General features: G+C 68.7%; 54 protein-coding genes (1 of these 54 running past the window's edge). 25 read left to right on the forward strand and 29 right to left on the reverse strand.

Annotated features, from left to right (window positions below):
* Positions 1-20 precede the first annotated feature (20 nt).
* Positions 21-701, reverse strand: coding sequence for a response regulator (locus ACFWUU_RS32870; protein WP_380181335.1), 681 nt, complete (start codon positions 699-701; stop codon positions 21-23).
* Positions 694-1,950, reverse strand: a complete 1,257-nt coding sequence (locus ACFWUU_RS32875; RefSeq protein WP_380181337.1) for a sensor histidine kinase — start codon at positions 1,948-1,950, stop codon at positions 694-696. The genes ACFWUU_RS32870 and ACFWUU_RS32875 overlap by 8 nt, the downstream gene beginning before the upstream one ends.
* 130 nt (positions 1,951-2,080) lie before the next feature.
* Between ACFWUU_RS32875 and ACFWUU_RS32880 the strand changes: the two genes are divergently transcribed.
* Positions 2,081-3,448, forward strand: coding sequence for a cation:dicarboxylate symporter family transporter (locus ACFWUU_RS32880; protein WP_380181339.1), 1,368 nt, complete (start codon positions 2,081-2,083; stop codon positions 3,446-3,448).
* Between the two features lie 60 nt (positions 3,449-3,508).
* Here the strand turns inward: ACFWUU_RS32880 and ACFWUU_RS32885 are convergent, their stop codons facing one another.
* Positions 3,509-4,330, reverse strand: coding sequence for an LLM class flavin-dependent oxidoreductase (locus tag ACFWUU_RS32885; protein WP_137252506.1), 822 nt, complete (start codon positions 4,328-4,330; stop codon positions 3,509-3,511).
* A gap of 110 nt (positions 4,331-4,440) precedes the next feature.
* Here ACFWUU_RS32885 and ACFWUU_RS32890 point away from each other — a divergent pair, with 110 nt between their 5' ends.
* Positions 4,441-5,433, forward strand: coding sequence for a YgfZ/GcvT domain-containing protein (locus tag ACFWUU_RS32890; RefSeq protein WP_380181341.1), 993 nt, complete (start codon positions 4,441-4,443; stop codon positions 5,431-5,433).
* A 46-nt stretch (positions 5,434-5,479) separates the two neighbouring features.
* Positions 5,480-6,436: an asparaginase gene (locus ACFWUU_RS32895; protein ID WP_380181343.1), complete on the forward strand. Its 957-nt coding sequence runs from the start codon at positions 5,480-5,482 to the stop codon at positions 6,434-6,436.
* Here the strand turns inward: ACFWUU_RS32895 and ACFWUU_RS32900 are convergent.
* Both ACFWUU_RS32900 and ACFWUU_RS32905 read right to left on the reverse strand, forming a co-directional pair.
* Entirely contained in the window at positions 6,429-7,679 is a 1,251-nt protein-coding gene (locus ACFWUU_RS32900; RefSeq protein ID WP_380181345.1) for an erythromycin esterase family protein, read from the reverse strand. The two genes, ACFWUU_RS32895 and ACFWUU_RS32900, sit on opposite strands and share 8 nt — an antisense overlap.
* Positions 7,680-7,761: 82 nt before the next feature.
* Positions 7,762-8,397, reverse strand: coding sequence for a TetR/AcrR family transcriptional regulator (locus ACFWUU_RS32905; RefSeq protein WP_137252509.1), 636 nt, complete (start codon positions 8,395-8,397; stop codon positions 7,762-7,764).
* Positions 8,398-8,665: 268 nt separating this feature from the next.
* Between ACFWUU_RS32905 and typA the strand changes: the two genes are divergently transcribed.
* The 3 genes from typA (at position 8,666) to ACFWUU_RS32920 (ending at position 12,961) form a co-directional block, all read left to right on the forward strand.
* Complete coding sequence (gene typA / locus ACFWUU_RS32910; RefSeq protein WP_380181347.1) at positions 8,666-10,531, forward strand: translational GTPase TypA; 1,866 nt, start codon at positions 8,666-8,668, stop codon at positions 10,529-10,531.
* A complete protein-coding gene (locus ACFWUU_RS32915) occupies positions 10,531-12,189 on the forward strand; it encodes a glutamate--tRNA ligase (RefSeq protein WP_380181349.1) in 1,659 nt (552 codons plus the stop codon). Before typA ends, ACFWUU_RS32915 begins: the two co-directional genes overlap by 1 nt.
* Positions 12,190-12,382: 193 nt before the next feature.
* Positions 12,383-12,961 carry a L,D-transpeptidase gene (locus ACFWUU_RS32920; protein WP_137252512.1) on the forward strand — a complete coding sequence of 193 codons (579 nt, stop codon included), beginning with the start codon at positions 12,383-12,385 and terminating at the stop codon, positions 12,959-12,961.
* 29 nt (positions 12,962-12,990) lie between these two features.
* Here the strand turns inward: ACFWUU_RS32920 and ACFWUU_RS32925 are convergent, their stop codons facing one another.
* Entirely contained in the window at positions 12,991-13,494 is a 504-nt protein-coding gene (locus tag ACFWUU_RS32925; RefSeq protein ID WP_380181351.1) for a macro domain-containing protein, read from the reverse strand.
* Positions 13,494-14,357, reverse strand: coding sequence for a haloalkane dehalogenase (locus ACFWUU_RS32930; protein WP_380181353.1), 864 nt, complete (start codon positions 14,355-14,357; stop codon positions 13,494-13,496). The genes ACFWUU_RS32925 and ACFWUU_RS32930 overlap by 1 nt, the downstream gene beginning before the upstream one ends.
* Before the next feature lie 90 nt (positions 14,358-14,447).
* Here ACFWUU_RS32930 and ACFWUU_RS32935 point away from each other — a divergent pair, with 90 nt between their 5' ends.
* Positions 14,448-15,239 (forward strand): L,D-transpeptidase family protein, encoded by a 792-nt coding sequence (locus ACFWUU_RS32935; protein ID WP_380181355.1) that lies wholly within the window; start codon positions 14,448-14,450, stop codon positions 15,237-15,239.
* A gap of 5 nt (positions 15,240-15,244) precedes the next feature.
* Here ACFWUU_RS32935 and ACFWUU_RS32940 read toward each other — a convergent pair whose 3' ends face one another.
* From ACFWUU_RS32940 to ACFWUU_RS32960, 5 genes are all read right to left on the reverse strand, one after another.
* Complete coding sequence (locus tag ACFWUU_RS32940) at positions 15,245-15,589, reverse strand: DUF2516 family protein (RefSeq protein WP_137252516.1); 345 nt, start codon at positions 15,587-15,589, stop codon at positions 15,245-15,247.
* Between the two features lie 112 nt (positions 15,590-15,701).
* Entirely contained in the window at positions 15,702-16,223 is a 522-nt protein-coding gene (locus ACFWUU_RS32945) for a hypothetical protein (protein ID WP_380181357.1), read from the reverse strand.
* A 32-nt stretch (positions 16,224-16,255) separates the two neighbouring features.
* On the reverse strand, positions 16,256-16,684 hold the full coding sequence (locus ACFWUU_RS32950) for a helix-turn-helix domain-containing protein (RefSeq protein WP_137252518.1): 429 nt from the start codon (positions 16,682-16,684) through the stop codon (positions 16,256-16,258).
* 81 nt (positions 16,685-16,765) lie between these two features.
* The gene (locus ACFWUU_RS32955; RefSeq protein WP_380181359.1) at positions 16,766-17,512 is read right to left on the reverse strand and encodes an SDR family NAD(P)-dependent oxidoreductase; all 747 of its coding nucleotides are present in this window, start codon (positions 17,510-17,512) and stop codon (positions 16,766-16,768) included.
* Positions 17,513-17,555: 43 nt separating this feature from the next.
* The gene (locus ACFWUU_RS32960) at positions 17,556-18,554 is read right to left on the reverse strand and encodes a hypothetical protein (protein WP_380181361.1); all 999 of its coding nucleotides are present in this window, start codon (positions 18,552-18,554) and stop codon (positions 17,556-17,558) included.
* Between the two features lie 93 nt (positions 18,555-18,647).
* Between ACFWUU_RS32960 and ACFWUU_RS32965 the strand changes: the two genes are divergently transcribed.
* On the forward strand, positions 18,648-19,859 hold the full coding sequence (locus ACFWUU_RS32965) for an amidohydrolase family protein (RefSeq protein WP_380181363.1): 1,212 nt from the start codon (positions 18,648-18,650) through the stop codon (positions 19,857-19,859).
* On the opposite strand, the gene ACFWUU_RS32970 is transcribed toward ACFWUU_RS32965, so the two are convergent.
* Positions 19,831-20,574: an SDR family oxidoreductase gene (locus ACFWUU_RS32970; RefSeq protein ID WP_380181365.1), complete on the reverse strand. Its 744-nt coding sequence runs from the start codon at positions 20,572-20,574 to the stop codon at positions 19,831-19,833. The genes ACFWUU_RS32965 and ACFWUU_RS32970 overlap by 29 nt on opposite strands.
* Before the next feature lie 127 nt (positions 20,575-20,701).
* Between ACFWUU_RS32970 and ACFWUU_RS32975 the strand changes: the two genes are divergently transcribed.
* From ACFWUU_RS32975 to ACFWUU_RS33000, 6 genes are all read left to right on the forward strand, one after another.
* Positions 20,702-21,580: a helix-turn-helix transcriptional regulator gene (locus ACFWUU_RS32975; protein WP_380181367.1), complete on the forward strand. Its 879-nt coding sequence runs from the start codon at positions 20,702-20,704 to the stop codon at positions 21,578-21,580.
* Positions 21,581-21,611: 31 nt separating this feature from the next.
* Entirely contained in the window at positions 21,612-22,862 is a 1,251-nt protein-coding gene (mshA, locus tag ACFWUU_RS32980; protein ID WP_380181801.1) for a D-inositol-3-phosphate glycosyltransferase, read from the forward strand.
* On the forward strand, positions 22,859-23,344 hold the full coding sequence (locus tag ACFWUU_RS32985; RefSeq protein WP_137252523.1) for a YbjN domain-containing protein: 486 nt from the start codon (positions 22,859-22,861) through the stop codon (positions 23,342-23,344). Before mshA ends, ACFWUU_RS32985 begins: the two co-directional genes overlap by 4 nt.
* Positions 23,345-23,354: 10 nt before the next feature.
* On the forward strand, positions 23,355-24,101 hold the full coding sequence (locus ACFWUU_RS32990; RefSeq protein WP_137252524.1) for a phosphoglyceromutase: 747 nt from the start codon (positions 23,355-23,357) through the stop codon (positions 24,099-24,101).
* A gap of 627 nt (positions 24,102-24,728) precedes the next feature.
* On the forward strand, positions 24,729-25,361 hold the full coding sequence (locus tag ACFWUU_RS32995; protein WP_380181369.1) for a nucleotidyltransferase domain-containing protein: 633 nt from the start codon (positions 24,729-24,731) through the stop codon (positions 25,359-25,361).
* Positions 25,358-25,780, forward strand: a complete 423-nt coding sequence (locus tag ACFWUU_RS33000; RefSeq protein WP_380181371.1) for a hypothetical protein — start codon at positions 25,358-25,360, stop codon at positions 25,778-25,780. The genes ACFWUU_RS32995 and ACFWUU_RS33000 overlap by 4 nt, the downstream gene beginning before the upstream one ends.
* Before the next feature lie 35 nt (positions 25,781-25,815).
* Here the strand turns inward: ACFWUU_RS33000 and ACFWUU_RS33005 are convergent, their stop codons facing one another.
* The 3 genes from ACFWUU_RS33005 to phoU form a co-directional block, all read right to left on the reverse strand.
* The gene (locus ACFWUU_RS33005; protein ID WP_380181373.1) at positions 25,816-26,043 is read right to left on the reverse strand and encodes a hypothetical protein; all 228 of its coding nucleotides are present in this window, start codon (positions 26,041-26,043) and stop codon (positions 25,816-25,818) included.
* Between the two features lie 482 nt (positions 26,044-26,525).
* Complete coding sequence (locus ACFWUU_RS33010; protein ID WP_137252527.1) at positions 26,526-27,470, reverse strand: hypothetical protein; 945 nt, start codon at positions 27,468-27,470, stop codon at positions 26,526-26,528.
* Positions 27,471-27,636: 166 nt separating this feature from the next.
* Positions 27,637-28,344 (reverse strand): phosphate signaling complex protein PhoU, encoded by a 708-nt coding sequence (phoU, locus tag ACFWUU_RS33015; protein WP_137252528.1) that lies wholly within the window; start codon positions 28,342-28,344, stop codon positions 27,637-27,639.
* A gap of 207 nt (positions 28,345-28,551) precedes the next feature.
* On the opposite strand from phoU, the gene ACFWUU_RS33020 reads away from it, so the two are divergent.
* The 3 genes from ACFWUU_RS33020 (at position 28,552) to ACFWUU_RS33030 (ending at position 31,547) form a co-directional block, all read left to right on the forward strand.
* On the forward strand, positions 28,552-29,769 hold the full coding sequence (locus tag ACFWUU_RS33020; RefSeq protein WP_137252529.1) for a cell wall metabolism sensor histidine kinase WalK: 1,218 nt from the start codon (positions 28,552-28,554) through the stop codon (positions 29,767-29,769).
* A complete protein-coding gene (locus ACFWUU_RS33025; RefSeq protein ID WP_130383318.1) occupies positions 29,766-30,443 on the forward strand; it encodes a response regulator transcription factor in 678 nt (225 codons plus the stop codon). The genes ACFWUU_RS33020 and ACFWUU_RS33025 overlap by 4 nt, the downstream gene beginning before the upstream one ends.
* Positions 30,444-30,527: 84 nt before the next feature.
* A complete protein-coding gene (locus ACFWUU_RS33030) occupies positions 30,528-31,547 on the forward strand; it encodes an iron-siderophore ABC transporter substrate-binding protein (RefSeq protein ID WP_380181375.1) in 1,020 nt (339 codons plus the stop codon).
* A 90-nt stretch (positions 31,548-31,637) separates the two neighbouring features.
* Here the strand turns inward: ACFWUU_RS33030 and ACFWUU_RS33035 are convergent, their stop codons facing one another.
* On the reverse strand, positions 31,638-32,285 hold the full coding sequence (locus ACFWUU_RS33035; RefSeq protein ID WP_380181378.1) for a hypothetical protein: 648 nt from the start codon (positions 32,283-32,285) through the stop codon (positions 31,638-31,640).
* Between the two features lie 275 nt (positions 32,286-32,560).
* Here ACFWUU_RS33035 and ACFWUU_RS33040 point away from each other — a divergent pair, with 275 nt between their 5' ends.
* From ACFWUU_RS33040 to ACFWUU_RS33050, 3 genes are read left to right on the forward strand one after another with little or no spacing between them, the layout of a single operon-like run.
* Positions 32,561-33,046, forward strand: a complete 486-nt coding sequence (locus ACFWUU_RS33040) for a CarD family transcriptional regulator (protein WP_130446326.1) — start codon at positions 32,561-32,563, stop codon at positions 33,044-33,046.
* Between the two features lie 14 nt (positions 33,047-33,060).
* Positions 33,061-33,759, forward strand: a complete 699-nt coding sequence (gene ispD, locus ACFWUU_RS33045) for a 2-C-methyl-D-erythritol 4-phosphate cytidylyltransferase (RefSeq protein WP_380181381.1) — start codon at positions 33,061-33,063, stop codon at positions 33,757-33,759.
* 56 nt (positions 33,760-33,815) lie between these two features.
* Positions 33,816-34,226, forward strand: a complete 411-nt coding sequence (locus ACFWUU_RS33050) for a 2-C-methyl-D-erythritol 2,4-cyclodiphosphate synthase (protein WP_380181803.1) — start codon at positions 33,816-33,818, stop codon at positions 34,224-34,226.
* On the opposite strand, the gene ACFWUU_RS33055 is transcribed toward ACFWUU_RS33050, so the two are convergent.
* Entirely contained in the window at positions 34,216-35,175 is a 960-nt protein-coding gene (locus tag ACFWUU_RS33055; protein WP_380181383.1) for a nitrilase family protein, read from the reverse strand. The genes ACFWUU_RS33050 and ACFWUU_RS33055 overlap by 11 nt on opposite strands.
* Positions 35,176-35,245: 70 nt before the next feature.
* Here ACFWUU_RS33055 and ACFWUU_RS33060 point away from each other — a divergent pair, with 70 nt between their 5' ends.
* Positions 35,246-36,124 (forward strand): LysR family transcriptional regulator, encoded by an 879-nt coding sequence (locus ACFWUU_RS33060; protein WP_380181385.1) that lies wholly within the window; start codon positions 35,246-35,248, stop codon positions 36,122-36,124.
* On the opposite strand, the gene ACFWUU_RS33065 is transcribed toward ACFWUU_RS33060, so the two are convergent.
* The 4 genes from ACFWUU_RS33065 to ACFWUU_RS33080 are packed head-to-tail and all read right to left on the reverse strand — an operon-like array spanning position 36,108 to position 42,774.
* Positions 36,108-36,677: a hypothetical protein gene (locus ACFWUU_RS33065; protein WP_380181387.1), complete on the reverse strand. Its 570-nt coding sequence runs from the start codon at positions 36,675-36,677 to the stop codon at positions 36,108-36,110. The two genes, ACFWUU_RS33060 and ACFWUU_RS33065, sit on opposite strands and share 17 nt — an antisense overlap.
* 4 nt (positions 36,678-36,681) lie before the next feature.
* Positions 36,682-37,965, reverse strand: a complete 1,284-nt coding sequence (locus tag ACFWUU_RS33070; protein WP_380181389.1) for a M1 family metallopeptidase — start codon at positions 37,963-37,965, stop codon at positions 36,682-36,684.
* 14 nt (positions 37,966-37,979) lie between these two features.
* Positions 37,980-41,912 (reverse strand): Pls/PosA family non-ribosomal peptide synthetase, encoded by a 3,933-nt coding sequence (locus ACFWUU_RS33075; RefSeq protein WP_380181391.1) that lies wholly within the window; start codon positions 41,910-41,912, stop codon positions 37,980-37,982.
* 52 nt (positions 41,913-41,964) lie between these two features.
* Positions 41,965-42,774 (reverse strand): NAD(P)H-binding protein, encoded by an 810-nt coding sequence (locus ACFWUU_RS33080; protein WP_380181393.1) that lies wholly within the window; start codon positions 42,772-42,774, stop codon positions 41,965-41,967.
* Positions 42,775-42,855: 81 nt separating this feature from the next.
* Here ACFWUU_RS33080 and ACFWUU_RS33085 point away from each other — a divergent pair, with 81 nt between their 5' ends.
* On the forward strand, positions 42,856-43,785 hold the full coding sequence (locus tag ACFWUU_RS33085; RefSeq protein ID WP_380181396.1) for an AraC family transcriptional regulator: 930 nt from the start codon (positions 42,856-42,858) through the stop codon (positions 43,783-43,785).
* 63 nt (positions 43,786-43,848) lie between these two features.
* On the opposite strand, the gene ACFWUU_RS33090 is transcribed toward ACFWUU_RS33085, so the two are convergent.
* Genes ACFWUU_RS33090 through ACFWUU_RS33100 form a run of 3 tightly spaced genes read right to left on the reverse strand, consistent with a single transcriptional unit; the run spans position 43,849 to position 47,556 of the window.
* Positions 43,849-44,622 carry an FHA domain-containing protein gene (locus tag ACFWUU_RS33090; protein WP_380181398.1) on the reverse strand — a complete coding sequence of 258 codons (774 nt, stop codon included), beginning with the start codon at positions 44,620-44,622 and terminating at the stop codon, positions 43,849-43,851.
* A gap of 1 nt (position 44,623) precedes the next feature.
* Positions 44,624-46,498: a protein kinase gene (locus tag ACFWUU_RS33095; RefSeq protein WP_380181400.1), complete on the reverse strand. Its 1,875-nt coding sequence runs from the start codon at positions 46,496-46,498 to the stop codon at positions 44,624-44,626.
* Complete coding sequence (locus tag ACFWUU_RS33100) at positions 46,459-47,556, reverse strand: neutral zinc metallopeptidase (RefSeq protein WP_380181402.1); 1,098 nt, start codon at positions 47,554-47,556, stop codon at positions 46,459-46,461. The genes ACFWUU_RS33095 and ACFWUU_RS33100 overlap by 40 nt, the downstream gene beginning before the upstream one ends.
* Before the next feature lie 66 nt (positions 47,557-47,622).
* On the opposite strand from ACFWUU_RS33100, the gene ACFWUU_RS33105 reads away from it, so the two are divergent.
* A complete protein-coding gene (locus ACFWUU_RS33105) occupies positions 47,623-49,332 on the forward strand; it encodes a DUF2207 domain-containing protein (protein ID WP_380181404.1) in 1,710 nt (569 codons plus the stop codon).
* 34 nt (positions 49,333-49,366) lie between these two features.
* On the opposite strand, the gene ACFWUU_RS33110 is transcribed toward ACFWUU_RS33105, so the two are convergent.
* Positions 49,367-50,374, reverse strand: a complete 1,008-nt coding sequence (locus ACFWUU_RS33110; protein WP_380181406.1) for a neutral zinc metallopeptidase — start codon at positions 50,372-50,374, stop codon at positions 49,367-49,369.
* A 570-nt stretch (positions 50,375-50,944) separates the two neighbouring features.
* Between ACFWUU_RS33110 and ACFWUU_RS33115 the strand changes: the two genes are divergently transcribed.
* Entirely contained in the window at positions 50,945-51,382 is a 438-nt protein-coding gene (locus tag ACFWUU_RS33115; protein ID WP_380181408.1) for a hypothetical protein, read from the forward strand.
* A 497-nt stretch (positions 51,383-51,879) separates the two neighbouring features.
* Here the strand turns inward: ACFWUU_RS33115 and ACFWUU_RS33120 are convergent, their stop codons facing one another.
* Complete coding sequence (locus ACFWUU_RS33120; RefSeq protein WP_380181410.1) at positions 51,880-53,202, reverse strand: neutral zinc metallopeptidase; 1,323 nt, start codon at positions 53,200-53,202, stop codon at positions 51,880-51,882.
* Between the two features lie 26 nt (positions 53,203-53,228).
* A complete protein-coding gene (locus ACFWUU_RS33125; RefSeq protein ID WP_380181412.1) occupies positions 53,229-54,134 on the reverse strand; it encodes a neutral zinc metallopeptidase in 906 nt (301 codons plus the stop codon).
* A 234-nt stretch (positions 54,135-54,368) separates the two neighbouring features.
* Between ACFWUU_RS33125 and ACFWUU_RS33130 the strand changes: the two genes are divergently transcribed.
* Positions 54,369-56,063 (forward strand): DUF2207 domain-containing protein, encoded by a 1,695-nt coding sequence (locus ACFWUU_RS33130; protein WP_380181414.1) that lies wholly within the window; start codon positions 54,369-54,371, stop codon positions 56,061-56,063.
* Positions 56,064-56,117: 54 nt separating this feature from the next.
* Here ACFWUU_RS33130 and ACFWUU_RS33135 read toward each other — a convergent pair whose 3' ends face one another.
* Positions 56,118-56,154, reverse strand: partial view of a peptidase C39 family protein gene (locus tag ACFWUU_RS33135; protein ID WP_380181416.1) — the final stretch only. 1,256 nt of this gene lie beyond the right edge of the window; 37 of the gene's 1,293 nt are visible here — the last part of the coding sequence; its start codon lies beyond the right edge, outside the window; its stop codon occupies positions 56,118-56,120.

Consider the following 56,154-nt stretch of genomic DNA (forward strand, 5'->3'; position numbering starts at 1 on the left):
ACGAGCCGTACAGGCCGCGGTTAGCTTTCGGAGACCCAGGAGTATTCGACTTTGGGGCGGCCGCTGCGGCCGTCGTAGCGTTGGGTTCGGAGGGCTTGGCCTTGGTCGGCCAGGTGTTCCAGGTAGCGGCGGGCGGTTATGCGGGAGGTGCCCAGGGAGGTGGCGATCTCCTCGGCGGTCCAGCCTTCGCGGTTGCCGAGGAGTTGGACTACTCGGTCCAGGACGGAGCCGGCCAGGCCTTTGGGGACCGAGGAGACTGTTGCTGGGTGCAACAGGCGGTCGACCTCGTCCTGGTCGGCGACGACCTGGCCGGATTCGGCGGCTCGGCGGCGGCGGGCGTACGCCGACAGTCGGTCCCGGAGCGTCTCGAAGGCGAAGGGTTTCAGGACGTATTGGACGACGCCGATCCGTGCCGCGGCCTCGACGGCGGCTACCTCGCGGGCGGACGTGACCGCGACGACATCAGTTTGGTTGCCAAGGGCCCGCATTCGTCGTACGACGTCGAGCCCGTGACCGTCGGGCAGATGCATGTCGAGCAGTACGACGTCCACGCCGCCGCGCGCGAGCAGCTGCAGCGCGCGCCCCGCAGTACCGGCAATCCCCACACACGCGAAGCCGGGCAGGCGATCGACGTACGTGCGATGGGCCTCCGCAGCCACCGGATCGTCCTCGACGACGAGGACGCGTAACGGATCAGGCACTCGCGCCCACCGCCCGCGGCAGCCGTACTCGCACGGTCAGCGCCGGTACTTCATCCAGCTCGGAATCCGGATCAACCATCAGCGAACCCTGCCACCGCTCGACCGTGCTCCGCACCAGCACAAGCCCCAGCCCGTGTCCCGGCTCGGCCTTCGTCGTCCACCCGCGCTCGAACATGTGCGCCAACTCCACCGACCCCAGCTCAGCACCCGTATTCGTCACGATCAGATCGATCGCATCCGCCAACGCGACCGCCCGGAACTCCACCTTCCGCGGCGCCGGCCCGCCCCGCGCAGCCTCGATCGCGTTGTCCAGCAGGTTTCCGACGACCGTCACCACGTCCTGCGCCGGCAACCGCGTGTTCAGCGCCTCCTGCCCGAGGTCGAGCGAAAGCACCACCCCGCGCTCCTGCGCCTGCGCCAACTTCGCCAACAGCAACGATGCAAGCACCGGATCCCCGACCGTACCGACGACCCGATCCGTCATCGCCTGCGCGAACTGCAGCTCCGACACCGCGAATTCCCGCGCCCGCTCCGGCCGACCGATCTCGATCAGGCTGACCACCGTGTGCAGCCGGTTCGACGCCTCATGATTCTGCGCCTGCAGCGATTCCGCCAGACTCCGTACGGCGTCAAGCTCGCCGAGCAACCGCTGCAACTCGGTGTGATCCCGCAGTGTGACGATCCGCCCGCGGCCCGACGGCTGCTGGTTGACGACGACCACGCCCTGCGCGCCGAGGTGCAGTTCGTCGTACGCCGTCCGCCCGGTCGCGAGCAGCTCGGCCAGCGGGGCGCCCAGATGCAGCTCCTCCAACGGCGTACCTGGCGTCACGGAGTGCAACCCGAGCAGCTGCAGCGCCTCGTCGTTCGCGAGCTGGACCCGGCCGTCGAGGTCCAGCAGGATCAACCCCTCACGCGCCGCGTGCAGGACGCCCTCGTAGAAGTCGAGCATCCGTGCCAGCGACTGCGTGCCCATGCCGCGCGTCGCGCGACGTACCCGCCAGGTGACGAGCGCGTTCCCGGCGATCGCAACCCCGAGCATCAGGCTGGCGATCCCGAGCATCGAGCGCAGGTCGAGCCTGGCCAGCTCCCACCAGCCCGGCGCGGGCAGGCCGGTGGCCGCCGCGTCCCGCAGGGCCTGCGCCCGGGACCGGCTGACCATCACGATCCAGACCATGGCGATCAGGACGGTGACCGTGACGGTCTGCAGCCAGAGCACCTGGCGACGCAGCTCCCACGCACGGTGTTTCATGCCGAACAGTTTGCACGGCGAACGATATGAACGAAATGCGCACTTCTCCTGTGCGTCACGTCACAGTTACTCACCAAGTCCCCAACCGCCCCAACCACCCCTCCGCCAGGCCGATACAGGGAGTCCCACCATGTCGAGCCCGACCGAACCCCGCCCGACTCCGGTCCGCAACGACCGGACCCATTTCCTCTACATCGCCGTCATCGTCGCCGTCCTGCTCGGTATCGGTGTCGGCTTCCTGTTCCCGGACTTCGCGGTCGAGCTGAAACCACTCGGCACCGGATTCGTGAACCTGATCAAGATGCTGATCAGCCCGATCATCTTCTGCACGCTGGTCCTCGGCATCGGCTCGGTCCGGCAGGCCGCCAGCGTCGGCAAGGTCGGCGGTCTCGCGCTCGCCTACTTCCTGGTGATGTCGACGGTCGCGCTCGCCATCGGCCTCGTGGTCGGCAACATCGTGCAGCCGGGCGCCGGGCTCGACCTGACCGACAAGCTGCGCAAGACCGGCCAGGCACAGGCCGCCGGCGCCCATGAGAGTACGACGGACTTCATCCTCGGCATCATCCCGAAGACACTGCTGTCCTCGCTGACCGAGGGCGAGGTGCTGCAGACCGTCCTGGTCGCGCTGCTCGTCGGGTTCGCACTGCAGGCGATGGGCGCGAAGGGTCAGCCGATCCTGACCGGTATCGGTCACATCCAGCGGCTGGTCTTCAAGATCCTGTCGATGATCATGTGGACGGCGCCGATCGGCGCGTTCGGCGCGATCGCGGCGGTCGTCGGTGCGACCGGCTGGGACGCGCTGGTCAGCCTAGGCAAGATCATGCTGGCCTTCTACATCACCTGCCTGCTGTTCGTGATCGTTGTCCTAGGCACCATTTTGCGCCTCGTCACCGGACTGTCGATCTTCCAGTTGTTGCGGTACCTCGGTCGTGAGTTCCTGCTGATCGTGTCCAGTTCGTCGTCGGAGACCGCCCTGCCCCGACTGATCGGAAAGATGGAACACCTCGGCGTGGACAAGTCGGTGGTCGGGATCACCGTCCCGACCGGGTACTCCTTCAATCTGGACGGTACGGCGATCTACCTGACGATGGCGTCGTTGTTCATCGCGGAGGCGATGGACCAGCCGTTCTCCATCGGTCAGCAGATCTCGCTGCTGCTGTTCATGATCGTCGCCTCGAAGGGCGCCGCCGGCGTCACCGGTGCCGGCCTCGCCACGCTCGCGGGCGGTCTGCAGTCGCACCGGCCGGAGCTGGTCGACGGCGTCGGTCTGATCGTCGGCATCGACCGGTTCATGTCCGAGGCCCGTGCGCTGACGAACTTCGCCGGCAACGCGGTCGCGACGGTCCTGGTCGGCCACTGGGTCGGCGAGTTCGACAAGGACCAGGCGCGTCAGGTGTTCGCGGGCGAGGACCCGTTCGACGAGGTCGCCTTCGCGGCCGGCGACACGCATGCGGGCGACGTACCGGAGGCCGTCGAGGCGCGTCAGTCCGGCCACTAGTCCACTTCCCACCCCTCCACGCGCTGCCCGCCGAGCCACAGATCGGCGGGCAGCGCGCTGTTACTTCCCGTCCAGCAACTCGATGACGGGAGCGAAGTCCTCGAGGTAGCCCGAGTTCACGCTGATGTAGCTCGCGCCGATCTCTTCGCGGCGGCGCAGTAGCTCGTCCGCCATCTGCTGCGGAGTACCGCGGAGCAGCATCAGCGAGTCCATCGCCTCGAGCTCGTCGGGGTCGACGCCGGAGGCACGCTTCGTCCACGGCGGCAGCGGACGGGTACCGGCCGCGAGCAGGTTCATCGCGAGTTCGATGTCGTCGGCGCGGTCGCCGGCCAGCTCACGCAACTCGCGCGCGACGGCCGCGACCTCCGAGCGAGGCGTGGTCGCGTCCTTGGCGAGCGAGACGATGTCCGCCCGCTCGGCCGCCAGCGCGAGCGCCTTCGGCCCGCCGGCGGCCAGCATGATCGGCGTACGGCGTTCGCCGTCGAGCTCACGCAGCAGGTCGAGGGTCGCGATGACCTGCTCCCGCCGCTCCCGGGCTGTTCCCCACGGCAGACCGATCTCGGCCGTCTGCTGCTCCGCGACCGGCCGGCCGGTCCCGATACCGAACTCGAAACGGCCGTCGGTCAGCGTCGTCAGCGTGTGCGCCTCCCAAGCAGCCTGCCGCGGCGTCCGCAGCGGCGCCGCCGCGACGAACGTACCGACGCGGATATCGGCAACAGCGGCCGCCATCGCCAGCGACGCGAACGGCGCGGGGAGCTGCAGGCCGTCCGGCATCAGCACGGTCGCGTACCCGAGGTCCGCCGCCTGCCGAACCGTCTTCACCCACTCCGCACCGGTGGTCGGACTGCCCGCCACACCGAACCGGAATCGCCTGTCGCTCATCGCCCTGCTCCCTCCGTCGTTTGATGGCTCCAGCCTCGCCGCACCAGGGGTCTGTCCACATCCCACGACGGGAGGCGTTCGCCGTACGCCGCGCGACGTACTCTGGTGACATGTCACGCAAGCGCAGCCCCCTGCTGGACCGGCCCGGCGCGGTCGAGGCCGACGGACTCGACGCCGGTGTCGCCGCGCACTACGGCTCGGATCTTCGCGAACAGCGGGCCCTGATCGCCGGTGAGGCGTTCGTCGACCTCTCGCACCGCGACGTGGTCACGATCACCGGCCCGGACCGACTGACCTGGCTGCACGCTCTGACTACCCAGTACTTCGAAGGGCTCAAGCCCGGTACGTCGACCACCGCGCTGCTGCTCTCGCCGACCGGTCACGTGGAGCACGTGATGTACGGCGTGGACGACGGCGAGACGTTCTGGCTGCACACCGAGCCCGGTGCGGCCGAGGCGCTCGTCGACTGGCTGCAGAAGATGGTGTTCATGTCTCGCGTCGAGATTGCGGACGTGAGCGACGACTACGCGATCATCTGGCGGCCAGGTACTGCGGAAGGCGAGCACCTGACCCGCAGCGGCGAGGACTCGTTCGGCGGGCATGAGGTGTTTCTGCCTCGCGCCGAGCTGGGCAGCCTGGAGGGCCAGGCCGCGGGCGTGTGGGCGTACGAGGCGCTGCGGATCGAGGCGGGGGCGCCGCGGTTCGGGCTGGACACCGACGAGCGGGCGATCCCGAACGAGCTCGGCTGGCTCGGCGTCGGCGTACATCTGGACAAGGGCTGCTACCGCGGGCAGGAGACGGTCGCGCGGGTGCACAACCTCGGTCGGCCGCCGCGGCGGCTGGTGCGGTTGCACCTGGATGGTTCGGTGGACCGCCTGCCGCAGCACGGGGATGCCGTCATGGCGGGGGAGAAGCAGGTCGGCCTGATCGGCTCAGCGGCGCGGCACCACGAGCTGGGGCCGATTGCACTGGCTGTCGTGAAACGCAACGTGGACCCCGAGGCTGTGCTGGACGTGGTGGCGGAGGACCAGCCGACGGTGAAGGCGAGCCAGGAGGTCCTGGTCGACCCCGAGGCCGGGCTGCATGTCCGCGCCCGGTTGTGAGCGGAATCATTCGCAACACGGCATTTTGCACCTGTACAGTTCAGCCGTGACCGAACCTGTGATCCTGGCCGACGTCGTCCGTAGCGACTTCGTCGAAGGCCACCACCGCGGCTCCGTCGTGGTGACGCGTCCCGACGGCAGCGTGGACTGGGCCGTCGGCATCGTGGACGAGCCGATGTTCCCGCGCTCGTCCAACAAGCCCATGCAGGCCCTCGGCATGCTCCGCAACGGGCTGCCGCTCACCGACGAGCTCCTCGCCCTCGCGGGCGCGTCGCACTCCGGCGAGCAGTTCCACTTGGACGGCGTACGGAAGATCCTCGCGACGGCCGGTCTCGACGAGTCGGATCTGCTGACGCCGGTCGCGTACCCGCTCGACGACGAGGCCCGGGACGCGTGGGTCAGGGCGGGTCACGGCAAGGAGCGGGTCGTGATGAACTGCTCCGGCAAGCACGCCGCGATGCTGCTGACCAGCAAGCTCAACGACTGGGACCTGAAGACGTACCGGTCGCCGGATCACCCGCTGCAGAAGGAGATCCGGACCGCGATCGAGGACACCGCCGGCGAGAAGGCGTCGTACGTCGCGGTCGACGGCTGCGGCGCACCGATCTTCGCGCTGACGCTCTCCGGCCTGGCCCGCTCGTTCGGCCTGTTCGCCGCAGCGGCCCCGGAGACCGACGAGGGCCGGATCGCCGATGCGTTCCGCGCGCACCCGGAGTACGCCAGCGGGAGTACGCGCGACGAGGCCGAGCTGATGCGAGCCACCAAGGGCCTGTTCTGCAAGGCGGGCGCCGAGGGGGTGTACGCCGTCGGCCTCGCGGACGGCACCGGGATCGCGCTGAAGCTCGAGGACGGTACGCCGCGCCCCCGCAAGGTCGTGATGGCAGCAACCCTCCAGCGCCTCGGCATCACCAACGAGACCATCGAGACCCACCTCCACTTCGACCTCACCGGCGGCGACAACATCGTCGGCGCAGTCCGCCCCCACGCACAGACCTTCAGCTGATCAGGTGGGTCGGGGTTACTCCGCGGGTGTGGACTACGACGTCGAACCAGTCGGCGAGCGTGTCGCCGGTTAGATAGGACGTCGGGCCGGCGTCGGGGAAGCCGCGGGTCCTCGCGGTGCGCCGTAGCCAGGCGCGAACCGGTGCCGGCTGCGGTTGGGTGTGTAGGTCGAGGATGAAGTTGTCCAGGCCGGTCGCCGTCAACTGGTGCTCGAACCAATCGGCCGGCGCGGGCGGCATCGTGAGTGGGCCGAGGGAAGTGCCGTGGTCGAAGGTGCAGCCGATCGAGCGGTAGCGGTCGCCGTACCAGGTGCGGAGGTACGAGCCGGCGCTGCGGAAGCTGACCGGCGGTTCGTTGACGGTTAGGTGCGGAGCGTTGGCGGTGTGGGCGCTGGCGGCCCAGTAGATGACCTTGTTGCGGGTGAAGCCGTGCCACCAGCGGACGTTCTCGGCGGCGCGGGCATCGCGGTACACCCAGTTCTGGTCCTCCGGCAGGCTGAATGCCGTGTAGAACGAGCGGATCTGGCGCGCGTGGTGCTCGGTGAGCGCGTAGTCGCGGTCGTTCGACCGGTGCGGTAGATCGCGGACGAGCGAGTAGACCGCACGGGCCTTGGCGACGTACGGCGCCTTGTCCTTGACCTCCTGCCAGTACCACTGGACGTACGCGCCCATGTCGTCGGTGTTCGGGCGGATCGGGTCCAGACTGCGGTGCAGCTCCGCCAGCCGATGCGGTGCCCGACGACCGACGTACTCCGCGATCGCGTCGTACGAGAGCCGCCGCGTCGAGAAGTACTCCGAACCGGCGAACCGGACCTTGTCGCGATGCGTGGCGTTGTAGGCGCGGAGGTACTCGAAGAGCTCCGCATTCTCGTGTGTACGAGCCTCCGTGCTCAGCTGGCCCATCAGCGCGTGCAGATCGCCGCGGCCGGTGAGGACGTAGTCGTTCAGCTGAGTGCCGAGCGACCAGTCGTCCTCGAACGCGATCGCGCGGAAGCCGTGATGCTCGACCAGGTCGCGGATGATGCGGAGCTTGAGGTGAGTGATTTCGGCGGTCGCATGGACGGCCTCACCGAGGCCGACGATCTGCGCGTTGCCGACGTTCAGTTCGTTGACGGGCTTGGCGTTCGCGGTGATCCACCGGGTGACCTTGTCGTCGGTTGCATAACCGGCTGAAGGAAGAAGGCCGGCAGCGGCGACACCGAGTGCCGAGCCGCCCAGCAACGTTCTGCGAGAGATGGTTTCCATGCCATCCCACCCTGACGTTCAGGATCCGCCGGAGCATCCTCCACCGGAGGGCTTCGGACCTACGCCCGCTGTCGTACGCCGATCACTTGGCGCGCAGCCGGTCGACCGCCGGCGACACGATCGGGAGCGACGCGACCGGGGCGGGCAGGTCGTACCCGGCGTACAGGCGGCGGCGGATCGCCTCCAGCGGGAAGGTCTCGTGGTAGATCGCGAGCTTGACCGTCACGCCCTCTAACGTTGCCCTCAGCAACATCTCTTCGACGGCCGGGTCGGTGGCGCCGCGGGCCGCGAAGACGTCGCGGATCGCGTCCTCGACCAGCGACAGCCGGTCGGACTTGGCCTGCTCGACGCGGGCGAACACGTCGTGCGTGGTCGGCAGCATCATCAGGCTGATCGCGAGCCGCTGGATGTGCAGCGTGGTCGCGGCCGCCATCAGGGCGCCGTCGATGATGCCGGCCAAACGTTCATCCGGAGTTCCCTGGATGGTCAGGATGCCGGCGATGCCGTCCAGCCAGCGGTCCAGGAGCTCCGCGGCGAGCTGTTCCTTGGTGGCGAAGTAGTACGAGACCAGGCCGCGGGAGACACCCGCAGCAGTGGTGATGTCGGAGATCGAGGCGGCCTCGTAGCCGTTGGCAGCGAAGACCTCCAGAGCCGCCGCCAGGATGCGTTCGCGGGACCGTTCGCGCATCTCCTGGTTGACGGTGGCCGATCGCGGCACGGATTCCTCTCCTGGTCGAAGCCCTGAAGCGCCGGGCAACCCCCCATCCTCGTGCCCGGCGCCTCGGGGCTGACCCCCCGTGGTTACGGCCCCTCCCCAGGCGCCGTTTATAGACTGGACGTCCAGTCAACAAATGTCAAAGGGATGCCCGGTTCGTGGGACACGCGCAGTAACCGGTAAGATGAAAGGGCTGCGCCCTGTGTCGAGTGGCACGTGTACCAGCCGTAGCCACCGCCTGAACCCATCTGACTGCTTGGAGCGCTTCCTCATGCCTGTCCGTAACGACCTGCGCAACGTCGCGATCGTGGCCCACGTCGACCACGGGAAGACGACCCTCGTGGACGCGATGCTGTGGCAGTCCGGCGCGTTCGGTGCCCACCAGCACGTCGACGAGCGGGCGATGGACTCCGGCGACCTGGAACGTGAGAAGGGCATCACGATCCTCGCCAAGAACACCGCCGTCCGGCACAAGATGGCCAACGGCGAGCAGATGACGATCAACATCATCGACACCCCCGGCCACGCCGACTTCGGCGGCGAGGTCGAGCGCGGCCTGTCGATGGTCGACGCGATCGTGCTGCTGGTGGACGCCTCCGAGGGTCCGCTGCCGCAGACCCGGTTCGTGCTGCGCAAGGCGCTGGCGCGGAAGATGCCGGTGATCCTGGTGGTGAACAAGGTCGACCGTCCCGACGCCCGGATCGCCGAGGTCGTCGACGAGACGTACGAGCTGTTCCTCGACCTGCTCGACCACGACGCCGACCAGAGCGCGCTGGACTTCCCGGTCGTCTACGCGTCCGCGCGGGCCGGCCGTGCGTCGCTGACCCAGCCGGCCGACGGCGGGATGCCGGACTCGGAGGACCTCGAGCCGCTGTTCGAGACGATCCTGAACAACGTGCCGGCCCCGGAGTACACCGAGGACGCGCCGCTGCAGGCCCACGTCACCAACCTGGACGCCTCGCCGTTCCTCGGCCGGCTCGCGCTGGTCCGGGTGCACGAGGGCACGCTGAGGAAGGGCGCGCAGGTCGCCTGGTGCAAGCACGACGGGTCGATCGAGCGTGTCAAGATCACCGAACTGCTGGTCACCGAGGCGCTCGAGCGGGTGCCCGGCGACTCGGCCGGTCCGGGCGACATCGTCGCGATCGCGGGTATCCCGGAGATCATGATCGGCGACACCCTCGCCGACGCGGAGAACCCGAAGCCGCTGCCGCTGATCACCGTGGACGAGCCGGCCATCTCGATGACGATCGGCACCAACACGTCGCCGCTGGCAGGCCGCGGCAAGGGCACCAAGGTGACCGCCCGCCTGGTCAAGGACCGGCTCGACAAGGAGCTCGTCGGCAACGTGTCGATCAAGGTGCTCCCGACCGAGCGTCCGGACGCGTGGGAGGTGCAGGGCCGTGGTGAGCTGGCGCTGGCCATCCTGGTCGAGCAGATGCGCCGCGAGGGCTACGAGCTGACCGTCGGCAAGCCGCAGGTGGTGACCCGCGAGATCGACGGCAAGCGGCACGAGCCGGTCGAGCGGCTGACGATCGACTGCCCGGAGGAGTACCTCGGCACGGTCACCCAGCTGCTCGCGGTCCGTAAGGGCCGGATGGAGCAGATGACCAACCACGGCACCGGCTGGGTCCGGATGGAGTTCCTGGTGCCGGCGCGTGGGCTGATCGGCTTCCGCACCGAGTTCCTCACCGACACCCGCGGTACGGGGATCGCACACCACGTGTTCGAGGGGTACGAGCCGTGGTTCGGTGAGCTGCGTACGCGCCCGAGTGGTTCGCTGGTCGCGGACCGGTCCGGCGCGGCGACGTCGTACGCGATGATCAACCTGCAGGAGCGCGGCACGATGTTCGTCGAGCCGACGACCGAGGTGTACGAGGGGATGATCGTCGGCGAGAACTCGCGCTCCGACGACATGGACGTGAACATCACCAAGGAAAAGAAGATGACCAACGTCCGGTCCTCCACCGCCGACGAGTTCGAGAAGCTCGTCCCCGCCCGCAAGCTGTCCCTTGAGCAGTCGCTGGAGTTCTGCCGCGAGGACGAGTGCGTCGAGGTGACCCCGGACGCGGTCCGCATGCGCAAGGTGGCACTCACCCAGATCGAGCGCTCGAAGCTCGGCCGCAAGAACAAGAACTGATGCTGGATCGCGCGGTGGTAGACGGTCTGTTCCCGGCGGAGCTTCCGGAGCCGGCGTACTGGGAAGAGCAGTATCCGGCGCGTGAGTTGCCGGACGGGGCGAAGGTCACGCGGTTCGGGCCTTCGCCGACCGGGTTCGTGCACATCGGCGGGATCTACACGGCGATGATCGATCGGGACGTCGCGACGGACTCCCAGGGTGTCTACCTGGTCCGCGTCGAGGACACCGATCAGGCGCGTGAGGTCGAAGGGGCGCTCGAGCAGTTCGACCGCGCCTTCGCCTACTTCCGGATCAGCTCCGACGAGGACCGGCGCCAGGGTTCGTACGGGCCGTACATGCAGTCGCAGCGTGAGCAGATCTACCTGAGCTACGTGCGGCACCTGCTCCGGCAGGGCAAGGCGTACCTGTGCTTCGCGACCAAGGACGAGCTCGCCGAGATCACCGCGCGTCAGCAGGCCGCCAAGGTCCCGACGGGGTACTACGGGAAGTACGCGCTGTGGCGCAACGCCGACCCGGCCGACGTCCAGGCGAAGCTGGCCGAAGGTACGCCGTACGTCGTGCGCTTCCGGGCTCCGGATGACGCTGACGGCCAGCGGACCAGCTTCGTCGACGCGATCCGTGGACGGCTCGAGCACGAGGCGAATCGCAACGACGCCGTGATCCTGAAGTCGTCGGACCAGTCGCCGCGGCTTCCGACGTACCACTTCGCGCACGCGGTCGACGACCACCTGATGCGGGTGAACCTGGTGATCCGGGGCGACGAGTGGATCTCGTCGGTTCCGCTGCACCAGCAGCTGTTCGCGGCGCTCGAGTTCGAGCCGATCACGTACGCGCACGTCGCGCCGCTGATGAAGCAGATCCCGGGCGGCAAGCGGAAGCTCTCGAAGCGGAAGGACCCCGAAGCGGGCGTCGACTTCTACATCGGCGCCGGGTACCCCGCGGACGCGGTCCTGTATTACCTGCGCGGCCTGGCCAACGGCCGGCTCGCGGAGATGCCGCTGGCGGAAGCGCTGACCACGCCGATCGACCTGTCCCAGTGCGGTGTCGCCGGTCCGCTGGTCGACCTCGTGAAGCTGGAGGACATCAGCGCCGACTACATCGCGACCCTGAGCGGCCAGCAGATCCTCGACGCGGCGCGGGTCTGGGCGACGGAGTACGACGCTGAGCTCGTTCCCGTGCTCGACAACGAGAAGGAGCTCGCGCTGCGGGCCCTCGCGGTCGAGCGCGACGGCGTCGAGAACCCGCGCAAGGACCTGCGCAAGTGGTCGGACTTCCGGTCGGCGTACGGCTTCTTCTTCCCCGAGCTCTTCGCCCCGGTCGACGGTCCGACCGACGAACGGCTGGTACCGCTCGGCGTCGCGCCTGAGGTCACCACGGCGTTCGCGCAGGATCTGGTCGCCGGGTACGAGCACCTGGACGACCCGCAGGAGTGGTTCGACCAGATCCGTTCGCTCGCCGGCAAGCACGGGTTCGCGCCGAACGCCAAGGAGTACAAGAAGGATCCGGACGCGTACGCCGGTTCGATCCGCGAGGCCTCGCAGCTCGTGCGGGTCGCGATCACCGGTGCGACGCGTAGTCCCGACCTGCACGCGACCGCGCAGGCTCTCGGGGCGCCCGAAGTACTGCGCCGGCTCAGAGCGCTGACTTCTGTGGCGTAAGTGGCTGCTGGGAAACGCGTAGGGCACGAAGTGGACACGGTGGCTCACAGTGCGCGACCGCGACTACATCGGTGTGATACATAATTTCTCGGTCGCCGGTGGGGGAAAGAAGTTCTGATTCGTTACCAACCAGACGCCATGCGGCGACGTCTGTCTTGTTGAAGCACTCTTTTGGGGGAAGGACAAGGGAAACATGGGCATTCTGCGTAAGGTCTGCGCAACTCTGACGGCTGTCGCGTTCGTGGGCGTCGGCGCACTGTCGGCGACCACTTCGGCTGAGGCCGCACCCCAGGTTGCGGGGTCGGCGCAGACGGCGCCGAAGCCGGCGGGTCTGCCGCCGAAGGCGGTGACGAAGGCTCCCGCCTCGTCCACCAGCAAGCTCATCGCCAAGTACAAGATCGACCGGCGGTGCGTGACCAAGGGCCGGGTCCTCTGCATCAACAAGAAGACCCGCAAGCTGGTGTACATGGTGAACGGCAAGCCGATCCAGGTCATGGACGTCCGGTTCGGTGCGATGAAGACGCCGACCCGCAACGGCGTCTTCAAGGTCTACCGCAAGTCGAAGAACCACGTCTCTTCGCTGTACCACTCGAAGATGCCGTACGCGATGTTCTTCAGCGGCGGCCAGGCCGTGCACTACTCGTCGGACTTCAAGGCGCGCGGCTACAACGGCGCCTCGCACGGCTGCGTGAACGTCCGCGACAAGAACAAGATCGCCTGGGTGTTCGCCCGGGTGCACGTCGGCGACAAGGTTGTCGTCTACAGCAAGTGAGCTGAGCGTTCAGGACAGCGGCCGGGGAGCTACTCCCCGGCCGCTGTCGCGTTCCGGAACGCCGTGAACAGCCGCGGCTCCACCAGGCAGAAGGTGCCTTGGGCAACGTTCGTCGGTGTACTGCGCAACGTCGCAACCGCGATGTCCGCCGCGGACTGCGCCGGCCACCCGTAGATCCCGGCCGACACCGCCGGCAGCGTCATCGTCTTCACACCGAGCTCGTCCGCGATCCGCAACGCGTTGCGGTAACAGGACTCGAGCAGCGCCGGATCCCGTTGCCCGGCGAGGTAGTTCGGCCCGACCACATGGATCACGTACGACGCGGGCAGCGCGCCGGCCGTCGTCCACACCGCCGTACCGGTCGGTGTGCCGTCCGGGTACCGCTCGATCAGCTCCGCGAGGATCTCGCGCCCACCGGCCCGATGGATCGCGCCGTCAACGCCACCACCGCCGCGCAACGCGTGATGAGCGGCGTTCACGATCGCATCCGCGGGCACCGTGGTGATGTCCGCGGTACTCAGAACGACCTCCATCACGAGCTCCTTCCACAGAGCGGGATCCAGTCGAGCAACGCGGCGCTGATCGCCGCCGCCGAGTCCTCGGGCAGGAAGTGCAGCCCGGCGACCGTGACCTCCCGCTGGCTCGGCCAGCGCCGGCACTGTTCGCGGAGCGGCCCGGTGAGCAGTGCGCCGGGGTCTCCGTTGATGAAGAGTTTCGGCACCCGTGTCTCGGCCATCCAGGCGGCGTTGGCGGCGACGATCTCGTGGACGTCGGCCGGGCTGCCGTCGATGGGGATCTCGCGGGCCCACGTCAGCGTCGGGCGTCTGCTCTCACCTGGTTCGGCGAACGGGGCGCGGTAGGCCGCGAGTTCCTCGGCGGCGAGGTCACGCAGTACGCCGCTCGGGAGGACTGTCTCCACGAAGACGTTCTGCTGCAGCACGAGCTCTTCGCCCTCAGGGCTGCGAAGGCGCCGGAACAGCTCGGGCGCCGGGGCGTTCGGGCTGTCCCAGGTGACGGGGGCGACCAGCGTCTCGAGGTACGCGATCCCGCGGACGGCGTCGGGGTGCCGCCGGGCCCAGTCGGTCGCGAGCACGCCGCCCCAGTCGTGGCCGACTAGGATCACGTCGCTGGTCAGGCTGAGCGCCTCGAGGAAGCGCTCGACGTACCGCTGATGGTCGAGGAAGCGGTACTGGCCGGACGGCGACGGCCCCGAGCTACCCATCCCGGCAAGGTCCGGCGCGATACAGCGGGCGACGGCCGACACCGGTCCCAGGACGTCGCGCCACAGGTACGACGAGGTGGGATTTCCGTGCAGGAAAACGACCGTTGGCCCGCTGCCGCACTCGCGGTAGGCGATCCGGGCGCCGGCGTCCACGGAGCTGAACACGGTCTCCATGAGTGCTTCCTCCGGTACGCTAGGCCAACCAAATGACCGGTGAGGACGTCCTAGCAGTGTAGGGATGCGGTCGATTCAGAGGGGTGTCCGATGCGTGGGCTGATCATTCGCAAGGCGCTGGGCGGGCTGGTCGTGGGCGGCGTGATTGCGACACTCCTGAGTTCCGGAACGACCGCGACGGCGACCAGCGTCGACCTGAAGACCGTGCCGTTCGAGGTCAGCGGCGAGCTGCCGATCTACCCGAAGGCGCTGTGGAAGAACGGCTCCAGCGGGACGAACGTCCGCAAGGTCGAGGCGCGGCTGGTGCAGCTGAAGCTGCTCGAGAAGAAGTACCTGGACAACGACTTCGGCACGATGACCCGCGCCGCGGTGAAGAAGTTCCAGAAGTCCAAGGGCATCCCCGAGCTCGGGTACGTCGACCAGAACACGCTCGACCAGCTGGCCAAGGTCACGCACGTCCCGACCCAGACCGAGCTGTATCCGCCGGCGCCGGTGGTGAACGGCAAGAAGCTCGACGCGCGGTGCGCAACCGGTGTGGCGCTGTGTATCGACAAGAGCACCCGCAAGCTGCGGTACGTCGTCGACGGCGTGGTGAAGATGCAGATGGACGTCCGGTTCGGCGCGGTGAAGACCGCGACCCGCGAGGGCAGCTTCACCGTCGGCTGGAAGAGCCGGAACCACGTCTCGAAGCTGTACGACTCGAAGATGCCGTTCGCGATGTTCTTCAGCGGCGGCCAGGCGGTGCACTACTCGTCGGACTTCGCGGCGCGTGGTTACAACGGCGCGTCCCACGGCTGCGTGAACGTCCGCGACCTCGCCAAGATCAAGGTCCTCTTCGACGAGGTCCACGTCGGCGACAAGGTCATCGTCTACCGCTCGTAGGGGGTTTACAGCGGGCGGGGTCCCCGGCGGCGACGCAGGGCGCCCCAACCGCCTCGGCCGCGGCCGGTGGCGGCGCGTAGTGCGGGGCGGGCGTCGACCAGGTAGACGGCGGACGCGACGATGCCGATCAGGCCGAAGAAGCTCAGCCAGCCCTGGAAGAACTGACTCAGCGTGAACACGACCAGGATCAGCACCCAGCCTGGTTTGGTCAGCTTGTCCGCGGCGATGAACACTGCGCGCGGCCGGAACGCCGCGTCGAGCAGCGCGACCAGCTTGAGGACAAGCAGCACCCACCAGATGACCGACAGTGGATCGCCGAACCCGGGGACCAGGTTCTGGAAGGTGATCATGCTACGAGCCTAACTGACAGACCGGGCGGTCCACCTCTGCTGAGTCGCAGCTGTGGACCGCCCGGGCGAGGATTCACGCAAAGATCGGTGAATTGTCACCGTCAGTGGTGGTTCAGTCGCCGATCTTGTCGGCGGCGGACCCGGCAGCCTTACCGGCCGCCTTCGCGGTCTTGCGGGCGCTGGTCGCGGTCGCCTTCACGGTGCGGGTCGCGGTGTCGGCGGTCTTCTTCACCGTCGTCCGGGTCGCCTTGACCTTGCTGACCGTGGACTTGGCCTGGGCCTCGAAGTCCTCGGTGGCCTGCTGGTGGCGGATCCGCTCGACCAGGTCCTTGCCGCGGCCGGCCAGGTCCTCGTAGGTCTCCTCGGCCTGGCCGAGGACGGTGGTGAAGCCGGCCTGGGCGGTCTTCGGCAGCTCGCGCAGCTTGGCCGGAGCGGTCCTCGCGTCGGCGACGATCGCCTCGAAGCGCTTGTTCAGCTCGGACTGGGCCCTGGTGAGCTCGGTCTGCAGGGTCTTCTGGTCCAGCTTGGCGAACCGGGCGGTGACGTCCTCGCTGATCGCGCGGAACTTCTCGACCGCGAGGTCGCCGGCTCCGGCGATCGCGTAGAACGGGGTAACAGGCGTACGGGTAGCCATCAGGCTTCTCCTCGGGATGTCGTCAGCAGGTTTCAGTTGGTGGTGCGCTTGCGGGCGGAGGTCTTCTTCGCCGGAGTCTCTTCCGGTACGGCGTTCTCCCGGACGAACGACATGTAGACGTCCAGCAGGACGCGCTTCTGCCGCTCGTTCAGGGCGGGGTCGAGCAGGACGGCGTCGACCACGCCGGCGGCCTGTCGGCCGTCCGAGTCGTCATCCGGATCGAGGATGCCGGCCCGTACGTACAAGGTCTCCGCGGAGATCCGCAACGCCTTCGCGAGCTGCTGCAGCACCTCGGCCGACGGTTTACGCAGACCGCGCTCGATCTGGCTCAGGTACGGGTTCGACACACCGGCCAGGTCCGACAACTGCCGCAACGACAACTGCGCTTGCCGCCGCTGCTCGGCGAGGTACTCCCCAACGGAGCCCACCGCCCCAGCCGCCCGATCGCTCAACCTGGCCATATCCCCAGTGTGCTAGCAAGGTGCTTGCAATTGCAAGCAGCCCGGCCGTGAGGCGGCTCACGTGAGGGATTTACGCGGGACCTACTGCTCGCGGAAGACCTTGTGCTGGGCGGCCTGGGCGCGGGGGCGGACGGTGATGCGGTCGAGGTTCACGTGGGCCGGGCGGGTGGCGACGTACGTGACGATGTCGGCGATGTCGTCGGCGGTGAGGGGTTCGCGGACGCCGGCGTACACGGCGTCGGCCTTGGCCTGGTCGCCATCGAAGCGGGTCAGTGCGAAGCCTTCGCTCTGCACCATGCCGGGGGCGATCTCGGTGACGCGCACCGGCTGGTCCCAGAGCTCGAGGCGCAGCGTGTCGACCACGGCCTTGGCGCCGTGCTTGGCGGCGACGTACCCACCGCCGCCCTCGTACGCGACCTGGCCGGCCGTCGAGCCCATCACAATGATCGTGCCACGACCGGCGATAAGGGCCGGGAGCAACGACTTGGTGACGGCAGCGACCGCGATCACGTTCACCTCGAACATCCGCCGCCACGCGTCCAGATCGGCCTCGGCGACGGGCTCGAACCCGAACGCACCGCCGGCGTTGTTCACCAGTACCTGCAACTGGTCGCCGACGGCCGCCGCCAGCGCGGCGACGTCTTCGGCCGACGTGACGTCGCACTGCACGGCGCGGCCGTCGATCTCCTTGGCCAGCGCCTCGATCCGGTCGAGCCGCCGCGCGGCGCAGATGACCTCGAACCCGGCTCGGGCGAGGTACCGCGCCGACGCGGCTCCGATCCCACTGCTAGCTCCGGTCACCACGGCAAGAGGACGCTCGGAAGTCATAGCCCGAGTCTCTCAAACCCGGCCGTCGAGCAAGCCAGGTGTCTCAGGACCGGCCGGCTCCGACGGGCTGCCGCGGTGCCGCTTCCACTGGTACGGCGGTGCGCCGGGCGGACGCGACGACCGCTGCGAGCGCCACGAAGCTGATCGCCAGGAACCCACCGAGCATGCCCAGCGTCTTTCCGTCCGGGTGGATCAGCGCCTGACCACGGAACGCCTGGACCGTCACGGTCGCCATCACACCGGCGTACGCGAAGGCAGCGACGCCGATCAGGCGGGCGCGGACGCGCTCCGGGCGAAGCCAGGTGATACGACCGGCGAGGAGGTGCAGGACGAGCAGGGTGATCAGCAGGAAGTGGATCGCGTGCAGACCGACGAAATGCGGGATGCGCAGGTCGCCGCCGACCGTGCTCCAGTGCGTGAGCGGCATCCCGGGACCGCCGGGCTCGACGCCGATGCCGTGGCTGCCGGCGAGCGTGACCGGATGGCCGTAGGCGTCGGTGACCTGCTCGCGGTCGGTGTTCGCGCCGACGAGGTAGAACGCGATGCCCATCCCCGCGACCGCGAGGCCGAGGCCGACCCGGATCGCCCGGTTCATCGGGGCGTCGCCTACGCGCTGGAACAGCAGCATGATCGCGACCACCAGGCTCGCGCCGAACAGCCCGAGTACGCCGGACATGAAGACCTTCTGCCCGACCTGGTTGAACGTGTCGGTGTTGTCGTTGAAGTGGCTGAACGTCCCGCGGGCCGCCTGTACGGCGATGAACCCGACGTCGACGATCCCGGTGATCGCGAACACCGTGCCGGTCCACCAGCCGAGGCGCTTCGCCTTCCGCAGGTTCGACAGCAGCCAGGCCAGCGTCGCGCCGTACAGGACGAACGCGATGCCGAACTTGAACGGCTTGAGCCACACGGACTCGTTGAGGATCTCCCGGTTGTCGACCGCGAGGCCGATCCCCGACGCGACGACGAGACCCAGCATGGCGAGCACCATCAGCATCAGAGGACGGTGCCAGGACTTGGCTTGCTCGAGGACTGTACGCATGTGATCCATGCTTTCGGCGCGGAGACCGCAGCACAGTGGGGCGAATCCGCCAACTCAGGTAGGGATAAACCCACCCTGAGAGACACTCCGGGTATGACCAGGGTTGCGTTGCAGGCGGCACGGATCTTCGACGGCGAACGGGTCCTCGACGAGAACGTCGTGCTGGTGGACGACGGCAAGATCGTCGGTCTGGCTCGCGAGGTGCCGGCGGACTGGCAGGTTCGCTCATTGCCCGGCGCGACGATCCTGCCGGGGCTGATCGACGCCCACGTCCACCTCACCGCCGACGCCGGTGTCGGCGCACTGGACCGCTTCGCCACCACACCCGCCGAGGCCGCGACGCCGACGTACGCCGCCGCCATCGCGACCACGATCGAGCAGTCGCTCCGCATCCACCTGGCCGCCGGCGTCACCACCGTCCGCGACCTCGGCGACCCCCGCGATGCCGTCCTCCGCTGGCGCAGATCCGCAGCTCCCGGCCTGCCTACGGTGGTTGCTTCGGGCGCGCCGCTCACCAGCGTCGGCGGACATTGCTGGGCGCTTGGTGGCGAGGTCTCCGGTGTCGCGGAGATGCGTACTGCGGTGCAGGCGCGGGCCGCAAACGGCGCCGACGTCATCAAGATCATGGCCAGCGGTGGGGTACTGACGCCGGGCTCGGACACGATGAGCGCGCAGTTCACGCTCGAGGAGCTCAAGGCCGCCACCGACGAGGCGCACGAGCAGGGCCTGCCCATCACCGCCCATGCCCACGCACTCGCCGCGGTCCGACAGGCCCTCGCGGCCGGTGTGGACGGGATCGAGCACTGCACCTGTCTCACGCCGCAGGGCGCCAGTGTCGACGACGAACTCGGTAGGGCGATCGCCGCGGCCGGGATCGCGGTCTGCAGCACCCTCGGCTCGGACCGCTCGATCGTCCTACCGCCGGCTGTCCTCGAGATGGTCGCCAAGGCGGGCATCGGGGAGGCCATCCTGCAGGAGGCCGTTCGCCGGCTGTACGACGCAGGGGTGAGGCTGGTGGCCGGCTCCGACGGCGGGATCGGCCCCGCGAAACCTCACGGCCTCCTCCCCGCCACGCTCGCGGAGTACGTCGAGGCGGGGATCCCGCCCATCGCAGCCCTGACAGCCGGTACGTCGGCCGCCGCCGACGCGCTCCGCGTTGCGAAAGGTCGCATCCGCGCGGGTGCAGACGCCGATCTCCTCGTTGTCGCAGGCGATCCGACCGTGGACATCACAACGTTGGCCGCCCCAACGGCTGTCTACCTCGGCGGAGCGGACATCACGCCTGACGCGTCGGCAGGGCGATGATCTGACGCAGGTTGACCTCGCGCCGCCGGCTCACCGCGAACGTCACCACGTCCGCGATGTCGTTCGCGGCCAGCGGGCCGATCTGCTCGTTCATCGAGGCGATCAGGTCCTGTCCGGAGCTGTCCAGGTGCGTCGCGAGTTCGGTGTCGGTCAGACCCGGCTCGACGTTCGTCACGCGGACGTCGTACGGCGCGAGGTCGGCTCGCAGCGCGGCGGACAACTGGGTGAGAGCGGCCTTCGTGGCCCCGTAGACGGCGTACCCGGGGAAGATCGCGTGTGCGCCGATCGACGAGATGTTGACGAGGTCGGCGGTCAGCCCTTCACCGGCAGCCGCGATCAGGTCCGGGGTGAAGGCCTGGATCAGCCGGAGTACGCCGGTCACGTTGGTGTCGATCATCCGGGTCCAGTCGTCGAGCCGGCCGTCCTCGATCGGGGCGGCCAGCATCACACCGGCCGCGTTCACGACGAGGTCCGGCCGGCCCAGCCGCTTGTGGATCTGCTGGACCCCGGCGTCGACCGAGGCCTGTGACGTGACGTCGAGGCTGACGCCGATGGCTCGCGGGCCGAGCTTGCCGGCCAGGTCGTCGAGCCGGTCCTGCCGCCGCGCTACCAGCGCGACCGATGCGCCCGCATCGGCCAACTGGGTGGCGATCGCAGCTCCGATGCCGCTTGCGGCGCCGGTGACGACTGCGGTGCGGCCGGTGAGGTCAGTCATGGTGTTCCTCCAGGTTGCGGTTGATGTCACCGATCCTGGAGCGGTCGCCGAGGCTTACCCAGGTGTCTGTTGAGCCTGGTTCTGGCAGGACCAGGTTGCGTTCCGGGCCGCCCTGGATACTGGAGGCATGGATCGTCGAGCGGAGCTGACCGAGTTCCTCAAGTCGCGCAGGGCCCGGGTGCAGCCCGAGGACCTCGGACTGAAGGTGTTCAACGGCCGGCGCCGCGTCCCCGGACTGCGCCGCGAGGAGCTCGCTCAGGCGGCCGGGGTGAGCGCGGACTACTACGTCCGGTTCGAGCAGGGCCGGGCCGAGAACGTCTCGCAGGAGATCCTGGACGCGGTTGCCGACGTACTGAGTCTGACCGACGACGAGCGCAAACACCTTGCCCTGTTGGCGAAACCGGCCCGGCGGCGTACGCGTCGCCGTACGGCGGAACGCATGCGGCCAGGCCTACAACGGCTGCTGGACTCGATGACCGACGTACCGGCGTTCGTCCTCGGCCGCCGGATGGACGTCATCGGGTGGAACCGGCTGGCCGCGGCCCTGATCGCCGACTTCGGCAGCCTGGAGCCCAAGGACTGCAACATCCCGCGGATGGTGTTCCTCGACCCGGCGTCGCGGGACTTCTACCCGCAGTGGGAGGCGGTCGCGGACGAGACCGTCGGGTACCTGCGGATGTACGCCGGCCGGTACCCGGACGACCCGGAGCTTGCCGAGCTGGTCGGCGAGCTGTCGATCCGCAGCCCGGAGTTCCGCGAGCACTGGGCTCGGCACGACGTGAAGGACAAGACCTTCGGGACCAAGACGCAGCACCACTCGCTGGTCGGCAACATCACCGTGCAGTACGAGACCCTGCAGCCGCCGGGCGAACCGGACCAGCTGCTCGTCACGTACACCGTCGAGCCGGGATCGCCGTCCGAGCAGAACCTCCGCCTGCTGGCCAGCTGGACGGCCGCCGATAGGGAGAACTCCCGATTCCCGGCTGAGGCACCGGAGTTACCCTGACGTCGTGAACAAACCCCTCCGGCGGGTCGCGATGATCAGCCTGCATACGTCGCCACTCGACCAGCCGGGGACCGGGGACGCCGGCGGGATGAACGTCTACGTGGTCGAGCTGTCCAAGCAGCTGGCCGGCCTGGGGATCGAGGTCGACGTGTTCACCCGCGCGACCGCGTCGGTGCTCCCGGCCCGCGTCGAGCTGATGCCGGGCGTGGTGGTCCGCAATGTCGCCGCGGGGCCGTACGAAGGCCTCACGAAGAACGAGCTCCCCTCCCAGCTGTGCACGTTCGCCCGAGCGGTACTGCGCGCCGAAGCGATCCACGAGCCCGGCTGGTACGACGTGATCCACTCGCACTACTGGCTCTCCGGCCAGGTCGGCCTGCTCGCCCGCGACCGGTGGGCGGTGCCGCTGGTGCACACCATGCACACGATGGCCAAGGTCAAGAACGCCAGCCTGGCCGAGGACGACGTACCGGAGCCTGCGGCGCGTCTGCTCGGCGAGGAGCAGGTGGTTGAGTCGGCGGATCGGTTGCTGGCCAACACTTCAGATGAAGCGCGTGAGCTGATCGAGCTGTACGGCGCTCAGCCCGCGAAGGTCGGCGTGGTCAACCCTGGCGTGGATCTGGAGCTGTTCAGCCCGGGTTCGCTGGCCGAGGCCCGGCAGGAGGTCGGTCTGCCGGCGGATGCCGTCGTACTGGCGTTCGTCGGGCGGATCCAGCCGTTGAAGGCGCCTGACCTGCTGATTCGGGCGGCGGCGCGGATGATCGAGCGGGATCCTTCGCTGCGTTCGAGGCTGGTGGTCGCGATCATCGGCGGGCCGTCGGGCAACGGGATGGAGCATCCCGAGTCGCACGCCGAGTTGGCGCGGGCGCTCGGGATCGACGATGTGACCCGGTTCGTGAAGCCGATGGAGCGGGCGCGGCTGGCCTCGTGGTACCGCGCCGCGTCTGTCGTGTGCGTTCCGTCGTACTCGGAGTCCTTCGGGCTGGTTGCGCTGGAGGCTCAGGCGTGCGGTACGCCGGTCGTCGCGGCGGCCGTGGGTGGTCTGAGTACGGCGGTGGTGGACGGGCGGACCGGGTACCTCGTGCGCGGGCACCGGGTGGACGACTTCGCCGACGCGCTGGCCCGGATCGCGACGGATCCGGCCACTCGCGAGAGCATGAGCACCGCGGCGGTCAAGCACGCGCAGGGATTCGGCTGGGAGGTGACCGCCCGCAAGACGCTGGCGGCGTACCGGACCGCGGCGGACACGATGGCGGCGGAGATCGCCGCGGAGGTGGCCGGGTGAGAGTTGCAGCGGCGGACGTGATCCGCCAGGTGCTGACCGAGAACGAGATCGAGTTCACCGAGAAGGACAGCGTCTTCACGGCAGACCTGCCGGGGGAGCGGAAGCTGAAGACGACCGTGACGCTGACGGTCGGGCCGCAGGCGGTCCAGGTGCACGCGTTCGTGGCCCGGCACCCGGACGAGAACCACGAAGCCGTGTACCGCTGGCTGCTGGAGCGGAACCTGAAGATGTACGGGGTCGCGTTCGCGGTCGATCATCTCGGCGACATCCACCTGGACGGGCGGGTGCCGCTGCACGCGATCACGCCGGTCGAGGTGGATCGGCTGCTCGGCGCCGTACTGGAGTATGCCGACACGTCGTTCAACACGATCCTCGAGCTGGGGTTCGCGTCGTCGATCCGGCGGGAGTACGACTGGCGCGTCTCACGGGGTGAATCGACCCGAAACCTGGACGCGTTCAAGGGCTGGCTGGAGCCTCGATAGACTCCGAGGCATGACCTATCGCCTGATCCTGCTCCGCCACGGCCACAGCGACTGGAACGCCAAGAACCTCTTCACCGGCTGGGTCGACGTCGACCTGAACGCCCAGGGCGTCGAGGAGGCCCAGCGCGGCGGCGAGCTGCTCCGCGACCGCGATCTGCTCCCCGACGTACTGCACACCTCGGTGCTGACCCGGGCGATCCGGACCGCGAACATCGCGCTCGAGGTCGCCGATCGCCAGTGGATCGACGTACGGCGCTCCTGGCGGCTGAACGAGCGGCACTACGGCGGCCTGCAGGGCAAGGACAAGAAGCAGACCCTGGAGGAGCTCGGCGAGGAGCAGTTCATGCTGTTCCGCCGCTCGTACGACACCCCGCCGCCGGCGATCGAGCGCGGCTCGGAGTACGACCAGGCCGGCGACCCGCGGTACGCCGGGCTCCCGTCCGAACTGCTGCCCGCGACCGAGTGCCTGAAGGACGTCGTCGAGCGGATGCTCCCGTACTGGTATGACGCCATCGTGCCGGACCTGCGCGCCGGCAAGACCGTCCTGGTAGCCGCCCACGGCAACAGCCTCCGCGCGCTGGTCAAGCACCTCGACAACCTCGACGAGCAGACGGTCGTCGGCCTCAACATCCCGACCGGCATCCCGCTGTACTACGAGCTGGACGACGACTTCAACCCACTCACCCCCGGCGGCGAATACCTGGACCCCGAAGCTGCCAAAGCCTCGATCGAAGCCGTCAAAAACCAGGGCCGCTAAAGGACGCGCCTCCGGCGCGACAGTTCTATTACCGGCTCCGCCGGGGCGCGGCCCACACCCGCCCCGGCCCAGCCAACAGCACCTCCCGCGCAAAGGACGCGCCTTCGGCGCGACTGACTTGTTGCCGGCTTCGCCGGGGGCGAACCAGTCCGGCGAGCACACGCTCCGACGCAGGCAACTGCCGTCTGCGCACAAAGGACACGCCTTCGGCGCGGCTGTTCTTCTGCCCGGCTTCGCCGGGGAGCGAATCGTGTCGGCGAGCACGTGCCCCGACGCTGGCAACTGCAACTCGCGCGCGAAAGGACACGCCTCCGGCGCGACTGACTTGTTGCCGGCTTCGCCGGGGGCGAACCAGTCCGGCGAGCGCGTGCGCCGACGCAGGCAACTGCCGTCCGCGTACAAAGGACGCGCCTTCGGCGCGGCTGCGTGTTGCTGGTTTCGACTGGGTGCGTATGGGCCGCCGGAGAGACCCGCCGCGGGGTGCTCAGCCCGCAACACGGGCCTGAGGTAGAAGGCTGTCCGCTTCAGCGGTGCCTGCCGGCGTCGCACTATAGTACGGATATCCCGACTATAGTGGGGATATCCGTACTATAGTGGGGATGCTTCAAACGTTTGCAGGGAGCTGACATGGATCTGGCGCGGCCGATCACCACAGTGGTGCCGACGCTGGATGGTGCTGTGCTGACGGTGCTCGCTCGTACGACGCAACCGCTCACCGGGCGCCGGGTTCATCAGCTTGCGGAGGCCGGTAGCGAGTCCGGTGTGCGCAAGGTGCTGAACAGGCTCGCAGATACCGGCCTGGTGACGACCACAATCGCCGGACAGAGCATGCTGTACGCGCTCAATCGCAAGCATCTGGCCGCCGATGCTGTCCTCGACCTCGTCTCGTTGCGCGGCAAGCTGATCCGCAGCCTCGCCGAGGTTGTCGAGCAGTGGGAAGAATTGCCTGTTCACGCCAGCCTCTTCGGTTCCGTGGCCCGAGGCGAAGCCGATCTCAACAGCGACATCGACCTTCTCGTGGTGCATGCCGAGGGTGAGTCGTCGACCATGGCGGATCAGATCGCCTTGTTGGGCGAGCAGGTTCACGAATGGACGGGTAATTTCCTGCAGACCTACGCGATCAGTACCGGCGAGCTGGCCAACCATCTCCGAGCCGGTGAGCCAATGGTGAACGAATGGCTCCGCGACTGCATCACGGTTTACGGCCCCGACTTCCGCAGCATCCACACCGAGATCGTGAAGGACGTGCTGGGTCGATGAGGGTGGCCAAGGGACGAACCGAAGACTGCAATCGAGCTCAGGCCCACGTTCGACTGAACCAGGCGCGGGCGTTCCTCGACGTCGCTGAGTTGGTCGAGAGCGAGGAGAACGACCTCTCCACCGAACAAGTTTCCGCGGCCCTGGCTGTTCTCGCCGGAATCGCCGCAGCGGATGCTGCATGCTGCGCGGCGCTCGGGAGCCGGTCGCGCGGCCAAGATCATCGCCAAGCGCTGGTCCTGGTCGCTCAGGCCGGTTCCGACGGCAAAGCGATGTCGCGAGCGCTGAGCCAGCTACTCGACCTCAAGGACAACGCGCACTACGGAATGGTGTTCGTCAGTCCGGGGCAGGTCAAGAAGGCTGTACGACAGGCCAGGATCCTCGTAGCCGGTGCCTCGAAGCTCTTGACCGACCAAAGCTGACGTGACGGTCAGGGCCTGTCCGCCGGATTAGATGCTCAAGAACTCGGGTCGTCGAGTGGTCTGGTTCGGAGATCGGTGAGGCGGGCTTGGAGGGTCGGGTCGTCGGCCAGGGCCTCTGCGTTGGCCTCTAGGAGATCGCGTTCGGTGCGGAGGAGATCTTTCATCCGCTGTTCGACCTCCGCCAGGTGGGCCTTCAGTTCGGTGGGGGTCAGAGCGGAGATGTCCGTGTTGACCAGGCGGTCGGTCTCGGAGGCGTCTGTCATGCGGTGACGATATCCGGCACCGCAGGGACCCAGCCCTGCAACCTGGCTTGACGTCGAAAGCTCTCCGCCTCGCGGCGAAGCCGGCAAACGACAGCCGTGGTGTCGGCGTCTCCTCCGCGCCAGATGTGGTTGCTGCGCCGGAGTGTCCTTCGGTAACGCGATCCGCGGCCCCGGCGGAGCGGCGACGAGCTGTTGCGCGGGAGGCGTGGCGTTTGTGGGGGCGGAGCCAGTTGTTGCGCTGGAACCTGAGCCCGGCTGCCGCACATGCTCCCCCGGCGGAGCCGGCAATAGAACAGCCGCGCCGGAGGCGTGTCCAGTCGTTGCGGTGGAATCTCAGCCCGGCTGCCGGACATGCTCTCCGGCGAAGCCGGCAAAGATCAGCCGCGCCGAAGGCGTGTCCTTTCCAGTGCCGGAGGCGTGTCCTTTGGAAAGGAAGCAGCCCTCGGCAACGAGATGGTTGCCGAGGGCTGCTTGGTTGGGGGTTACTCGCCGACGAGTTGGTCGTAGTACGAGGCCTCGCGGACGGTGTCGACGCCGTTGAAGACGACGTCGTGGATCGGGCCGTAGCCGGTCAGGGCGGTGGCGGCGCCGTTGGCCTTGCTCATGGCGTAGAGGGTGCCGGTCTGGGTGTTGTTGTCGACGCCCACGATCAGCAGACCGCCGCGGTTGCCGCAGTTCTCGACGACCAGGGACTCGAAGTTCTGCCAGCCACCGGTGCGGATCCGCTTGAGGATCGGCTTGGTCGAGGCGGCGGTCGGGATCCGGACGGTCCACAGCGCGCCGGCCGTGGTCGTCATCAGCAAGGTGTCGTACGCCGCGTTCTCGCTGATCACGGTCATCGCCTTGAAGCCCTTGAAGCCCGGGAACGAGCCGTACGACTTGATGCCGGCGCCGACGATCGAGTAGCGGTACAGGCTGCCGTTGCTGTTCAGGCCGTACAGGAACTGGTGGCGGGCGTTGTAGGTGTTGAGGTTCGACGTGGCGATCGTCTTGAAGGTCGTCCAGCCGCCACCGACCTTCTTGAAGGTGGCAAGCGGGGCGCGGTCGTCCTCGTAGATGTACGTCGTCTGCCGGTAGAGGTTCCCGCCCTGCAGCAGCAGGCCGTAGTAGTAGAACTGGGTGAGCGCGGCGTTCGCCGCCAGGTACCACGTTGCGTTGGCGCGGGTCCCGACGAACTTGAACGCGTCGTACTGCACCCCCTGCGCCGGCCGTCCGGCGAGCACGTCGGCCTCCGACACGGTGCCCGCCGCGCCCGGGAAGGCGGTCGAGACCAGGCAGGCCGTGCCCGCTTTGGTCGTGTTCGTCTGCTTGGTCCGGTCGGACCAGGGCTTCGAGTCGGTCGTGGCGGCGGTGGCCGGCGCGGACACGACGGACGCAGCGAGCAGGCCCATCCCTGCCATCGCGAGGGCGAGTCGTTGCAGTCTCATGGACGGTTCCTCTTTCAGAAGAAGTCTTTCAGGTCACTCCTCGTCCCATCGCGCCGCGAACACCCAGCGTTACATCGAGAACCGGACGTGACCAGATCGAGACATCCCTTGAAAGAAACAGCCCCCGGCAACCAATGGTTGCCGGGGGCTACAGAAATTCGGAGCGTCAGTTGCCGTTCGGGTTCGGAGCGGAGGCGCCCGCGCCGGAGCCGGCCGCGGTGCCGCCGATGGCGACCGGGAGCTCGCCGGTTACCAGGTAGACGACGCGGCGGGCCATGGCGACCGCGTGGTCGGAGATGCGTTCGTAGTAACGGCTGAGGAGGGCCATGTCGACGGCAACCTCGACGCCGTGCGGCCACGCGTCGTCCATCATCAGGCGGAACTGGTTGGAGCGGAGCTTGTCCATCTCGTCGTCGCTGGCCTCGAGCTTGCCGGCGGCCTCGACGTCGCGGGACGCGATCACGTCACCGGCCGCGTCGACCATCTTGCCGGCGACCGAGCCCATCGACTCGATCACGTCGTGCAGCTCGGCCGGGATCGCGGGAGCCGGGTAGCGCATCCGGGCGATCTTCGAGACGTGTGCGGCCAGGTCGCCCATCCGCTCGAGGTCGGCGACCATGCGCAGCGCGGCGACCAGCATCCGCAGCTCGTTGGCGACCGGCGACTGCCGGGCCATCAGCTCGAAGACCTTCTCCTCCACGCCTTCGCCGGCGGCATCGAGCTGGATGTCGGCCGCGATGACCTCTTCCGCCCGGCGGATGTCGGCCTCCAGCAGCGCCGAGGTCGACCGGCGTACGGCGGTGGACACCGTCCGCGTCATCCGTTCCAGTTCGGCGAGGATGTCGTCGAGCTGCTCGTGGTAGGTGTCGCGCATTGTGTTCGAATCCGATCTGTGGTGTCCGATACCGCCGTGGACGAGGCCGAAAGCACAGGTCAGGTACCCGCCCACAGGTGACCGTATGCCGTCGAGGTTGCCGGACGGCGACGAGTGGTGAACGACCGATGAACAGTTAGGTCGTGTCCCGGTCATCCCGTGATCATTCGGTCTTTCCCTGCTGGTTGCCCGCGTAGCATCGTTGCCGTGGACCCCACGCTGGCTGCGGTGCTGGGCGGCGTCATCGGCGCGGCCCTGGCCCTGCTTTCGCTCGGTGCGATGATGCTTTCCGAGCGGGCCCAGCGCAAGATCCCGGAGTCCCCGGACCCGATCGTCCCGAACGGCGTCGCCACGGTCCTTTCGGTACTGCGTTCGTCCGCGGTCGTGATGGGCCCCGAGGACCAGGTCCTGCAGGCCAGCGCCCCGGCGCACGTGCTCGGCATCGTCCGAGGTGAGCGGCTGGTGGTCGAGGACATCCTGACCATGGTCCGCCAGGTCCGGCGGGACGGCGAGATCCGCCAGCAGGACCTCGAGATCGTCCGGGGCCGGCTCGGCGCCACGCAGTACGTCAGTGCCCGGGTCGCGCCGCTGGGCAGCCAGCTGGTGCTGGTGCTGGTCGAGGACCGGACCCGGGAGCGCCGCCTGGAAGCGATCCGGCGGGACTTCACCGTCAACGTCAGCCACGAGCTGAAGACCCCGGTCGGCGCGCTGATCCTGCTCGCGGACGCGGTCTCGGAGGCCTCCGACGACCCGGAGGCGGTGCAGCGGTTCTCGGACCGGATGCGGATCGAGGCCTCGCGGCTCAGCCGGCTGGTCAAGGAGATCATCGAGCTGTCCCGGTTGCAGGGCGACGACCCGCTGGAGAACCCCGGCCCGGTCGACGTCAACGCGATCATCGAGACCGCGGTGGACCGGTGCCGGATCGACGCCGACGACCGCGACATCAAGATCGTGGTGAAGACCGAGCCCGACCTCGAGGTGATGGGCAGCGAGGACCAGCTCGCGATGGCGATCGGCAACCTGGTCGAGAACGCCATCAACTACAGCCCGGACGGCACCCGGGTCGCGGTCGCCGCGCACCCGATCGGTGACCTGGTCGAGCTGACCGTGTCCGACCAGGGCGTCGGCATCCCGAGCAGTGACCTGGAGCGGGTCTTCGAGCGGTTCTACCGGGTCGACCGGGCCCGCAGCCGCGAGACCGGCGGGACCGGGCTCGGCCTGTCGATCGTCAAACACATCGCCTCCATCCACGGCGGCGACGTCCGGGTGTGGAGCGTCGAGGGCCAGGGCTCCACCTTCACCGTGAGACTCCCGCTGCGGCTCGAACCCGCGCCGGGTCAGACCGACTCCTCCAGCCAGGAAGAGGCGGCCGTTCCCCTGACGCCTACCCCGTCAGGTCAGATCGCAAAGGAGACAGCTTCGTGACCCGAGTGCTGGTCGTCGAAGACGAAGAGAGCTACAGCGACGCGCTGTCGTACGTGCTGCGCAAGGAAGGGTTCGAGGTCGCCGTCGCGGAGACCGGCCCGGATGCGCTGGACGAGTACGACCGCGCCGGTGCGGACATCGTCCTGCTCGACCTGATGCTGCCGGGTCTGTCCGGCACGGAGGTCTGCCGGGCACTGCGCAGCCGGGGCAACGTCCCGGTGATCATCGTGAGCGCCAAGGACACCGAGGTCGACAAGGTCGTCGGGCTCGAGCTGGGCGCGGACGACTACGTGACCAAGCCCTACAGTCCGCGCGAGCTGCTGGCCCGGGTGCGCGCCGTACTGCGTCGTGGGCAGGACGTCGAGCTGCTGCCGGACACGCTCGAGGCCGGACCGGTCCGGATGGACGTCGAGCGGCACGTGGTGACGGTGTCCGGGACCGAGATCCGGCTGCCGCTGAAGGAGTTCGAGCTGCTCGAGATGCTGCTGCGGAACACCGGCCGGGTGCTTACCCGCGGTCAGCTGATCGACCGGATCTGGGGCGCCGACTACGTGGGCGACACCAAGACCCTGGACGTGCACGTGAAGCGGCTGCGTTCCAAGCTCGAGAAGGACCCGTCGAACCCGGCCCATCTGGTCACGGTGCGCGGTCTCGGCTACAAGTTCGAGTCCTGAGTCACACCCCCGCAGGTCGCGACGGCCTGTGGGGTTAGCTTAGGCTCTCCTTAGTTGAGGCACTTGGTCTAAGGAGAGTTCACCATGTCCTGGTCCCGTACGCGGGTCGTCAGTGCGGTCACCACCGTGCTGCTCGCCACGACCACGCTGGCCGCTTGCGGCAGCGACGGCGACAAGCAGGCCGACACATCGGCCGGTACGGCGTCGTCGGGGTTCCCGGTCACGCTGAAGAACACGTTCGGTGATACGACCATCACCAAGAAGCCGGAGCGGATCGTGACGCTCGGCTGGAACGCCCAGGACGTCGTCTACGCGCTGGGTGAGACCCCGGTCGGGATGCCGAAGGTCACCTACGGGCCGACCGCCGACGGCGTCACCGCGTGGGACGCGGACAAGTTCGACAAGTCAAAGACGACGTTGCTCGACACCGGGGACAAGTACCCGTTCGAGCAGATCGCGGCGCTCAAGCCCGACGTCATCCTGGCCCCGTACGAGGGGTTCGACGAGGCGACGTACAAGACCCTGAGCGGGATCGCGCCGACCGTCGCGTACCCGGGGGCGCCCTGGCAGACCACCTGGCAGGACCAGACGCTGCTGGTCGGTGAGGCGCTCGGCAAGAAGGCCGACGCGGAGAAACTGATCACCGGTATCGAGGACAAGATCAAGCAGGTCGCGACCGAGCACCCGGAGTTCAAGGACAAGACGATCACGGTCGGCTCGTTCGGCGCCGACAACTACGTATACATGCCGGGCGACCCGCGGGTGCAGATCCTGAACGAGATGGGCTTCAAGAACGCGCCGGGCGTGGAGGCGCTGGAGAAGACCAACACCAAGAAGGAGTTCTCGCTCGCGATCAGCAAGGAGAAGGTCGCGGACGTCGACGCGGACGTGCTGATCGCGTACGTCGACGGGATCGGGACGCAGAAGTTCCTGTCCGACCCGGTCTACTCGTCGCTGGGGGCGGTCAAGAGCGGCGGGGCGTACGCGCTACAGGACCAGCAGGTGATCTCCGGGATGAGCGCGGTCAGCGTGCTCAGCGTCCCGTGGGTCCTGGACAAAATGATCCCGGGCCTGTCGAAGGCAGCGTCAGCCGGCAAGAACTGAGGCTTGTACGGCGGGCCTCGGCCACCGGCGCGCCGTACGAAGAAGAACGGGCCGTCCCGCGCCGGGGCGGCCCGTTCCGCGTGCTGTGAGCTACTCGGCCGAGTTCGGCGACGGGGAGTAGTGGTCGTCGGTGAGGACCGGGACGTACGCCGAGACCGGCGCCGCGTTGCCGAACGTGACCGTCACGTTGACCATCTGGCCCGGCTTCGCGCCGGTGACGATGATCGCCGGACCGGCGTCCTCGGCACCCGGGGTCGGGGCCGACGGGGTGTCGGTCGGAGTCGCGCTCGGGGTCTCCGACGGCGTCGCGCTCGGCGTGGCGCCGGCCTCGGCGATCGGCGGGGTGTCGGCACCCGGCAGGCGGAGCGCGGCGTGCGGCGCCAGCTCGACCGGCTGGGTCAGGCCCTCGAACTTGACGTCGGTCGGCTGGTCGGCGCCCGCCTGGCCGTCCTGCGTCCCGGCCGGCGCCTGCGCGATGCTGACCAGCGTGTCCGCCTCGTCACCGTTGTTGACGATCACGCTGTGCAGTTCGCCCTTGCCCTCGGCATCGGCCAGCACCAGCATGTTGCGGATCTTGAGCTGGCCGGACTCGAAGTTCGAGCCCTCGGCGGCCTGGTACGGCTGCAGGGTCGGCGCATCGAAGCTCGCGCTGCACGCCGCCAGCGCGATACTGAGAGTGGCGGCGGCGCTCGCCAGCGCAGTACGCCGGACGAACCGCGAGGACAACGTGATCGGCACTGGAATCCCTCTCGTGCAAGCTGTTTCGACACTGTCTAGGACAGTTCGTGACGCCGTCAGGCGGCCGCCTCCGGCGCCCCAAAGCGTAGCCCTCGGGCTCCGCGACCCCGACGGCGGGATGCCCGCGACCGGGGCGGCAGGCAACGGCTCGCGCGCGTACGAGGCACGCGAGACAGCGTTTGTCAAGGCGAGAAGTGGGCCCTGACCAGCGCAAACGCCAGAACCGGACCACCGACCGCGTGGTAGGATAGGTCTTGGAAAGGGGCACTTCACACATGACTTTCACAGTCGGCGAGACGGTTGTTTACCCCAATCACGGAGCGGCCGTCATCGAGGACATCGAGACCCGTCAGATCAAAGGTGAGGACAAGACCTATCTGGTCTTGAGGATCGTCGCTCAGAACGACCTGGTCGTCCGGGTCCCCGCGTGCAACCTCGATCTTGTCGGCGTGCGTGACGTCGTCGATCAGGCTGGCCTGGAGCGCGTCTTCGACGTGCTGCGCGCACCGCACACGGAGGAGCCGACCAACTGGTCGCGTCGTTACAAGGCGAACCTGGAGAAGCTGCACTCCGGTGACGTGCTGAAGGTGGCAGAGGTCGTCCGCGACCTGTGGCGCCGTGAGCGTGACCGCGGTCTGTCCGCCGGTGAGAAGCGGATGCTGGCGAAGGCTCGCCAGATCCTGGTCTCCGAGCTGGCCCTGGCCGAGCACACCAACGAGGACAAGGCCGAGGCCATCCTCGACGAGGTCCTCGCTTCCTGAGGTCGCAGTTCTGAATGACTAGCGCGGTCGTGATTCCCGCGGCCGGGTTAGGGCTGCGGCTCGGTGGTGAGACACCGAAGGCATTTCGAGAGGTCGGTGGCGATTCGCTGCTGGTCCACGCGGTGCGTGGACTGAAGGCAGCGACCGCCGCCGACCTCAGCTGTTTCGTGGTCGCCGTACCGCCGGGCGCCGAGGAGACGGTCTCCAAGGAGCTCGAGCCGTACGTCGGGGACGCGACGCTGCTCGTCGTCGCCGGCGGCGCCGAGCGACCCGATTCGGTCCGGGCTGCCCTCGAGGTGGTCCCGGTCGACGGGATCGACTGCATCCTGGTGCACGACGCGGCGCGGGCGTTCGTTCCGGCCGACGCGATCGAACGGGTGGTCGCGGCGGTGCGAGCTGGCGCGCAGGCCGTCGTACCGGTGGTGCCGGTGACGGACACGATCAAGCGGGTCGGGCCGAGTGGCGAGGTCGTCGACACGCCTGATCGTTCGACGCTGGTTGCCGTGCAGACGCCGCAAGGGTTCGCTCCTGAGGTGCTGCGTCGCGCGCACGCCGCAGGCGCTGATGCGGGCGTGACGGATGACGCGATGATGTGTGAGCGGCTCGGGGTGACCGTGCAGACGGTCGAGGGATCGCCCGATGCGTTCAAGGTGACCCGCCCGCAGGACCTGCTGCTGGCCGAGGCGTTGTTGGCGGAGAGGCGGCTCGGGTGAAGATCCCGCGAGTCGGCAACGGTATCGACGTACACCCGTTGGAGGACGGCCGCCCGATGTGGCTGGCCGGACTGCACTGGCCGGACGAGCCTGCTGGGCTGTCAGGCCATTCGGACGGCGACGCGGCCGCGCATGCCATCTGTACGGCGTTGCTCACGGCGGCGAAGCTTGGTGACCTGGGTTCGAACTTCGGCACCGCCGAGCCCGAGTGGGCCGGTGCGGCCGGGGTCGCGCTGGTGGCGGAGGCTGCTCGCCGGGTGCGAGCCGCTGGGTTCGAGATCGGGAACGTCACGGTGCAGATCGTCTGCAACCGTCCTCGCATCGGCGCCCGGCGCGAAGAAGCGGAGAAGGTGTTGTCGGCTGCCTGCGACGCTGAGGTCTCGGTGAGCGCGGCAACAACCGACGGTCTGGGCTTTAGCGGCCGGGGTGAAGGCATCGTCGCCCTCGCCACCGCCCTTATCTATTAACCGGATCCGTCGAGAATCTCGCGGCACGCGGGTCGAGTTCGTTGCCTTGGCGTTCGGTGAGTAGGCCGTAGAGCTCGGGCCGCCGGCCGCGCAGCCAGCGCCTGCCAGTTGCCAGGGGCACCAAATCCAGGTCGAGGTCGGCAACGACCACGGCCTCCGCGGGAACGGGCGTCTCGGCGACGATCCGGCCGTACGGGTCGAGGATCATCGCGTTCCCGGTCCGGAGTTCGTCGTCGTCGCGGCCGACACCGTTGCTGAACAGCACGAACATCCCGTTGTCGTGTGCCCGCGCCGGCAGCCACCGCATCAGCCAGCCCCGCCCGCTCGGCCCGTTGAACGCCTCCGCGATCGCTGCCTGGTCGCCGCTCTCCCAGACCTCGAGCGGGATCGGCCTCATCCCGTGCGGGCTGCGCGAGTTCGTCCCGCCGGTCTGGTGTGGCGCGATCAGGACCGTTGCATCGAGCAACGCCGTGATCCGGACGTTCTCGACCAGGTTGTTGTCCCAGCAGATCAGCACGCCGGCCCGGAATCCCCAGGGCGTGTCGAACACCGTGTACGACGATCCGCTCGCGATCTGCTCATGCTCGAACGCGTGCAGCTTCCGGTGCACGTGGACGGTCCCGTCCGGCAGGCAGACGGCGTACGCGTTGAAGAGCGTGCCATCGGCGTCTTCGAGGAAGCCGACGCCGAGGCCGGCGTCCAGTTCCTTGGCCAGGGCAAGTACCCGAGTGACCAGCGGTCCGTCGGCGGGCTCGGCCAACTCGTGCAGCCGCTCGGGCGTGTGGCGGCGGAGATGCCAGTAGCCGAGCAGGCACAGCTCCGGGAACACGACCAGGCGGGCGCCGTCGGCAACCGCCGTACGGGCGAGTCGTTCGACCGTGGCGAGGTTGGTCGACGGCTGGTCGGGGGTCGGCTCGAACTGGACGACGGCGGCGCGGAAGGACGTCATACGACCATCGAAACGCCGAGGCGTCTATGACGTCCAATAGACGTTTGAGACAATTCCATATCCTGGGGTTATGGATCTCCGTCTGCTCCGGGCGTTCGTCACGGTGGCCAGGCTGCGGAACTTCGGTGCCGCGGCCGAGGAGTTGTCGACCAGTCAGCCGGCGCTGACCAAGCAGATCCAGGTACTGGAGCGTCGGGTCGGTTCGGTGCTGTTCAGTCGCGGCCGTCATGGTGCCCGGCTGACGCCGGCCGGGGAGCTGCTCCTTCCTGACGCTCTGGAGTTGCTGGACCGGTCGGAGGCGTTCGAACGACGGGCCGTGCAGGTCGCGTCCGGGGCCGAGGGGTCGCTGGCGATCGGCTTCGGATTGTCCGGGATCGAGCTTGCCCCGAAGGCGGTTGCGCTGTTCCGGAGTCGGTGGCCGGGAGTGACGATCTCGCTCGAGGACATGCCATCGTCAGTGCAGTGTGAGCGGTTGCTGGCCGGGAGTCTGCAGATCGGGTTCGTCCGGCTGCCGGTCCCGGCCGGCCTCGAACACCTTCGGTTACGGCGGGATCGGCTCACCCTCGCGGTGCCGGCCGGGCAGGACCTTCCACGTGACCTGATCAGCTGGATCGACGCCCGCCCGCTGATCCGGCTCACACCGTCGCGGGGGCCGGGGCTGACGGCCCAGATCAACAGCCTGTACGCCGAGCTTGGTTGCCATCCGCAAATAATTCAGGAAGCCGGCGATCTCCAGACCGTACTCGCCCTGACCGCGGCCGGCGCCGGGCCCGCCGTCGTACCGCAGTCCGCCGAGCGAATCGCACCGCCCGAGGTCCGCCTGGTGCCACTACCGGGCCGCGCCGCAACCTGGTGGACCGGCACCGCCTGGGCCACCAGAACCCCACTCACCGAACGCTTCGTAAAAGCCGCCGCCGAAGTAGCCCGCCAGGTCAGGGACCGGAGCTGAACCCTGGGTTGACGACCTGGCGGACGTTGCCGTGCAGGCGGCGGTTGTGGACGGCGGCGGCCGCGATGATGCCGGCGGCAACGAGTAGGCAGAGGATGCCGCCGACGAGGTCAGCGGTCACGTTCTCCTCGCCGGCGAACTCGGGCTGCAGTACGCCGTGCTGGTCGAGGATGACCGGGACCTTGCCGCCGGGGAAGTCGTGCGAGCCGTGTTTGGTGAAGTCGTAGCTGTGGCCGTTCGGGCAGTCCGCGGTGAACTCGTACACCGGGTCGCCGTCGTATCCGCGGACGTGGCAGGTGATCGTCGTACCGACCTGGGAGAGCGCGACCGGCGTCGGCGTCATCACGAACGGTACGGCGGCCAGCCCGCCGGCCAGCGCACCGAAGTACCCGAAGTTGCCGCCGCCCAGGGTCGCGATCCCCATCACCAGGAACCCGGCGCCGAGGATCAGCACGAGCACCGACAGCACGATGTCGTGCGGCGGGAACGTGTACAGCGCACCTGCCGCGACCAGCAGCACCCAACCCAGCACGATGTGATGCCAGCTCCGCACCGGTTTATCGCCTCCGGGGCAGGGGCGGTAGCTCGTAGGAGTCGAGCCAGGCGGCGAAGAGGTGGCGGAGGGTTTCTTCGTCGGGGCTGAAGGTGGTGGCCAGGGCTATGAACTCGGTGGTGGTGACGGAGCCGTGCCGGTGGACCTTCGTCCAGGTGTGTAGGAGTTCGAAGAATGCCTCGTCGCCCAGGTGCTTCCGCAGTACGTGCAGGGTGATCGCGCCGCGCTTGTAGAGGCGGTCGTCGAACATCAGTTCCGGGCCGGGGTCCGACAGCATCAGGTCCTGCGGCAGGCCCTTCAACCGCGAGTGGGCCTTCGAGACCTGCTGGTCCGCGGTCAGGCCGCGTGACTCCTCGGACCACAACCACTCGGCGTAGCAGGCGAAGCCTTCGTTCAGCCAGATGTGTTGCCAGCTCGCGGGCGTCAGGCTGTTGCCGAACCACTGGTGCGCCAGCTCGTGCGCGACCAGCCGCTCCGATCCGCGCCGCCCGTCGACATGGTTGCTGCCGAACACCGAGATGCCCTGTGCCTCGAGCGGGATCTCCAGCGGGTCGTCGGTCACCACGACCGCGTACGCGCCGAACGGGTACGGCCCGAACTGCCGGCTGAACAGCTTCATCATGTCCTGCTGCCGCCCGAAGTCGTGCCGGAACTCACGGATCAACCGACCCGGCAGCACGCCCCGCATCGTCACCGGCGACGACGCCAGGTCCACCTCGTCGTACGACCCGATCTGCACGGTCGCGAGGTACGTCGCCATCGGCGCCGCCTGGTCGAACACCCACGTCGTACGGCTCGCCTTCACCCGGCGCGACACCAGCCGCCCGTTCGCGACGACGCGGTACGGCGAATCCGTGGTGATCGAGATCCGGTAGTGGGCCTTGTCGCCGGGGTGGTCGTTGCACGGGAACCACGTCGCCGCGCCGCTCGGCTGGCTCGCGACGATCACGCCCTCGGTGAGTTCCTCCCAGCCGAGCTCGCCCCACGGGCTGTCCTCGGGCTTCGGGTTCCCGCCGTACTGGATGTCGACGGTGAACTCGGCGCCGTCGGGCAGGTTCGCGGTGATGTAGAGCTTGCCCGCCCGCTGCGTGAAGCGCTGCGGGCGGCGGCCGTTGACCAGCACCTTCGACGCGCGCAGACCGGAGAGGTCGAAGCTGAACCGGGACAGCGGCTGGGTGGCGAAGGCCGTGATCGTCGCCTTGCCGTTCAGGCGGTTGCTGTTGACCCGATAGTCGAGCTCCAGGTCGTACGACTCGACCTTGTAGCCGGCGTTTCCATGAGTGGGCACATAAGGGTCAACCATCAGCCCTGCCAAGGAGCGATCGGGTTCCCAGCCCAGCGCGTACCCGCCGGCACCCCTTCACCACGCATCACGAGAGACACCGGCCCGATGGTAGCTCCTGCTCCTACGCTCGCGGCCGGGAGGACGATGCCGTGCGGTCCGAGGGTTGCCCCGGGCCCGAAAGTGACTGTGCTCATGGAGAGAACTCGATCATGAAAAAGGTGCGTCTGCAGCACGCAGCCGCGATTCACCGTGGCACCGTCGCCCAGGGTGACCAGATCTGCCTCCGGCAACCAATACGTCTCGCACCAGACGCCCTTGCCGATCTTGGCTCCGAGTGACCTGAGCCACAGGTTGAGAACCGGCGTACCGGCGGCGGCGTTCGCGAACCACGGCGCCGCGACCAGCTCGACGAAGCTGTCGACCACCTCGTTGCGCCAGACGAACGAACTCCACAGCGGATACTCGACCGCGCGCGTCCGCCCGACGATCAGCCACTTGGCGACCGTCGCCATCCCGCCCGCGACCGCGCCGGCAGTCAGGATCACCGCGCCGGACAGCAGCAGTGCCGCCAACGGGCCGAGCCAGATGTCGAGCGCCTGCAGCGCGAACAGCACGCCGATCCCGATCAGGACCGTGCACATCATCGGGACGAAGCGGCACAGCTCGACCAGCGCCCGCGCGACCTTCAGCTTGTACGGCGGGTTGAACGTCCGGCTCTGATCGCCCGCAACGGCCTGCCGACGCAGCTTCACCGGCGGCGAGCCGAGCCACGACGTACCGGCCTTGGACTTCTTCGGGGCCGCCGACAGTACGGCGACCAGGCCGTTCTTCGGGACGCTCCGGCCCGGTGCCGTCATACCGGAGTTGCCGAGGAATGCGCGCTTGCCGACCTTCGCGCCGGCGACGTGCAGCCAGCCGCCGCCGAGTTCGTACGACGCGATCATCGTGTCGTCGGCGAGGAACGCGCCTTCGCCGACCGTCGTCATCTTCGGGAGCAGCAGTACGGTCGAGGCCTCGACGTCGCGGCCGATCTTCGCGCCGAGCGCCCGCAGCCACCACGGCGTCAACAGGCTCGCGTACAGCGGGAAGAGGAACGTCCGGGCCGAGTCGAGCAGCCGCTCGGTCGCCCAGACCTGCCACCCGATCCGGCTGCGGACCGGGTAGTGGCCGGGCTTGATCCCGATCCCGAGCAGCCGTACGCCGATCAGCGTGAGGATCGCCATCGTCGCGAACCCGACGACCGTCATCAGCGGGATCGCGGCCAGCCCCTTGAGCGCCGCGTCTCCCAGGGTCTGCGTGCCCTTCACATACTGTCCGAGTACGACGAACGCCGCCGCCGCGGCCGCCACCGGGATCAAGGACATGATCGCGGACTGGGCGCCGTACGCCGCGACCCACCACGGCGCGCGGGCGGGCCGATGATCCGGCCACGGGTGCCGGGCGCGACCGATCCGGGTCGCGGGCGAGCCGGACCAGCGCTCGTTCGGCGGCACCTTGCCGGAGACGGCGGAGCCGGCCATGATCTCGGCGTTCCGGCCGATCTCCGAGCCGGGAAGGAGCGTGCTGCGGGAGCCGACCACTGCCTCGGCGCCGACGGTCACCGGGCCGACGTGCAGCCGGTCGCCGTCGATCCAGTAGCCGGCCAGGTCGACCTCGGGCTCGACGGAGGCGCCGCGACCCATCGTGAGCATGCCGGTCACCGGCGGCAGCGTGTGCAGGTCGACGCCGCGGCCGACCTTGGCTCCGAGGGCGCGGGCGTAGTACGCGATCCAGGGTGCGCCGGCGAGGTTGGCCGCGCCGGCGGCATCGGCGAGGTTCTCCGCGGCCCAGAGGCGGACATGGACGTTGCCGCCGCGTGGGTACGTCCCGGGCTTCAAGCCACGCAGCAGGATCCGGGCGCCGAGCACCGCGATGCCCATCCGGCCGGCCGGGCTGATCAGGATCAGCCAACCGGCGAGGATCCACCACCACGACACGGTCCGCGCCCAGGGCAGCGGCTCGATCAGCTCGGCAAGCAGGTTGTTCAGAGTGAAGACGTACACCAGCCAGCGGACGCCGACGACGGTCTGGAGGATCAGGGTCAACGCGGTCTGCAGGACCTGGGTGCCCTTCGGCGTCGGCCGGATGTCGCGCAGCTCGACCGGCTCCAGTGCAGCGGGCTGGAACTCGTCGAGCCGTTCGGCGAGCGCGCCGAGCCGCGGGTACTCGTAGATGTCGCCGACGGTGACGTCGGGGAACTTCTCCCGGAGCGCCGAGACCAGTTGGGCCGCGGCGAGGCTGCCGCCGCCGTGCAGGAAGAAGTCGTTGTCCTCGCCGGTGACCTTGGCGCCGAGAACCTTGGTCCAGCGTTCGGCCAGCCAGCCTGCGGTACCGGTCAGCTCGGCGGGCGGGCCGTCGCTGTCCATACCGGGCAGCGGCCAGGGGAGTGCGTTGCGGTCGACCTTGCCCGACGTCCTGGTCGGCAGCGTGTCGACGACAGCGAGCAACGGCACCAGCGCCGCGGGCAGTGCTTCACGCAGCCGCTCCGTCGCCTTGGCATTGTCGAAGGACGCGGGGTCCTCCGGTACGACGTACCCGACGAGCAGCTGATTGCCGGCCGCGCTGTTGCGTACGGCGGCCGCGGCGCCCGTGATCCCGGGGAGCGCCTGCAGGGCGGCGTCGACCTCGCCGAGCTCGATCCGGCGGCCGCCGAGCTTGACCTGCTCGTCGGCACGGCCCTGGAACAGCAGCCCCAACGGATCGGACTTGACCAGGTCGCCGCTGCGGTACGCGCGCTCCCAGCCGAGGGTCGGCATCGGGGCGAACTTCTCGGCGTCCTTGACCGGGTCGAGGTACCGGGCCAGGCCGACGCCGCCGATGATCAGCTCGCCGATCTCACCGTCGGCGACTTCGTTGCCTGCAGCATCTACTACGGCGAGATCCCAACCGTCCAACGGCAAACCGATCCGGACCGGACCTTCGCCGGTGAGCTGCGCGGCGCAGGCCACGACGGTCGCCTCGGTCGGGCCGTACGTGTTCCAGACCTCGCGGCCGTCGACCGCGAGCCGCTCGGCGAGCTCGGGCGGGCACGCCTCGCCGCCGAAGATCAGCAGCCGCACCTGGTCCAGCGCGTCCGGCGGCCAGAGCGCGGCCAATGTCGGCACGGTGGAGACGATAGTGATGCCTTGGGCAACCAACCACGGCCCGAGGTCCATACCGGTCCGAACCAGCGAACGCGGAGCCGGCACGAGGCAGGCGCCGTGCCGCCAGGCCAGCCACATCTCTTCGCAGGACGCGTCGAACGCGACGGACAGACCGGCCAGGACACGGTCGTCCGGCCCGATCGGCTCGCTCTGCAGGAACAGGCGAGCCTCGGCGTCCACGAACGCGGCGGCCGAACGGTGTGTGACGGCGACACCCTTCGGTACGCCGGTCGACCCCGAGGTGAAGATGATCCACGCGTCGTCGGTCGTCTCCGGACCTTGCGTGCCGCGCGGGACGTCCGTCGCTGTCCCAGCGTCCATGCGAGCGGAGTACGGGTAGTCGAAGGCGCCGTTCGCTGCGTCGTTGTCCGCGATCGGTTGCTGCTGCGGGCGGGTCACCGTCAGCTCGAGCTCGTCGCCGACGGTGGCCGCGACAGCTGCCTCACCGAACACCAGCTCGGCGCGCTCTTCGGGGTCGTCCGCATCTACCGGAACGTACGCCGCGCCGGCCTGGAGCGTGCCGAGAATCGCGACGTACAGGTCGTTGTGCCCGGACGAGATCCGGATGCCGACGCGGTCGCCCGGACCGATTCCCGCGGCCGTCAGGCGGTTGGCGAACTTGGTCGTCTGCTCCAGCAGTTCGCGATAGCTGAGGCTGACGCTGCCGTCATCGAGCGCCGGCTCGTCGGCGTACCTGTTGGCGGTCTCTTCAAGCACATCCACAAGCGTCCGCGCGGCCGTCGCCAACTCCCCGCGTCGCAACGTCACGGGCGGATAATACGCCGCATGGTTATCAGCTGGATAACCCGAAGCGAACAGCTCAACTGCTTGTTGTATCCCGATCGTGTGCGAATGCCTTGAAAGTACGGGCCGATCGCCCGAGCGCCTGCTCCACGTCAGTGGTCGGTTCGCCGCCGTATCCGTTGGCGATCGAGGTCAGAACGTCGGCGAGAAGTTCGGCACCGGGGCGCAGAATGCCTTGTGTTACTTGCTGTTCGATGTACTCGGCCGGTGACAGGGCGACGTACTCGACGCGGAGGCCGGCCTCGGTCAGTTCGTCGGCGGCTTCGGTGAACGTGATCGCCTCCGGTCCGGTCAGTTCGTAGGTGCGGCCGTTGTGGTCGGCGGTGGTCAGCGCGGCAGCGGCCACGTCCGCGATGTCGTCGGCGTCGATGAACGGCGTACGGCCGTCGCCGGCGGGGAGAGCGAGCGTGCCGGAGCGGACCGCGTGCTTCCACGGGCCTTCGGTGAAGTTCTGCGCGAACCAGTTGGGGTGCAGGATCGTCCACTCGGCATCGGAACCGCGGACGGTCTGTTCGACGGCGTGCAGGGGATGGCTGGGGTCGGATGCGCGAGAGGCCGACAACAGGACCAGGCGTCCTACGCCGGACGCGAGCGCCAGGTCCGCGAACCGGGCGAGCCGGTCGCCGGGGCGGACTGTGGGCTCGACGAGATAGGCAGCAGTGATGCCGTCGAGCGCCGGCGCCCACGTCGACGGGTCGTCGAGGTCGAGTCGTACGTCGCTGCCGGTGCGCGACGCCGTACGGACGTCGTGGCCGGCGGAGCGGAGGCGGGCTGCGATCCGGCGGCCGGTGGTGCCGGTGCCGCCTAGGACGAGGAACTTGTTCATGCGCTTCAGCCAACTGCAGTCCAGGCAGACGATCCATGGGAGATCGTCGCCGATCCCTTTGTGATCGTCTAGCTTGGAGTGGTGGATGTGTTGAGCGACCTGCTGCAGCGGGCGCAGGCGTCGGATGCGCTGGTGCGGCAGATCATCGCGCGTGGGCCGTGGTCGGTGACGTATGCGGACGTGCCGTCGCTGTCGGTCGTCGCGACGCTCGGTGGCAGCGCATGGCTCCGGCTCGACGACGGTGTGCCGACGATGCTGGCTGCCGGCGACATCGCGTTGATCACGGGTGTTGGCAGCTACGCGATCGCGGACGACCCGGCGACACCGGCGTACTACGTGATCCGCGGCGGGCAGAAGTACACGATCGACGGTGAGCCGGTGGAGTGGCGGGGTGAGTACCTGGCGCCGAGGACTTATGGCGACGGGTTGCCCGGCGCGACGACGATGGTGCGCGGCGCGTACGACCTGCGCGGTGATGTCGGGCGGCGGGTGCTTGAGCTGCTGCCTCCGCTGGCGGTGGTGTCTGCTACACCGGAGACTCGTCCCGCGCTGGATCTCCTGACGACGGAGGTGGCCCGCGAGGAGCCGGGGCAGGACGCGGTACTACGGAGGTTGTTGGACTTCGTGCTGGTGCTGGCGCTGCGTGCGTGGTGTGCGAGTACGGAGCTGCCGTCCTGGTACCAGGCTCTCAGCGCCCCTGGGATCGGCGATGCACTCCGCCACCTCCACGAGGACCCGGCACACCGTTGGTCGGTCGCGGAGCTCGCTGCCAAGGTCGGCCTGTCCCGCGCCACTTTCGCCGCCCGCTTCAGCAAGCTGGTGGGCCAGCCGCCGCTCACGTACCTGACTGCCTGGCGGATGACCCTCGCAGCCGACCTCCTCCGCACCACAACCGCCCCCGTGGCGGCTGTGGCCCGCCAGGTCGGCTACGAGGACCCCTTCGCGTTCAGCGTCGCCTTCAAACGCACGCACCACGAGTCTCCGACGACGTGGCGCGGACGGGGACGTTGATGGCGTTGTCGCGTTTCAGCATGGCCGGACGGTAGGTCTGGTTGCTCGGGACCCCTCCCGAGCTCAGTCGTCGAGTACGGCGAGGTCTGCTGGGACCAGCGTGGTCGTCAGGAGCAGGGCCCGGAACAGGTTGTCGTTCAAGGCGTTGCCGACCGGCTCACCGACCTCCTCGCGAGTCAGCCCGGGTACGCCGTCCCGCGACAGCCGGCTGCGCACGTTGGACACCAGGTGCTCGACGCGCTTGGCGGTCCAGCCTTCCGTCGGCTGTAGCTCGGAGAGCTGGTCTGCGGCCTGTCGCCAGGACAGGGGCAGCGGATGTAGGTCGTGTAGCAGGTACCGCTGGCCGACGACGGTCAAGGCCAGCTTCTCCGCGGGAGACAGTTGCCAGACGCGGGGCGGGTGCGTGGGGTCGCGTGGGCGCAGTACCGGTCGGGTGCCGTTGTCGCCGACGACGTACACCTCCAGCAGATGCTCGCGACCGCTGGAGCCCTGGACGAACAGCGGGGTATATCCGGCCGCGAGCGGCATCGGGTCCTCGCCGGCGAACAGCGTCTGCTCGCGTGGGAACCGGACCGGCAGCCGCCCGGTCACTGCGACCCACCACTGCCCAGACCGGTAGCTGATCGACCCGTGCATCCGGCTGACGCGCGGATCGTCCTCACCGACGCACACATGGACCTCAGGCCGGTTCCGCCCGAACAGAATCGTCCGGTGCGGTCCAGGGTCGACAGTCAGGCCACCGCCGACGCTGAGCACGAACATTGTGCCCGGCTGGGCGTCAGGTACGCCGCCTGCCAGGCTGGCCTGGTCCTGCGGGAGACTCCGGATCGGCTCCATCTCACGCCCTCGGCAGCTTCACGACGGCGGCCTGGGCGAGCTTTGTCGCCAGTCCACACAGCGTGGCGGGTTTCGCCGAACCACCTACAGACATGGTCACCAACTCGACCGCGTCCTGGCCGTTCGACTCGACGTACGTCCGGTAGACGATCACCACCGCGCAGGTATTCGGACCGTCGTTCTCGTTCGAGAGGAACGCGGACCGCCCGCCCACGGTGATCGGCTGCCCGTCCGAGGCGTCGAGCGGCTGGTTCCGGTCGAAGTACAGGTCGACCGACAGGTCGCTGGCCGTACTTTCCCAACCGCACGACCAGTTGCCGAACGACGTGTCTGGATGTGTGGCGTCGACACCGGGGATCAGCTCGAGTGCCTTGTTGTCCAGCAGCGTGCACGCGTTGACGTGCGCCAGCGACGTGGCCGGCAAGGGCTCCGCCCGTCGCGGAACCGGACCGGCTTGCACGACGCTGATTGCCTTCTGCGTAACGGCTTCCGCCATCGCGCACACGTCCATCCCGGAGCCGTTCGTGTGCCGCGCCTCCACCTGGATCTGCGTGCGGTCGGACAGCACCAGCACCCGCTCGCAGTCGTCACCGCCGGACTGTACTCGCGTGACAGTGCGCAGGTTGCCGGTGAACTTCTGCACCGCACCTCTCGGCGAGTCGGTGTAGGGCAGATTCAGCTCCGCCCGTACGTCGACCTCCTGGTCGCCCTTGCCGGTCACCACCACGTCGCACCGGTCGAAGTTCCCGTACGCCGGATCCAGCGTGGTCTGCCCGAACCGGCTCAGCGACTTCTCGTCGATCAACGCACACGGATCAACCGTCAACGGATCCCCGACCGGTCCGGCGGCAGGCGTCGTGGGAGTGGAGGGCTGGACCGACGGCTGCCCTGGCTGCTGCTCTGACGGCCGGCCTGACTGTTGCGCCGACTGCTCCGCGGTCGGCTCGGCGGGTCCTGAGAACACATGCGACAACACCAGCGCCACAACGACGGCAACAACAACGGCAGCCGCCGCGGCCGGAATCACCCAGCGGCGGGGGCGATGCGGTGGCGCAGCAGCCGCGGCGCCGCCGCCGAGCTCCTCGACCACCTCGGCAGCCGATGGCCGGTCCTGCGGATCGATGGCGAGCATCCTGGTGATCAGCGGCGTCAGCTCACCACCCCGGCGCAACGGCTCCAGCTCGCCCCGCGCTGCGCGCCGCAGTACCGCCAGAGGATTGGGGTCGTCGCCGAACGGCGAGTGGCCTTCCAAAGCGGTGTAGAGCACCGCACCGAGCGAGAACACGTCGGAAGCAGTAGTAGGTTCGTTGCCGTTGGCCACTTCCGGGGCGAGGTTGGCCGGCGTACCGACAGTCGCGCCGTCCGTCAGCGTCGCCTCCGCCCACAGCCGCCGCGAGATGCCGAAGTCCGCAAGCTTCGCCGTACCGTCCGACGTCACCAGGACGTTCGCCGGCTTGAGGTCGCGGTGGATGATGCCGGCCGCGTGCACGGCCTGCAGCGCCGAGGCGATCTGTACGCCGATCTTTGCGACCTGGTCGACCGGCAACCTGCCGAGCTCGTCCAGACCGTGTGACGGCAGGTACTCCAGTACCAGCCAGTGTTCGTCGCCGTCGGACACCACGTCGAAGATCGTCACCACATGCGGATCGTGCAGCCGGGCGCCGGTCTGGGCCTCGCGGCGCAGCCGGCGTCCGTCCGGGTCGTCCACGCCGGGGTGCGCGCGCTTCAGTGCGACCGTGCGGTCGAGTTGCTGATCGTGGGCACGCCAGACCGAGCCCATGCCGCCCGAGCCGAGCGGTTCCCCCAGTAAGTAACGGCCCCCGATCAGCCGCTCGCTCACTTCACCAGGTCCGCCGATACAGCGAAGGTGTCGCACGCTTTGTTGGCGCCGATGTTGAAGCCGTTCTGGATCCAGAAGCCCTGGCTGGTGGCCAGACCGTGCGTCCGCTCATCCGGCGGGGTGTCCGGGGACTCACCGAAGCTGTTGCTGGACTGCTCCTTGAACTCGTCCAGCCGGTTCGTCAACGGGTACGACTTCTCCACGGCCTTGCTGAACACACCGCCGAAGCAGGAGGCCTGCAACTCGTTGCGCCGCGAGCTCTCCAGCTTCTGGTCCGGATGGTCCTGCAGATAGACCGCACGCGCGTAGAACAGTCCGGTGACGCCTTGCACGTGGTGCCCGTACTCGTGCGCGATCGTCATCAGGTACGCCAGGTCCTGCTGCGGTCCGAAGGCCCGGTTCATCTGCTTCACGTCGACGTACATCACCTGGTTGCCGTAGCAGTAGAACGCCAGTACGCGGCCGGACAGCGGCTGGAAGTTGCCGCACGCGGTCTGCACCGGCTGGTCGAACACGACCAGTCCTGGGTCCGGCTTGTCCTGGCCGAGCTCGTGGAAGATCGGCCGCCACGCATCGTTGAGGCACTTGAACAGCCGCTGGTAGTAGACCTTCTGCGCGGCCAGGCTGCCGCTGCCGAGGTTCGCCGCCGGGCAGTTCTCCTCAGGGAGCGGGCCGGTGCGGTAGACGTCGGCGTTCAGCAGGTAGTCCTCGGCGGTCCCCTTCTGCGGGTTCGTGGTCGGGGTCGGCACGATCGACGGACCGGTCACACCGGGGTCAGCGGTGTCGGTGCCGCTGTTGCCCATCAGGGCGGCCATGACGGCCACGGACACACCGATGAAGATCAGCAGGACGAAGCCGAACAGGATGAGTCTGAGCGGGCCGCCGCGCTTCCGCGGGGGCTGGAACCCGTTGAACTGACCCGGAGGGCCGTAGTACGGCTGTGCCCACTGGCCCGGGTACTGCTGCGGCGGACCGGGTGGGTACTGGCCCTGCTGCGGCGGCCACGGGGCTGCCTGCGGCGGTGGCAGGATGCCGGGCGGCGGGCCGGGTGGTCGGCCCTGCGGCGGGCCGCCGTACCCGTACGGGCTGCTCACTACTCTGGCCTCCAGGCTGGTCGGTCGAGTTCGCTGCACGAACCGGCACGAGACTACTCTCGACCCATGTCACCGAAGCGCCGCCTCCTCCCGGCTGCCCTGCTGATGTCCCTGACTGCACCGGTCGCGGGCCTGTTCGTTGCCCTGAGCCCGGTGTCCGCCCAGGCGGCGGGTCGGGCCGACGACCAGATCACGGCGTACTCCGCGGATGCGACGCTCACCAAGGACGGGCAACTCCAGGTGAAGGAGTCCGTCGACCTGACCGCCGGCGGTACGACGTTCAGCCGGACGCTGACGACCCGGGTCCGGTCCGACTCCGAGCGCGACCGCACGTACGACCTGAAGGACGTGTCGGCGACGGTGAACGGCCAGCCCGCGCAGGGCTTCCAGAACCAGAGCACCGACGACGGCCGCAAGCTCACGCTGAACGTGTCCGGCCAGTCGAAGATCGTCTACAGCTACACGGTGGACAACGTGGTCGCCGACTCGACCGAGGGCCGCGAGGTGAGCTGGCCGATCGTGCAGGGCTTCGCTGTCTCGGTCCCGACGGCCAATCTGAGCGTCAGTGTCCCGTTCGCGACCTGGGTGACCTGCTTCGCCGGCCGGACCGGTTCGAGCATGCCGTGTACGTCGTCCCAGCTGGGCGAGTCCGCCGACCTGCAGATCCAGCAGAACGGCGTACCCGCAGGCGGACGGCTGACGTTCCTGACCGGGCTGAGCGACCAGGCGACGGTGCAGGCGAACGCGCAGTACTCGACGCGGTGGTCACTCGGCCGCGCGTTCACCGCGGACTCGAGCACGATCGGTCTGGCCGTCATCGTGTTCGGGATTGGACTGCTCGGCGCGGTCGGCCTGTGGTTCTTCCGCGGCCGCGACGCGGCCAAGGTCGGCGACGGTGCGCCGGAGCGTCCGGTGCTGGACGGCGACGACGGACCGCAGTTCGCCGCCCCGGACGGGATCCGGCCCGGACAGGTCGGCACGGTGGTGGACGAGACGGCCGACGTCGTCGACATCACCGCCACGCTGCTGGACCTTGCCGTGCGCAACTACCTGACGATCGTCGAGCAGCCACGCGAGTCGCACTTCGGGCGGCTGGACTGGGAGCTGCAGCGGCTGCACCCGGGCGGTCCGGAGCTCCTGCCGTACGAGAAGGCCTTGCTGGACGCGGTATTCGCGGACGGCGACTCGGTGCTGGTGTCCGCGCTCGGCCCGTCGCTCCGGCCGAGGCTCAACCTGGTCCGCGAGCAGTTGTACGCCGACGTCGTAACGCAGGGCTGGTTCAACAACCGTCCGGACGCGGTCCGGAACCGGTGGACCACCGCGGGCGTGGTGCTGCTCGGTGCAGGCGTCGTACTGACCATCGTGCTCGCGATCGTCAGCAAGTTCGGTCTGGTCGGGTTTGCCGTCATGGCGGCCGGCCTGGTGCTCGCACTCGTCGGTCAGGCTGCTCCGGCCCGGACAGCGCGCGGTGCCGCCGTACTGGGTCGGGTGGCCGGCCTGCAGCACTACCTGGCCAACGAGTCCTCGGCGACCCTGCCGCAGAGCCACCGGCTCGAGTTCGCGTCCCGCTGCCTGCCGTACGCCGCTGTGCTCGGACTGACCGAGAAGTGGGCGCTGGAGATCGCGGCGACCGATGACGACGACGACCCCGACGCCGGCATCGGCTGGTACTCCGGACCGGAGAACTGGCACCTGTCGGACATCGGGGAGTCGCTCAGCAACTTCGTGAACGCGTTCGGCGGTTCGCTGACCACCGCCCGCCGGCTCTTCGGCTGACGGGCGGCGGCTGCGCTCTTGCGGCTGTTGCGGGCTAGTTGACCCGGACGTCAGCTGCGGTGAACGTGTTGCAGGCGTCCGGCTTCTTGCTGTTGTAGCCGGTGATCGACCACTGGTAGTTGCTCACCCGGTTGCCGTGGTCGTGCACACGCGGCCGGGCGTAGTCGTCACCGGAGTGGAGGATCAGGAACTTCCAGTTCGCGAGCAGCGGGCCGCTCATCGGGGTGAACGTCGCGTTCGCACCGAGGTAGACGGCGCCCAGGCAGGTCGCCTGCAGTTCGCGCCGGCGGCTCTCGAGCAGCTTCTGGTTCGGCGTCATCGACTGCTGCCGTGACATCGACGAGGCGAGGATGCCGCTCAGCTTCTGCACGTGGTGCCCGTACTCGTGGGCGAACGTGTTCAGCATGACCGCGCGGGCGTAGACCGGGTTGGTCCGGTAGTACCCGTTGTCGACGGCGAACGGCAGGTAGATCGTCTCGTTCGCAGCGCAGTACGCCGCACGCACGCTGCGCTGGATCCCGCACGGGGACGGCGTCTTGCCGACGTACACGACTGCCTTGGGGTTGCGGAACGGGAGGTTGGCCTTCTTCATCGCCAGCCACCAGGTGCGGTTGAGGCAGGGCAGCAGACGGTTGTAGTACTGCTGAGCTGCGGCGACCGTGACCGGTGCGAACGGCGGCTCCGCGCACTTCGACGCGGCGACCGGGCCGATCTTGTAGAGCGCGCTGCCCTTCACGACCTCGTCGACCGTCGGGCCGCGGGGCGTGGACGGGCTCGGCGACGTCGACGGGGACTCGGACGGCGACGAGGAGGACTCGGACACGGGTGCCGTCGGATTGTTGGTGGCCTGCTGGTCATCGCCGCCGATGCTGCGGACGATCAGGGTGATGCCGGAGCCGACTACCAGCACGGCGAGGACGACCAGGCCGATCAGGAGACCGCGGGAGACCTTCTTCTTGCGGCGACGGCGGCCGCCCGGGGGCTGTGGGATCGGGATCGGTGGGTACTGCCAGGTCGGCGCTTGCTGGACGGGCTGACCCATCGGGCCGGTCTGTCCGCCGTGCGGGGCGGCGTGGCGGCCGGACTGTTGCTGCTGCTGTGGGGTGAGCGCGTTGCTCCATGGGGAGGCGGGCTGTTGGTTCTGGTTCGCCGGGCCCCAGAGGTAGGAGTCTTCTGAGCGCGGACCGCTCTGGTCGCGCTGCGGGGGCTGAGAGGGCGAAGCCTGCCAAGCACTCGACGCGGACTGCCCGGTCGCCGACCATCCCTGCCCTGCGGTTGGTTGACCGGAGTTGGCGTCTGATTCATCCTGCGACTGGCCGTCGCCCGCGGAATCGTCCCGGATCGTCCACGACTGCGCGGACCATGACGAGCCGGCCTGCTGAGCGTCGGACCGGCCGGACTCCGCCGGACCAGGCTGCCACGAACCGGACGAGCCTGCCTGGGATGGGCCGGGTTGGCTGGAGCCCGCTTGCGTCGTGTCGGGCGCAGACTGCGCCCAGAACGAGTCCGCCTGCTGGGCGGACGGCGACGGGTTCGTCTGCCACGGATCAACCTGAGGCGGCCCGGCCTGCCACGAACTCGGCTGGTTGGCACCAGGGCGACCGGGACCCGCTTGGTTCGGGCCCGGCTGGTTGGGTGCCGACTGGTTCGGGCCAGGCTGCTGCGGACCGCGCTGCTGCGGGCCTGGCTGGTTGGGGCCGGGCGGAGGCGGGCCGGGCTGCCACGAGCTCGGCTGGTTGGAGCCTGGCTGGTTCGGGCCTGGCTGGTTCGGACCTGGTCGGTTCGGGCCGGACTGTTGCGGGCCTGGCTGGTTCGGGCCGGGCTGGCCAGGACCTGGGCGACCGGGACCGGGCTGCTGCGGGCCGCGCTGTTGAGGACCGGGCTGCTGAGGTCCGGGCTGCTGAGGTCCGGGCTGCTGAGGTCCGGACTGCTGGGGACCGGGCTGGTTCGGGCCTGGTTGGCCTGGGCCGGCTGGCTGGTCGGGGTGTTCGCGGCGGTTGGGGTTCCAGCCGCCGGCGAACCAGTTGTTGGCCGGCGGCTCGGCCTGTGACGGGTTCTGGAACTCGCGCTTGGCGTCGGTGTCCCCACTCCACCACGACTGCCCAGGCTGACCGTCCCCAGCACCACCCTGCTCCGGCTGAGCACCACGCCGCCCATCCCCGGAACCGGACCGACCCGCGCCCGGACCTGACTGGCCGGTGCCAGGACCTGACTGGCTCGCACCGGTGTCCGACTGGTCGGCTGCGCGGCGGCCGCTGGTGGCGGGGGCGCGTCGGGTCTCCCCGGGGGTGCCTTGGGCCTGTCCGGGGGCGTGCTGGTCTGCGCCGGGGTGGTGGGGGGTTTGCCCGGGACCGTGCTCCGGTGGGCGGTTCGGCTGATCGTCAGCCGGGTCGCTCCCCGGGGGCTGGTTCCAGTTGTCCGACATCGATGCTCCTCACGACCTTGCTGGGTGGGGGTGCCGAATGCCGCCTCCCCCGGACATACTTTGCGCGATCCGGACCCGCCAGGCTAGCTACCCCGGCCAGTCGTCTCGAACAAGTTAGTCACCTACTGCACCTGCCCCGCCGATGCGGCCCAGGTGTTGCACGCGTTCGGGTTGCGTCCGTTCCAGCCGCGCAGTGCCCAGTAGTTGTGGATCGGCGGGGCGCCGTGGTCGTGCGCGTTGTCGATCGTGTTGGCGATCAGCCACCGCCACTGGACCAGCGACTGCCCGGTGACCGGGTAGGTGCGCCGGTTCGAGCCGATGAAGATGTCCGAGAAGCAGGACGCCTGCAGCTCCAGCCGCCGGCTGTCCTGCAGCTCCTGCGCGTACGTCGCCCGCTCGTACCGGATCCGCGCGTACGCCTGCAGGATCCCGGTCTGGTTCTGCACGTGATGCCCGTACTCGTGGGCGAACTGGTGCAGCATCCACATCCGCGCCCAGACCTTGCTGTAGGACTGGGTGTACTTGTTGTAGTTCCCGACGTCCTCGGTGAGGTTCATGTAGATCGTGTCGTTGGTGCCGCAGTAGAACGGCGGCCCGGAGTCGCTCTTGGCCCCGCACGGCGACTGCACGGTCCCGCTGAACGTGATGACGTTCGGCGACTTGACCCGCCCGCCCGCCTTGGCGATCAGCGGCGCCCACGCCTTGTTCAGACAGCCGAGCAGGTTCTTGTAGTTGGCCCTCGCTCCGGCCGCTGTGCTCTGCCGCGACCTGGACTCCTTGCAGTTCACCGAGCTCATCGCGCCGGCCTTGTACAACTTGTTGCGCAGCACCAGGTCGGTGTCACTCGGGCCGGGGTTGGTCTTCGGCGTGCTGGTCGTCGAGCGCGTCGTGGTCGGTCGCGGCGCCTGCGTGGTCGGCTGGGTCGTGGTCGGCCGGACGGTGGGCTTGGTGCTCGGCTGCCCGGACGGTTCGGTCGACGGCTCGGTCGTGGGGCTGTACGACGAGGTGGTCGTCGGCTCGGCGTACGACGGGTCGCCGTCACCCTTCATGATCGACGAGGCGATCTTCAGCCCGATAACTCCGACCACCACCACGCCGAGGATCACGAACAGCGCGATGATTCCGCCGCGGCCCTTCTTCGGCGGCCGCGGTCCACCGGGCGGAGTACCCCACCCGAACTGCGGCTGCCCGTGGAACGGCTGTCCCTGGAACGGTTGCCCAGGCCCCTGATAAGGCGGCCCCTGGTACGGCGGACCAGACGGCGGCCCCTGCGGCGGCCCAGGCGGCCCAGGCGGACCCTGGTACGGCGGTCCCTGCGGCGGGCGACCAGCCGGCGGCGGTGCGCCGTACCCGGGCGCTTGCTGACCCGGCCCCGGCTGCCACGGCGGTGGCTGCTGCGGCGGGTACTGCTGCCCGGGCGGAGGACCCCACTGGTTGCCTGACACAGCGGTGACGCTACCGGAGCCCAGGCTCAACTTACCCGTGCGGGTGAGGCCGACCAGGTGTTGCAACTGGCCGGGTTCCGGCTCGCGAACGCCGCCCGGCTCCAGGCGCCGTGGCTGGTCGTGCTGCCGTGGTCCCGCGGGTACGGCGGCCGGTCGCCGCTGTTGTTCACGTCGTACAGCCACATCTGGTACGCGTACCCGGTGATGCCGTAGCTGCCCCGGTTGGAGCCGAGGAACACATTGCCCAGACAGGACGCCTGCAGTTCGAGTCGTCTGCTCAGCAGCAGTTGCCCATCCGTGGTTGCGTCGTACCGGAGCTTCTCGTACGCCTCGCCGAGACCTGTCATCCACTGGACCGAGTGCGCGTACTCGTGCGCCACCGTGAAGCTGCCGACCATCCGGCCGAACGTCGGGTTCTGCTTGTAGAAGGAGACGACCGACGGCGACTCCATATAAATGGTGTGGGTCGTCGGGCAGTAGAACGAGCGCCCTGGTCCGCTGCCACACGGCGTGTTCACCGTGCCGCCCCAAACAACCAGCCCGGGCGAACGGAACCGCCCGCCGGCCGCAGCGACCTGTCGCGGCCAGGCGCGATCCAGACAGGCCTTGATCGTCTTGAAGTACGCCAATGCCTGCGCACCGTTGCCCGGACCGGTCTTTGCCTGCTTGCAGTTCACCGTCCGCATCGCACCGGTCTTGTAGAGCCGGTGCGTCGCGTTGTACGTCGCCGGGTTGACGGACTGCACCGGCTTCGGCGGCGCGGTGGTCGTCGTCTTCTTGGTAGGCGTCGGAACAACTCTGGTCGGCGCAACGGACGTAGGCACAGGCGGTTCCGCAACCGTCGGCTCCTCGCCACCACCCTGCGTGAGTTTCACGAACAGGAACACACCACCAGCAGCAACCACGGCAACCAGGGCAACGATCAGCAGCACTGCCCCGCCCGACTTCTTCCGTGGCGGTTGGGGTGGCAACGGACCCCAGCCGTACTGCGGTCCGGGCGGAGGCGGCGGCGCGTAGTACTGCGGAGGCCGGGGAGGAGCCGGGTAACCCTGCTGTGGCGCCGGGGCGAATTGTCCGGGAGGCGGTCCCCATTGGTTGCCTGACACTCCGCAGACGCTATCGTGCCCGGTGTCAACCTGACCCTCTTTCTACGGTGTGATTGGGCGATGCGTCTACGTCTCCTCGGGCTCTCCCTGTGTGCCCTCGGCCTGCTCGGCCTGTCCGCTGTCCCGGCCGGCGCGGCCGGTACCTCCGGTTCCGGCGCTGCCGCCGACCCGGTGGTGACCAACTACGACAGTCAGGTCCGGGTCGAGCGTGACGGCCTGCTCCGGGTGGCGGAGACCTGGAAGCTCAGCAACGTGAACGGGACCTTCACCCGGTTCATCGTCACCCGCGACCACCTGCCCGACGACATCGACCACGTCCAGGAGATCGGCGACCTGCAGGTCAAGGCCGGCGGCCAGGACAAGAAGGCGGACATCAAGACCGACGGCGACGTCACGTCGATCGCGGTCCCCGGCATCGACAGCGGTACGACGGAGCTCGACTTCTCGTACACGGTCAAGGGTGCGGTGGCAACGGTCCTGGACGGCACCGAGGTGCGGTTCGCGCCGCTGACCGGGATCAGCATCCCGATCCAGCAGGCGAACGTGGTCTACAGCGTCCCTGAGGTTTCGCACGTCTCCTGCTTCGCGGGCCCGATCGACAGCAACATCCCGTGCACGCTGGCGCAGATCGGCGAGACGTCCGGTCCGACCTTCCAGCAGACCAACCTGCCGCCGGGCAACACGGTCCGGATGGCGGTCGGCTTCCCGAAGGGCCAGATCGCGGCCAACTCGATCGTCGAGTACCGCCACACCTTCAAGCGCGCTTTCTCCACCGACGCGGCCCAGCTGATCACCGCGCTGGCCGTCCTGCTGCTCGGTGCGCTCGCTCTGTTCGCCCTGTACCGCTTGCGCGGCCGGGACCAGGTCGACCCGCGCCGCGTCGTACCGGCGTCGCTGTTCAGCCTCGGGACCGATGCCCGGATCAACTTCTCGCCGCCGTCGGACCTGCGGCCCGGCGAGGTGGGCACGCTGATCGACGAGCGGATCGACCCGGTCGACGTGACCGCGACGATCATCGATCTGGCCGTCCGCGGGCACATCACGATCATCGAGCAGGAGCACAACACGGAGTACTCCCGTCCGGACTGGGAGCTGCGCCGGGTCTCGAACGCGCCGTCCGAAGAGCTGCAGCGCTACGAGAACGTGCTGATCCGCGCGATCTTCGGCGACGCCGACTCGGTGCTGGTCTCCGAGCTCGGCCGCCAGGTCCGTGCGAACCTCGAGCAGGTGCAGGACGCGCTGTACGACGGCGTCGTCAAGCGCGGCTGGTTCAGCGAGCGCCCGGACCGGACTCGGTCGCTGTGGGCAACTATCGGCATCGCCACCACGGTGGTCGGCGTCATCGCGACCGTCCTGCTGGCTCTGCTGTCGACCTGGGGTCTGCTCGGTATCGCGATCACCCTGGTCGGTATCGGACTGCTCGTCGTCGGTCGCTACATGCCGGCCAAGGCTCCGGCAGCCGGCCGCGTCCTCGGTCAGGTCGCGGCGATCCGCGGTGAGCTGCTGGAGATGGACGTCAGCGAACTGCCGACCGACCAGCACGCCGAGCTCTGCTCTCGCGCACTGCCGTACGCCGTCGTACTCGGCGGCTCGGAGCGCTGGATCGACGCACTGGTCGCCACCGACACCACGCCGGACCAGGAGGACGAGGGCTTCACCTGGTACCGCGGTCCGCGCGGCTGGCACCTGCAGTACCTGCCGGACTCGCTCCGCAACCTCACCACGAACCTGACGGGCGCACTGTTCGCCCGCTAGTCCGTTAAGAACAGAGCCCGCCACGCCGCCCCGGCGCGGCGGGCTCTGTCGTCTCTACCAGTTGTGCTGAGGAGCAGGGCTCGGCGGAAGC

Origin of the sequence: Kribbella sp. NPDC058693 (assembly GCF_042715335.1) — a bacterium.
GTDB classification, from domain to species: Bacteria; Actinomycetota; Actinomycetes; order Propionibacteriales; family Kribbellaceae; genus Kribbella; species Kribbella jiaozuonensis.

Coding starts and splice junctions, on each gene's coding strand:
- ACFWUU_RS33080 (WP_380181393.1), bottom strand. CDS start 42,774: ATGAACAAGTTCCTCGTCCTAGGCGGCACCGGCACCACCGGCCGCCGG.
- ACFWUU_RS32925 (WP_380181351.1), bottom strand. CDS start 13,494: ATGGAGGTCGTTCTGAGTACCGCGGACATCACCACGGTGCCCGCGGAT.
- ispD (WP_380181381.1), top strand. CDS start 33,061: ATGACTAGCGCGGTCGTGATTCCCGCGGCCGGGTTAGGGCTGCGGCTC.
- ACFWUU_RS32880 (WP_380181339.1), top strand. CDS start 2,081: ATGTCGAGCCCGACCGAACCCCGCCCGACTCCGGTCCGCAACGACCGG.
- ACFWUU_RS32975 (WP_380181367.1), top strand. CDS start 20,702: ATGGATCGTCGAGCGGAGCTGACCGAGTTCCTCAAGTCGCGCAGGGCC.
- ACFWUU_RS32965 (WP_380181363.1), top strand. CDS start 18,648: ATGACCAGGGTTGCGTTGCAGGCGGCACGGATCTTCGACGGCGAACGG.
- ACFWUU_RS32945 (WP_380181357.1), bottom strand. CDS start 16,223: ATGGCTACCCGTACGCCTGTTACCCCGTTCTACGCGATCGCCGGAGCC.
- ACFWUU_RS32995 (WP_380181369.1), top strand. CDS start 24,729: ATGGATCTGGCGCGGCCGATCACCACAGTGGTGCCGACGCTGGATGGT.
- typA (WP_380181347.1), top strand. CDS start 8,666: ATGCCTGTCCGTAACGACCTGCGCAACGTCGCGATCGTGGCCCACGTC.
- ACFWUU_RS32970 (WP_380181365.1), bottom strand. CDS start 20,574: ATGACTGACCTCACCGGCCGCACCGCAGTCGTCACCGGCGCCGCAAGC.
- ACFWUU_RS33105 (WP_380181404.1), top strand. CDS start 47,623: ATGTCACCGAAGCGCCGCCTCCTCCCGGCTGCCCTGCTGATGTCCCTG.
- ACFWUU_RS33005 (WP_380181373.1), bottom strand. CDS start 26,043: ATGACAGACGCCTCCGAGACCGACCGCCTGGTCAACACGGACATCTCC.
- ACFWUU_RS32990 (WP_137252524.1), top strand. CDS start 23,355: ATGACCTATCGCCTGATCCTGCTCCGCCACGGCCACAGCGACTGGAAC.
- ACFWUU_RS33060 (WP_380181385.1), top strand. CDS start 35,246: ATGGATCTCCGTCTGCTCCGGGCGTTCGTCACGGTGGCCAGGCTGCGG.
- ACFWUU_RS32900 (WP_380181345.1), bottom strand. CDS start 7,679: ATGGAAACCATCTCTCGCAGAACGTTGCTGGGCGGCTCGGCACTCGGT.
- ACFWUU_RS32955 (WP_380181359.1), bottom strand. CDS start 17,512: ATGACTTCCGAGCGTCCTCTTGCCGTGGTGACCGGAGCTAGCAGTGGG.
- ACFWUU_RS33040 (WP_130446326.1), top strand. CDS start 32,561: ATGACTTTCACAGTCGGCGAGACGGTTGTTTACCCCAATCACGGAGCG.
- ACFWUU_RS32875 (WP_380181337.1), bottom strand. CDS start 1,950: ATGAAACACCGTGCGTGGGAGCTGCGTCGCCAGGTGCTCTGGCTGCAG.
- ACFWUU_RS32940 (WP_137252516.1), bottom strand. CDS start 15,589: ATGATCACCTTCCAGAACCTGGTCCCCGGGTTCGGCGATCCACTGTCG.
- ACFWUU_RS33090 (WP_380181398.1), bottom strand. CDS start 44,622: ATGGAGCCGATCCGGAGTCTCCCGCAGGACCAGGCCAGCCTGGCAGGC.
- ACFWUU_RS33055 (WP_380181383.1), bottom strand. CDS start 35,175: ATGACGTCCTTCCGCGCCGCCGTCGTCCAGTTCGAGCCGACCCCCGAC.
- ACFWUU_RS33130 (WP_380181414.1), top strand. CDS start 54,369: ATGCGTCTACGTCTCCTCGGGCTCTCCCTGTGTGCCCTCGGCCTGCTC.
- ACFWUU_RS33010 (WP_137252527.1), bottom strand. CDS start 27,470: ATGAGACTGCAACGACTCGCCCTCGCGATGGCAGGGATGGGCCTGCTC.
- ACFWUU_RS32915 (WP_380181349.1), top strand. CDS start 10,531: ATGCTGGATCGCGCGGTGGTAGACGGTCTGTTCCCGGCGGAGCTTCCG.
- ACFWUU_RS33050 (WP_380181803.1), top strand. CDS start 33,816: ATGTGGCTGGCCGGACTGCACTGGCCGGACGAGCCTGCTGGGCTGTCA.
- ACFWUU_RS32930 (WP_380181353.1), bottom strand. CDS start 14,357: ATGGAGACCGTGTTCAGCTCCGTGGACGCCGGCGCCCGGATCGCCTAC.
- ACFWUU_RS32890 (WP_380181341.1), top strand. CDS start 4,441: ATGTCACGCAAGCGCAGCCCCCTGCTGGACCGGCCCGGCGCGGTCGAG.
- ACFWUU_RS32935 (WP_380181355.1), top strand. CDS start 14,448: ATGCGTGGGCTGATCATTCGCAAGGCGCTGGGCGGGCTGGTCGTGGGC.
- ACFWUU_RS32950 (WP_137252518.1), bottom strand. CDS start 16,684: ATGGCCAGGTTGAGCGATCGGGCGGCTGGGGCGGTGGGCTCCGTTGGG.
- ACFWUU_RS33110 (WP_380181406.1), bottom strand. CDS start 50,374: ATGGGTCAGCCCGTCCAGCAAGCGCCGACCTGGCAGTACCCACCGATC.
- ACFWUU_RS33000 (WP_380181371.1), top strand. CDS start 25,358: ATGAGGGTGGCCAAGGGACGAACCGAAGACTGCAATCGAGCTCAGGCC.
- ACFWUU_RS32885 (WP_137252506.1), bottom strand. CDS start 4,330: ATGAGCGACAGGCGATTCCGGTTCGGTGTGGCGGGCAGTCCGACCACC.
- ACFWUU_RS32920 (WP_137252512.1), top strand. CDS start 12,383: ATGGGCATTCTGCGTAAGGTCTGCGCAACTCTGACGGCTGTCGCGTTC.
- ACFWUU_RS33030 (WP_380181375.1), top strand. CDS start 30,528: ATGTCCTGGTCCCGTACGCGGGTCGTCAGTGCGGTCACCACCGTGCTG.
- mshA (WP_380181801.1), top strand. CDS start 21,612: ATGATCAGCCTGCATACGTCGCCACTCGACCAGCCGGGGACCGGGGAC.
- ACFWUU_RS32960 (WP_380181361.1), bottom strand. CDS start 18,554: ATGCGTACAGTCCTCGAGCAAGCCAAGTCCTGGCACCGTCCTCTGATG.
- phoU (WP_137252528.1), bottom strand. CDS start 28,344: ATGCGCGACACCTACCACGAGCAGCTCGACGACATCCTCGCCGAACTG.